The organism is Chlorobium phaeovibrioides, from assembly GCF_003968655.1.
In the GTDB taxonomy this organism is placed as follows: Bacteria; Bacteroidota; Chlorobiia; order Chlorobiales; family Chlorobiaceae; genus Chlorobium; species Chlorobium phaeovibrioides.
In genome coordinates this window covers 1-54857 of sequence record NZ_RXYK01000007.1, presented here as the reverse complement: position 1 = coordinate 54857, position 54857 = coordinate 1, and the positions used below count along the sequence as shown (strand labels likewise).

The following is a 54857-nucleotide window of genomic DNA, read 5'->3' as shown; positions in this document are numbered from 1 at the left end:
GGACTGTCGGCTATGGCGTCAACAAGATCGGGAGAAATATCTTTGGGATGAGAAGTCGTAAAGCGGATCCGGCATCCGGGAGCCTCCCTGCTGACGGCACGAAGCAGGGAGGCAAAGTCTCTCCCCCCTTCTGGATCGGCATATGAATTCACATTCTGACCGAGCAGAGTGATTTCACCATACCCTTTCTCCACAACACGGCGGACTTCATCCATGACTGCCGAAAAAGGCTGGCTGCGTTCACGGCCACGGGTAAAGGGAACCACACAGAACGCGCACATATTGTTGCACCCGCGCGTAACTGGAACAAAAGCACCAACCCCGACCTCGCGAAAAGGATCTATGCCCGCATATGTTTCTTCAATCCTGAATTCAAGCGCTGCAGGCCGTTTACCCTCCTCAGCATCCCCTATCAGCGCGGGCAGGTTTCTATAGGTATCGGGGCCGGCGAGAAAATCAATGACGGGAAACATCTCCAGCATCTCTCTTTTAAGGTGCTGCGGCACACAGCCTGCAACACCAACGAGAAGTGATTTCTTCCTCCTTTTTGCCCCCCGGAGAAACTGCAGCTGGTGGGTAATCCGCTCAACTGCATTCTCCCTGACAGCGCAGGTATTGAGAATCACGATATCCGCATCCTCTTGGCTGCCGGCAACCCTGAATCCCCCGTCCATGAGTATGGCGGTGATGATGGCGGAATCCGCCTGGTTCATCTGGCAACCGAAGGTGTGGATGTAAAACGACCTTCCTTTCTCGTGCTTCATTCTCAAGTGTCAGGCACCGAAATGGAGATGCTTGAACTTGTCAAGCAGGCTTTCAGCCTCATCTTTGCACTGCCCGCAAACCGTTCCAAGTTTGGTCCGCTCCTGCAGCTCAAAATAGGTTCTTGCCCCCTCCAGAACAGCCTCTTCAATGTCATGGTCGGTAATGCTCATACACTGGCAGACAATTTTCGCCTTCTCCTCCATCACCTTGTCTTCCATGCCGTTGCGCACATAATAGTTGTTGATTGCCGCACGAAGCGCCTTGTCGCCCAGCACCGAACAGTGGATCTTGTTATCGGGAAGACCGCCGAGCTCTTTGGCAACATCCTTGGGCGACACATTGAAGGCCTGCTCAAGCGTCATCCCCTTCACCATCTCCGAGAGAATGGAGGTACTGGCAATCGCACTGGCGCAGCCATAGGTTTTCCACTGGCAGTCTGTAATGACCTGCTTCCCGCCATCAACCTTTATCACCACCATCATCTGATCACCGCACTGCAGGTTGCCCTCCATGCCCACGCCGTCGAACGCATCGGTATCCTCGCCCTGCATGATGTTCTTCGGGTTCATGAAATGCTCTTTCAGTGTCTCGCTGTATGCCCACTCACCTGCTTGCAGCATGTGCTCCTCCTTTTATATATGCCGTTGACATGTTTCTGATTCGTGAAATGATTCCCGGAAGAACATCCAGAAGATATTCCACCTCCTCCATCGTAGTATCCCTGCCCATGCTGATTCTGATTGAACCGTGCGCCCGCTCCGCATCCGACCCCGTGGCAAGAAGCACATGTGAAGGATCAAGCGATCCCGACGCGCATGCCGAACCTGTTGAGACGGCTATCCCCTCAAGATCCAGATAAAGAAGGATAGACTCGCCCTCCGCACCAGGGAAGGAAACATTGAGGGTTCCGGCAAGAGACTCGGTCGGGTGTCCGTTGAAATAAATGTCGTCAATCCGCTCTTCAATGCCTTTGCGCAGCACCTCTTTCATGACCAGCAGGCGAGCCTCCTCCTCATGCATTTCAAGTGCGCGCATCTCCACAGCCCGTGCCATACCGAGAATGCCAAGGGTATTTTCAGTCCCGGCCCTCCGGCCCTTTTCCTGATGACCACCGCGAATCAGAGGGCAATAGGGAATTCCCTTCTTGACGAAAAGCGCACCAACCCCTTTGGGGCCATAAATCTTATGAGCAGACATGGTCAGAAAATCAACACCCAGATCCCGCACATCAACGGGTATCTTGCCAACCGCCTGCACAGCATCGGTATGCATGAATGCCCCGCTCTCATGAACCATTTCAGTGATTGCCCGAATATCCTGCAGGGTACCTATCTCATTATTGGCCATCATCACAGACACCAGCCCCACATGATCACCAAGCATCCCCTTCAGCTGATCAAGATCTATCCGGCCGTACTGGTCCACATCGAGATACTCAACATTGACCCCGCGGTGCATCAGGCACTCAGAGGTTTCCAGAACGCAGGGGTGCTCTATTTTCGTGGTGATGATGGCATTGCGCATGGATGTGCCGGGAATGCACTGGCTTGATGCACAGACAAAAAGCGAAAGCACCGTATTGTTCGCCTCCGAGCCGCTGCCAACAAACACCACCTCCTGGTCGTCTGCCCCAATGAACCTGGCAACTTTGTGCCGCGCATCCTCAACATTTGCCCGGGCCTCACGCCCCCACGCATGCATGCTGGAGGGATTGCCGAACATCTCCATCGCCGCCGCCATCTCCTTCTTCACCTCTGGATGAAGAGGGGTAGTAGCATTATTGTCTAAATAAACCTTCATGGCACTTCAATCATACTTATTGAAAAACTATTTTCACTCCTCCTCAAACAGCCAGGTAGACAGATACCTTTCGCCACTGTCAGGAAGCAGCACCACAACCCTTTTACCCTCCATCCCCTCTCTTCGGGCAACATCCAGCCCCGCCTTCAGAGCTGCTCCCGACGAAATTCCGGCAAGAATTCCTTCCTTCAGGGCCAGCTGCCGGGCGACTTCCCCCGCTTCTTCAGCCTTCACCCTCACAACCTCGTCAATAACTTCCAGATTCAAGACCGGTGGCACAAACCCTGCACCTATCCCCTGAATTTTATGGGGTCCCGGCTGGCCCCCAGACAGGACCGGCGAGTCCTCCGGCTCTACTGCCACAATCCTCACCCCCGGGCATGATGCCTTCAGCACCTCTCCAACGCCCGTAACAGTACCTCCGGTTCCCACGCCCGCCACAAAAAAGTCAATCGATCCCCCTGTGTCCTCCAATAGCTCCACAGCAGTTGTTCTGCGATGCGCCTCAGGATTGGCAGGGTTGCTGAACTGCTGAAGCATAAGGCTGTCGGGAATCTCCTCGAGAAGCCGTTCAGCCTCTCTGATGGCACCCGTCATCCCCCCTGAACCGGGAGTCAGCACCAGCTCCGCACCAAGAATCCGCATCAGTCGGCGCCTCTCAACACTCATGCTGTCGGGCATCACAAGCATCAGTCGTATACCCTTTGCAGCACAGGCGAACGCAAGACCCACACCGGTATTTCCACTTGTCGGTTCCACAAGAGTCGTCTCAGCTCCTATCCTGCCTGAGCGCTCCGCATCCTCAATCATTGAAACCGCTATCCTGTCCTTTACGCTCGACAGAGGGTTGAAGGACTCAAGCTTCACAAGCACCTCAGCCCGGCACCCTTCGCTCATTCGATTCAGCCGTACAAGCGGCGTCCGGCCTACTGTCTCAGTAATGTTGCCATAGAGGGTTTTCATAGGCAGAGGGCTCCGTATAGCCGTTTCAAAAAATGGATAATACCCAATAAACTGCTTTCATCACAACGCCACAACCATTTATGGGGAGTTCCTGCAAGACGGCATGACAATTGTGAACCTTTCAAACAGTATACAGTATGCAATCACAAAAGGACAACAATAAATTCCAAATAATCGGACTTTTTTTATCTTATTTCAGCGATCGACAAAGGCGGTCTTTTCAGCCGCCCTTCAGGAACCAACAGCAGAGGCTAACAGCCTTGGCACTGGCCCCCTCACTCTGCTCTCGTCCCCCCGGCGGCTTCAGCAACAGGGCTGACTGAAGCAACTGAATCAGCCACAACCATTGCATCAGTGGAATCAGGGGCAACAGCTGAAGAAAGTCCCCCCCCGCCACTGCCTGAAGAGAGCGAAACCGCACCGGCAGCAAGTACAAAAATTGCGGCAAGCACCGTGAGGACAAGAACAACACTCTTTTTCCGGAGTCCCTGCAGGAACCCGTACAGTGAACTGTTCCGGAACATACCGGCAGGAGAGAGCGACTGAATATAATCGGTAATACCGGTCTCCTTCACTCCGACGAGAACTCCCAGCTCCCGCCGGCAGGCCTGAAGCCTCGCGGTATCGCCAACGCCCATTTCCCGGGCATATTCCTTTATATATGCATAAACATATGCGCAGGAAAGAAACGAAAGGTTTCCGTCCTCAATATCGGCAAGGTAATGCTCCTGAATTTTCAGCAGGCGGCTGAGTTCCTGAAGCGACAGGCCTCTGGCGACCCTGGCCGCCCTGAGCTCCGCAACAATCCTCGCCAGTGCTGATTCTGGTGGCTGGGGGGCTGACATGTCCACACATCCCGGTTGCTACTGCGATGGGAGAAAGCAATAAACTTCACTTACAAAGAAAATACAAAAAAACGAAAAAAAAACCTCTTTGTGAATTTTTTTACAATGCGCATGCATTTATTAATAACCATAAAAACTCACATCCACTGTATCAGAAAAAGTGAGTCAAACGCAATCAGTCAGTTCCATAAGAGGAGAGATACAACCATTTCGAATCCCCATCTTCTTTGAGTTTCTGAAGTGCCAGCGCGCCTGAAACGGTCGACTGCATTTCCGCCCCTATCTCATCCCGCAACTCTTCCTGCTCCTCCATGGTGAAGTGCTTCCAGACCAGAAAAACCCTGTCGTGCGGATAAAAAAGCTTGTGGCGAATCGGCCCGTCATGGTCAATGGCGGAATAGAATACAATGCGCGAGGGGCCGGGAGGAAGCGCCGCAGCAGTCTGTATAATCACAAACTCCTTGAATGAATGAAGGTAGGAAAATCGATGCTGCTCCGGACGAGCCGCCCCAGGAAGTGGCAGATGAAACGGAAGCACATCGTCAGCTACAACCACAATGCGGCTGTATGGCTGAACGGCCGTGAGAAGCGGCCGGAAAAGTGCTCGCTCGAACCACTCTCCCTCCCCCCCTTTGAGATGGGAAAACCCCGGACCGTCGGCAAGCTCCCGCCTGATTCCCGCCACGGCAATGGAGGGCGTATGCAGAGAATCAAACGCGGCAACGCTGCCAACAATCTGAAGATCACGCTTTCCAACCACCATCACAGCAGCCAGGCTGTCAGAAAAAATGGGGCGCACAATCGCCTGGTCATCGCCAAGAGTCTCCTGCACGGTTCGGAGCGTCACGGGGTTGAGCGCCAGAGCCGAAGCAATCGCCGGCTCACGCACCCTCACAGAGGGAAGCAGCTCAAACAGCCTGCCCCGCTTCATATTGAGCGCCTGATCAGTCGCGCGGTTCATCCCGATTCCTGCCGCTCTGTCCACCATATCTGCCTTGCGCTGCAAAAGACCTGAAATTTCAACCAGCAACCTGCGAACCTCAGTCTCAAGCTCCGGAGCAGTTCCTGTGCCGAGCCGGAACTCCTCTCCTCCCCTGATGAGGGATCGGCCAAGCCGCATCATCCCCATCCGCTGAGCCACATCAAAAAGCTCGAAAATTCTCGGATTCTTCAGAAGAAAACCATTGAGATGGAGCGCAGCACGGTTCTCCCGGGCAAGCATGGCTGGCGAAGGATAGGGCGGAGCGCTCTGCCATGCCGCCGCGAACCCCTCCTCCAGTGCGCTTATGCGCTCTTTGTCGGTAAGACCCCCGGCCTCAGAGAGCATAAAAAGTGCCGAAGCCCGCGCATACGAGAGACCATGCTCCTCGAAATACGCTGCAACCTCACGAAAGGGGACCTCTTTTCGGACAATCGCCGCATTGGACTCCAGACGCAGTACCTGATAGAGAAACCTGTCGCCCGACCCTTCTGCCAGACTGAGCGCGCGGAACAGCAGAAAACTCGCATTCCGCTGATGCCGCTGAAGAAGCTGAAGACTGGAGGCGGCTGCGCGAAGGGCGCGGGCGCGCACCGCCGGCTCCCCCTTCATCCGCAGCACGCGCCCCGACTCCGCCACTATCTTCTGAGCCACCGTTTCCCCATCTTCAACAACCACGGCCGGATCGGTCACTCTGCATCGCAACAGGCCTGCCCAGGCCTGAATGCGCACAGAAGGCGGATTCCGCCATAGAGTCATCGGGCGATAAAGAGCCTCCGCCTCTTTCGCATCGCCACTCTGAAGCAGTAATGCCGCAAGCCTCATCTTCACGGCGGAATCGGGATTGCGCACGCCGCGAAGAGCATCGGCCGCCTCGGTGAAGCGACCAAGCTCTCCAAGCCACCCCGCCTTGTCAACAAGAACTGCAGTCCGCACGGAGTCCGGAAGAGTCCCCTCCTCAAGCCCCTCAAGAACCTCTGTTGTCGCCAGAGCCGCATCATACGAACCCGTCAAACCCTCCAGCCAGCGCTTGGAAACAAGGGCAACCACCGCAGCATCTGAAGGGGGGTCAAGGGATTCAAGTGCCAGACCACGCCCATAGAGCTCAATGGCCCTTGCATACTGACCGTGCCGGCCGAGATCGGAAGCTTTGGCGTACATCTCCGAAGAGCTCTCCCCCGAATTATCTGGCGAACTGCACCCGGCAAAAAACAGAAACATTCCCAGGACAGCCATTCCCGGCCTCAAAGGCGGGCAATGAAAACTCATGGCACGGAGCCTCCAGCTCCAACAGGTAAAAATATTATCAAGGTGATTATGTTTATAATACAACAGAATCCCCCTTGAAAAAAATTGTCCTGCGCAGCCCAAAACGAATGTCGCCCGCACTTTCTCCAAGATGCCTATATTACCGGCAACAGGCATCAATTCGGGCGAGCTCTGCCTTACAATGCCAGGCTTTTTCAACTTAATGAACACAATGGACTCCTACCTGCTTGAAGCAGTCATTCTTTTCTCGCTGATTGCCGCCAACGGCTTTTTCTCCATGGCTGAATTCGCCATTATCTCTTCCCGGGCAAGCCGTCTGCATGAGCTGCGTGATGCAGGCCATGAATCGGCCGAAATCGCGCTGAAGCTGCTTGAAAATCCAGGGAAATTCCTCTCGGCAATTCAGGTTGGCATAACACTTATCAGCACCCTTGCCGGAGCCTTCAGCGGCCTGGTGTTTTCCGCACCGTTTGCTGCCCTGCTGGCGACCATTCCACCGCTTGCCCCATACAGCGGACAGCTCGCACTGGCGACCGTAGTCGTCACTGTTACCTTTGTGACGCTGGTTGCGGGTGAACTGGCTCCAAAAAAAATAGCCCTGCAGCACCCGGAAAAAATAACTCTGAAAATAGCTGCATCAATTGACCTGCTCTGCCGACTGAGCGCTCCGGCAGTCAACCTCATCAACGGCTCCACCGACATGCTGCTCCGCATGCTTGGCATCAAAAGCGGCGAAAAGCCTCAGGTAAGCGATGAAGAGGTGATGCTCATGATACGGCAGGGGGCAAAAAAAGGGGTTTTCGAGTCGGTTGAATACGATATGGTTGCGCGGATATTCCGTCTGAGTGACAAGCAGGCAAGCGCAATGATGACTCCCCGAAGTGAAACCGACTGGCTCGACCTTGACAACAGCGACGAGGAAATCAACACAGTCATTCTGGCAAGCGGCCGCTCGCGGTTCCCGGTTGCTGAAAAAAACCTCGACAATCTTCTGGGCATTGTCCGCTCTGTCGACCTGGTCAGTTTTCAGCTGACAGGAAAGGGAGGGCTCCGGGAAGCCATCCGCGCCTCCATGAAAACACCGCTGTTTGTGCCCGAATCGGTGCCGGCATTTCATGTTCTGGAGCTGTTCAGGAAAAACCGGGCCCATCTGGCTCTGGTTATCGATGAGCATGGCTCCATCCAGGGAACAATCACACTGACCGATGTCCTTGAGAGTATTGTGGGAGAGGTGCCGGCCGATGACAGTGAAGAAGATGAACATCGGATTGTGCGCCGCAGCCTGCGGACATGGCTGGTTGACGGCCTTGTGCCGGTTGACGAGTTCCTCGGAGCATTCGAGCTTGAAACCGACGACTTTTCAGAAGGGAAAGATGCCCCCTACGATACGATGGGCGGCTTCATGATGACCCGTCTCGGGGAGGTGCCCTCAGTCGGCGACTCTTTGCAGTGGCGCGATATCAGTTTCCGGGTGATCAAGATGAACGGACAGAGGGTGGAACGCATTCTTGTAGAGTTGAATGCCGAAACGGCCGATGCCATAAACCGAAAACAAAGCGACATATGATTGCAGAAGGAACACCGGCTCCCGACTTCACCCTTCCCGATTCAGAGGGACGGATGGTCGGACTATCCAGCTTCAAGGGGAAAAAAGTGCTGCTTGTCTTTTATCCGGGAGACGATACGCCAGTATGCACCGCACAGCTCTGCGACTACCGCAACAATGTGACAGAGTTCACCAAACGGAGCATTGCAGTTCTGGGCATCAGTGCCGACAGCCCTGAATCACACAAAACATTTGCGGCAAAAAACCAGCTCCCGTTCACCCTGCTCAGCGACAGCTCCAAAAAAACCGCTGAGGCCTATGGAGCGCTCGGCTTTCTGGGCATGGCGCAAAGGGCCTATGTGCTCATTGATGAAGAGGGGAAAGTGCTGCTCGCATACAGCGACTTTCTGCCCATCACCTACCAGCCGATGAAAGATCTGCTGTTGAGAATTGACAGGGCATGAGGCAGCCACCGACTTTTTTTTGTATCTTCGCAGGCAATTTTTTTTAGCAAACACTCAAATGCAGCTCACTCCAATGGAAAGAACCCTTACCATCCTCAAGCCCGACTGTGTCAAAAAGCAGCTTATCGGAGCCGTCATCAACCAGATTGAACGCGCAGGCTTCCGTGTGGTTGCCATGAAAAAAATCAGACTCAGCAAAGAGACCGCCGGCGAGTTCTACGGCGTCCACCGCGAGCGCCCCTTTTTCGGCGAACTGGTTGACTTTATGTCTTCGGGTCCCTGTGTTCCGATGATTCTTGAAAAAGAGAACGCCGTTGCAGACTTCCGCACACTGATTGGCGCCACCGATCCGGCTGAAGCCGAGGAAGGCACCGTCCGCAAACTCCATGCAGACAGCAAGGGCGAAAATATCGTCCACGGTTCAGACTCAGCAGAGAATGCCGCAATTGAAGCCGGATTCTTCTTCGCAGCTGAAGAGGTTGTCCGGAACAACTGAGCTTCAGGAACTCCGGAAGGATAAGAGAAAGGCGGCCACAGGCCGCCTTTCTCTGTATTGTGCCCACCTCCGGGTTCACTCATCGTTACTGACTGTTGAACGGCCCTTGATATCACGCAGGGAGTCACTGAACGCGTCCCCGTACATCTCCCAGACCGTCATGAAGAGCGCTGCGATAATGGGACCGATAATGAAACCGAAAAGCCCGAAGAGGCCAATACCGCCAAGAGTTCCAAAAAATATGAACAGCTCGTGCAGTCGGGTGTCGCGCCCTACAAGAATTGGGCGGAGAATATTATCTATCTGACCGACAACAATGCTGCAGAACAGCAGAACGCCGAGCGCCTGCGGGTAATGACCCACAAAAGCAAGGGAGATGGCTGCAGGAACCCAGACCAGAGGAGGGCCAAGCACCGGCACAACGCTGAGCACCGTCATCATGGTTCCCCAGAACAGAGCGCTTTCAATTCCGGCAATATGGAGCGCCAGGCCGGCAAGAGTACCCTGCACGGTCCCCACAATCATGGTTCCTTTGATGGTAGCCCGTGTTACGGAAAGAAACTTGTCGAGCAGACGATGCTGGTCAGCATCCGACAGCGGCAGATAGTAGAGGATGGTTTCAAGAAGCGAGCGGCCATCACGCAGGAAAAAAAACACGGTATAGAGAAAAATGAAAAAGAGGAACAGTTCGTTGACAGCTGAATAGGTAAATGAAAAAAGCGTATTGAACAGTACTGTTCCGGTTTTTGAGGCCACTTCAGTGACACGCTGCATAATGTCTTCACGGTAGATCACCATCTCCGGATAAAAAGGAAGCGACTGCAATTGCTGGTCGAGAAACGCCGGCTCAATCATCTGCCGAACCCATGGGGCCGCCTGACGGCTGATTTCCACAGCCTGTATGGCCACAATACCCAGCAGCGCCACCAGAGGCAGAACACCCATAATGAAAATAATCATCATGGTGACGGCTGCACCGAGGCTTTTACGCCCACCGACCCACCCAAGCATCCTGTTGTACAGCGGCATGGCAAGAGCGGAAAAAATGGCTGCCAGAAAAATTGCCATGAGGAAATAGCGGATCATGACAAAAAACATGGCGGAGATAAACAGGACAATAACCAGTAGGATGACCCTGTTTGCTTTAAGACTGCCCATAGTGCTGTTCGTTTCGTTTTCCTGTCGTATTCTTCTCAGTCAATATAATGCTTAGAGCCACTCTCCGGCATCCTCTACAAGGAGCTGTGAACGGACCATGGCCGCAGCGAAAAGTGCCGCAGTTTCGGCCCTGAGAATTGAGCGGCCTAAAGAGAGCGTGGTGAACCCGGACGCGCGTGCCTCTTCAGCCTCTTCACCGGTGAACCCCCCCTCCCCGCCAATCAGAAACAGGGTGTTTTTGCCGCTGTAGTTCACTCTTGGCGCCTCGCTGCTCTCTTCATAAGGCATCAACCGGTTATCATATCCCTCAAGCGCAAGCACACTTCTGAAAGGAAGCGGCCCGATGAGTTCCGGCAGATGAAAACATTTGGACTGACGGGCCGCAGAAAGGATGATGTTGTTCCAGCGCTGAAGTTTACCGGCAAGCTTTTCCCCTGATGGCTGACTGACTGTCCGGTGCGAGATCATCGGGATAATGGCACCCACGCCAAGCTCGGTCGCCTTTTCAAGAAACATATCAAACCGTGCGGGAGCCTTGAGCATGGAGAGGGCAACAGTCACCCTGGTGGAGGGCCTGGGAACCACGCTTCGACTGAGAACCTCACCCTCCAGCCACCTCTTGGCAAGCCCGACAACTTCAATCTCTGCAACCCTGCCGGTTCCATCGGTAACCCTCAGCCTGTCACCGGTTTTTTTCCTCAGCACCCGTGCAATGTGATGAAACTCATCCCCTTCAATACGAAGCGAAGCGGTTTCATCAGCAAGGGTTCCCCGGGGGATGTAAAAAAGCTCCATTGTTATTTTCTATTCCTTCAGTGCAAGTGCAACCGAGGCAAGCGATATTCGGGCCGCACCGGCCCCGAGAAGCGCTTTGGACGCAGCTGCCATTGTTGAACCGGTGGTCACCACATCGTCAACAAGCAGCACATGCATCCCCCCAACATCGCCTACGGCCTTGAACGCCCCCTCAAGATTCACTCTCCTCTCTCCTGCAGAAAGCCCTGTCTGTGAGCGCGTGCTCCGTTTCCTCCGCAGTACATGACCCATCATAGGCCTCTCTATGCGCCGGGCAAGCGGGAGGGCAATAACTTCCGACTGGTTGTAAGTCCGCTCAATTTTCTTCAACGGATGGAGCGGCACCGGAACCACACAGTCGATCTCTTCGGCACTTCCACTCGCCGCCACCAGTTCGCCAAGCTCCCGGCCGAACACCCTGCCAAGGGAAAAGAGCCCTCCATACTTCATTGAATGGAGGGCGCTCTGCAATGGACTGTTCTTGTGGAACAGATAGCTGCACCACCCCCGCTCAAATGCAAAAGAGGAACCGAAACGGGCTGCAATCGTACTTCTCAGCATCCCCTCGCCTTCCGTTGAAAGTGCAAAGGGATCAAATTCCGCACGGCAGCTTCTACAGAACCCCGATTCACCCTCCACGAGAAGCCGGTTGCAGACAGCGCAGACATTGGGAAGCAGCAGATGGAGAAGAGAGTCAGGCATGGGCTCTTTCCAACCCGGCTCAGGATTCGCTGAAACAGAGAGCTGCGGCACCATGCACGCCAGCCCGGTTGCCAAGTATTGCAGGAACAAGCTCAAGACCTTCCTGCATTGAGGGAAGAGTTGAACGGCGCAACTGGCTGAGTGCCGGCCCGAAAACCAGCTCCCCGGCACCTGAAATTCCGCCGCCTATCACAAACTTCCTGATATCCATCAGTGCCGTCACATTGGCCAGACCGGTGCCGAGAATGGCCCCGACCCGCTCCCACACAGCGAGACACACTTCATCGCCGTTGAGCGCTGCCGTTTCAATATGACGGGGAGAAAGGCGCGACAGATCATTACTGCAGTACTCCCCCACTGAAGAACCTGACGGACTTGCGGCAATCATCCGGCGGGCAAGTTCCACAATCCTCTCCTTGCCGATAAGCCCCTCAATGGTGCCGCGAATGCCTGCATGGATACTGGTGCCTTCAAAATCAACAATCATGAACCCTATTTCACCCGCAGTACCGCCCGGGCCGCGATAAAGCTGCCGGTTGAGCACAATGCCCCCTCCAACTCCGGTGCCGAGCGTCACCATGAGAAAATCGCTGAACTCCCGTCCCGCTCCGTACACCGCCTCGCCAAGAGCTGCCGCATTGGCATCGTTGTCGAGAAACACAGGCGCCTTGAGCCCGATGCTTTCAACAAGCGATTTCTGAAGTTCTTCACGAAGAGCAACCACATCCCAACCGGGAAGGTTCGGTGGATAACTGAGGGTTCCGGCCGTGCGGTCAACAGCTCCGGGAACTCCGAGTCCGATCCCGTGGAAATCAGCAGGGTCAAGCGTTACCGAAGCGCTCCGGTAAAGGTCGCCGGCAATGGAGGAAATCTGGCGGACAATACCCTGAGGCCCATCCGCTGTAGCGGTCGGCGTCACAGAGGTGCTGAGCACACCCGTCTCGCGCCCCGCCACAGCAGCCTTCACGGCTGTACCCCCGAGATCGATGCCAATTGCCCATTGAGCCATACGCCGTTCCCCGTTAACAATACATAGAGAAGCCCCTCAGCTGTTGAAGGGTCTGATGAATTTCCGGCCATGTTTGCCAGAATCAAAAAAGTCAAGAATTTCCAGAATTTCCGGCTCTTTTGGAAATTCTGCGCGAACCTTTTCAAGAGCGTTGCCAAGAAGCAGTCCCGACTGGAAAAGCACCCTGTAGGCATCTTTGATGAGAGTGATGCTTTCAGGTGAAAAACCCCGCCGCTTCAGTCCAATTGCGTTGAGCCCCTCATAGCGGAACGAAGCGTGGCCTCCTGCCATGACAAAGGGTGGAACATCAAGAGCCGCACGGGAAATGCCGCCGACCATTGCATAGCGTCCGATACGCACAAACTGGTGAACGCCCGCCAGACCACCGACAACGACATAATCGCCAACCTCGCAATGACCACCAAACTGCACCGAGTTGGCAATCACCACATTGTTGCCGATAACACAGTCATGACCAGCGTGTACATACGCCATAATCAGACAGTCGGACCCAACAACAGTTTTGCCACTGGCCACAGTGCCGCGGTTCAGTGTAACACACTCCCTGATGACCGTGCGGTCACCAACGAACAGTTCAGTTTTCTCTCCGTTGAACTTCAGATCCTGAGGCTCCGTCGCAAGCACGGCGCCCGCATGAATCCGGCATCCGCTTCCAATGCGCGCACCGGAAGCTATATGCACATGAGGGCCGATAACCGTACCCTCGCCAATTCTGACATCATCCTCAATTACCGTAAAAGGCCCGACACTCACACCTTGTGCGAGCTGCGCGCCGCGGTCTATCACCGCACCTGCATGAATACTGTTTTGCATTGGGGTTCACTCCTTCATTTTTTCAAACTCCTGACGAAGCCGCGGTTCATGAAGTGCCGCACCGAGGCTGTCAATAACCCTTCCGGCTTCATCCATCCGTCCTGCCGCCCGGTAAGCCCTTGCCATGGCATAAAACAGCCTCGGATTACGGGCAGGCGTTGTGCGGGAAACCAGTTTTTCAAGATACGCAATATAGATGGAAGCTCCCTGTTTTTCCCCAAGCCGGGAATACAGGGCAACTGCAGAACCCGCCAGCTCGGCGTTCAATCCGAAGCGCCCGGGGGGAAGAAGTCGGGTCGCTGTATCAAGAACCTCCAGCGCCAGCTCTCCCCTTTTCAGGGTCCGGCTGCCTCCTCCGGAAGGCTTCGGAACCGAAATACTCTTCATGGGCTCGTCCGCAAGATCAAGGGCAAGACGGATAAGCAGCGGCGAATAGTTGGAGGCAAGACGCAGGGAGGTCTCTTCAAGAAACACCGCGGAGTCGGCAAGATTCCGATACTGATACACCTGCAGCAGATTCGAGGAGAGCCTTACCGGGTCAACAAAACTCATCGGGTCAGCACTTTTCAACGGCACCACCTTTGAAACCAGACCATCAAGGCGCAGATAGCGGTCCAACCCCATCATCCCGTCGGGGTCAACCGTCAGGGCAAAATAGATCGGCCTGTCAGCGAAATTGTTCAGCACAATATCGTATACGGCAATGTCCTGCGGCCGGAGGTAGCCCTGGCCTCCATAGATGAGTCCGGGCTTGATTTTCCAGGGAATGCTCTCAAGCGGCACTGAAGGCAGGCGGAACCCATGCTCACGCGACTCCCGCTCCAGCTCTCGGGCGGCTGCCGATGAGGGCAGTTCAACAGAAGCTGAATCAATGGGAACATAGGTAATGGCCTCCAGTTCCTCATTGGTGAGGCTGAAGAGAACCGGCCGGGCACCCCGCGGCGAAGTGTTTTTAAGCTGCTGCAGATACCACCCTGTATTGGCAAGACTCAAATTCACCACCCTCACATCGGTCCGTATCCCCTCCACCTCCTGAAGGTACCAGAGGGGAAAGGTGTCATTGTCTCCATTGGTAAAGAGAATAGCATCTCTCTGGCAGCTCTGCAGAATATTCCACCCCCAGTCCCACGAAACAAAGTTTCCTGAACGGTCGTGCACCCGGTAATTCGCCTGCAGCATTCGCCCGTTCACAAGCAGACCGAGCACCGTTACCGTCAGCACTGAGAGCAGAAGCCGTTCTCTCTTTCCGGGGGTCTTCAGCCAGACAGCAAGCTGACGGCAGAGGCTTTCAACACCAATGCCGATCCAAAGGGCAAACGCAAAAAAACTGCCCGCATAGCTGTAGTCGCGCTCTCTGGGCTGGGGCTCCGTCTGGTTCAGATAGACCACCAATGCGGCCCCCGTCAGAATAAAGAGCGCTGTGACAACCAGCCCCATCTTCCACTGCCGCCTGAAATGGGCAACAGCTCCCCCAAAGCCGACCAAAAAAGGAATCCCCCAGAGCACGGACCAGTCAACACCGGCTCCCTCCCGTTGATCACTCCGCCCGATAAACTGCCATCCGAAATAGCGCAGATACATGCGCTCAAGCTGATATGACAGAAAATAGTCCAGATCATTATTATAGCGGCTGTAATAATACTGGTGGGTCGGTTCAGGCGACCAGCGCCTTGGCCAGAGGGGCATATCACCGTACTGCTCACGATTCAGATAGGAGAAAAAAGCATCGGGAGTTGACGGGTTGTTCTCATTGATGGGAGGAGAGGCCTGCGCCCTGACATAAATAAGGCCGTAAGAACCATACCCGATGACAATCAGCATGACCGACATCAGCACCGTATTGAGCATCGCCATCCTGTGCTTCTGGGTATAATACACCCCGTAGACAAGAATGGCGAGAAAGAGGATGAGCCCCGTCCACGACGCCAGCTGCAGAAGCGCCGGCAACCCCTTGATGATAAGGGTGTAGATGAGGAAAAACAGTGTTGAAGAACCCAGAACAAGAACGCTGAATGTTTTGAGATTGACCTCAAACCGCCGGAAATAATAGACCAGAGCGATTGCAAAAACAGCAAGAAGACTCAGAAGATGAACTCCTATCGACAGACCTATCATATATGCCGAAAGCAGAAGCCACCGCTCATGCCCTTTTTCGGGATACTCCTCATGCCAGCAAAGGATAAGCCAGACCACCATGGCAGTAAAAAACGAGGAGAGCGAATAAACCTCCGTCTCAACGGCATTGAACCAGAAACTGTCGGAAAAGGCAAGCGCAAGAGCCCCGACTGCAGCGCCACCGAAGGCAGAGATAGCCTCAGCACCATCCCATTCATTCCGGGGAGTTGTACGATAGAGGGCAATCAGGCGGACAATGATCAGATAGGTCAGCATGACGGTTCCGGCACTCGCCAGCGTGCTGATGAGGTTCACCCGTGCCCCGATGTCCACCGGCAGCGGAAGCATGGAGAACATGCGGCCGAGAAGCAGAAACAGAGGAGCTCCGGGGGGATGGGGAACCCCGAGCGTCCGGGCCGTTGCAATGAACTCCCCGCAGTCCCAGAAGGAGAATGTAGGAGCCATGGTGGCCAGATAGAGCAGCTCCGCACCAAGAAAAAGCAGAGCAGCTATGGCACGGTTGAGAACCCGGTTGGTCATGAACAGGATTGTAAGGTGGTCAATACGGAATCAACTCCGCCGCTATGAGATCGGCAAACAGAAAACCGGGGTCCGTAAGGTACAGTGCCCCGTTTTCGTACCGGATCCAGCCCCTTTCTTCCATTGTTTCAAGAGCCTTCATCATCTCATTGGGTAATGTATTGCCTTTTCGTAAAAACTCAATGGAGAGCCCACTGTTTATGCGCAATGAAAGAAAAACCTGCTCTTCGAACCGCTCCCGCTCTCCAAGAACCTCCCTGAACCCTTCTGCAGCTTGGGGAGAGGAAAGATAGCGCGACAGGCTTGCTTCGTTGGCAGTGCGAAGTTCACCCTCTTCCGTTCTCAAAAAACTGTGAGCCGAGGGGCCGTACCCTATATACGGCTCACGCTTCCAGCTGGCAAGATTGTAGCGGGAGTGGCAGCCGGGCATGGCAAAGTTCGAGACCTCATAATGACCGTACCCGGCTGCTTTCAGCTCCTTGAGAGCCTGCATGTAGAAGCCGGCCTGCTCACCCTCATCCGGCACCCTCACCCTTCCCGCCGAAACATCACGGGACAGCAGCGTCCGGGGCTCAAGCGAGAGCATATAGACCGACACATGCTGCGCCTCTGACTCCTTCGCCCGTTCAAGATCGTCCTGCCAAACCCCCCTGTCTTCACCCGGAACACCACAGATGAGATCCAGACTGACAGAGTCAAACATCCGGACAGCATCGCGGGCAGCAGCCATTGCCTCCCGGGGAGAATGCGCCCTGCCGAGAGAAGAGAGTTTTTCCGAACTGAACGACTGGACCCCGAGGCTGAGACGGTTGACGCCCGCCTGATGAAACTCATTTGCGGCACTTCCCTTCAGGTCTTCGGGATTGGCTTCAAGCGCAATTTCCATATCGGGAGCAAAAGAGGCGAGAGAGGCAACCTGTTCGAGCCAGCTGCCGAGAAGAGAGGGGGACGCCATTGACGGGGTACCGCCGCCAAAATGGATGGCGCCTATTGTCTGTCCCTTCAAGAGAGAGGCGCGGGAGGCCGTTTCACGGCGGAGCGCCACAAAAAAGTCCTCCATCCTGAGAGTACCCGCAACCAGATAAAAATCACAGTAGGAGCAGCGTTTTCTGCAGAACGGAATATGAACATAGAGGCTCAGCATGGCCGGAGAGAACGCCGCGTCAGGCAAGAATATGACTGGTCACAGCCTGATAGAGATCGTCGGCAATGAATTCCGGCACAATACCGTGCTCACGGCAGATCTCCTCCTCGTTGTGGCCTGTCCTCACCAGTATCGGGCGAAGCGAGGCGGCCATGCCGCACTCCACATCAATCATCTTGTCGCCCACAAAAAACGATGCACTGCGGTCAACTTCATAGCCCCCGGAGCGGAAATCGGCAATGGCACGGTCAACCATACCTGTGGCAGGCTTACGGCAATCCTTGTACCGGTCATATTCAGGATGGGGATAGAGAGGATGCGAGGGGCAGTAATAACAGCTGTCATAGGCAGCCTCATGCGCCGAAAGCAGTTCGTTGAGATAACGGTTGACCTCCTCCACCTGCTCAACCGTGGCAATGCCACGGGCAATACCCGCCTGATTGGTGACGACGACAATGCGGAATCCGGCAGCACGGGCAAGCGCCATTGCTTCAGCAGCACCCGGAATAATCTTCAGCTGGTGATTCTCGGCAATGTATGAACCGGTATCTTCATTGATGGTGCCATCCCTGTCAAGAAAAAGCACCCGTATCGTTTCACTCATTGTTCAGGACTCCAGCAGTTCACGATACAGCCCGCCATACTCCTCGGCCGAATGCTTCCAGCCGAAATCGCGCGCCATGGCCCGGCCAACAATCTCCTTCCATCTCTCACTGTCGTGATAGAGAGCAACCGCAGCCCCAAGCCTTGCCACAAGTGCCTTGGGCGTGTAGTCATGAAAAATGAACCCGTAACCGTCCTTTTCAGAATAGTCGTCAATGGTTTCAACAATACCCCCGCCGGCAAAGGCTACCGGAATGGTGCCATAACTCATGGCAAACATCTGCAGCATGCCGCACGACTCAATTTTACCCGGCATAAGCAGAATATCAAATCCTGCAATGGCAAGGTGGATAAAGCTGTCGGGGCAGTCGGTATGCAGACTCACCGTTTCGGGATGGGCGTCGGCAAACTCCCTGAACTGTTTCTCATATTTTTGATCGCCTGAACCGCAGATAACCAGCTGTATATCCATGGCGGCAAGCTTTTTCAGACTGCCTGCAATCAGCCCGGCTCCCTGGAACTCGTCAAAATTAATGATGACGCCCACAACCGGTCTGTCGGTATCCGGGGAAAGTTTTATCTCCTCCAGCAGAGCCCGTTTATTCTCGGTTTTGCCCTCCATCCGTTCCGGGGCATAGCGCTTTTTGATGAGTTTATCGGTAGAGGGATTCCACTGCCGTGTATCAATGCCATTGACAATGCCATGCAGAGTCACATTCCTCTCACCAAGAACCTCACTGAGACCGAATGCATTTCCCGCTTCCCCTGTAATCTCCTCGGCATAGGAGGGGGAGGTCGTTGTCAGCATGTCGGCATGTTCAACTCCTGTATAGAGCATGTTGACATCATCGCCACTCCGGTGGAGCTCTGAACACACCTCATCGGGAAGCAGTTTTTTCAGCACCTTGAAAGGAAGCACACCCTGACGGTACACATTGTGAATAGTCATGGCCGTCTTGATGCCACGGAAAAACTCATGGTCGCGGTAGACGGTTTTCAGAAGAAGGGGAACAAGCGATGCATACCAGTCGTGGCAGTGGATGATATCGGGTCTCCAGCCCAGCCTCTGAAGGGTCTCAAGCACACCAACATTGAAAAACGCAACCTTTTCGGCAAGCGCTTTCAGCTCTCCCTGTACCGGGGTGTCGGTAAAGAGACCATTGCGCTTGAAATATTTCTCATTATAGAGAAAATAGGTCTGTATCTTGCTTGAAGGAAGTGCGGTTACCTTTACATTCAAAAGATCGGTCTTCTCTTTCAGGGGAACCTCAATATCTGAAAGACGCAGAACATCATGAAGCCGGAACTTCCGGTCATTGATGGCGCCGTATTTTGGCATCATGATACGGGCCTCAAATCCCTCTTCCTCAAGGGCCTGGGGAAATGATGCCATAAAATCCGCCAACGCACTGGTTCTTACAAAGGGGGATACTTCACCGGATATATAAAGAACCTTGAAATTTCGTCTGGACATCTATGGTGACAATCGATCTATAATTTTTCAGCAAAAACTTTCATAGAACTGCATTACTTTTTAATTTACAAATTTTCAGAGACAGATACAATTCAGCCTGCCCCGCCAGGAAACCGTCAGGAGAAGCATGAAAAGACCAACGAGCATTCTGAACGCCATCCTTGTTCTGCTCGCCCTTGCTGCTTCGGGCTGCGCTTCAGACGCCCCACCCTCTGGCGGCCCCGTTGACCCTCAGCCCAGAGAGGTGCTCTTCTCGGACCCCGACTCAGGATCCGTCAACACCAGTCCAGCAAAAATCCGGCTTCTTTTCAGTCATCCGGTAACGGCGCGTCAACTGCTTTATGCAATTCATTTCTCACCCGAAGTAGACAACTACCATGTCACCGTCAACGGCAACGAGGCGGAAATAGTGTTTTTCAATCCCTTTGAAGCGAACCGGACATATATCCTCACCCTCAACAAAAGCCTGCTGGGAACCTACACACTCCCCTTTGCGACCGGAGCAAGGCTTGACACCAGTTCCATCAGCGGCTCAGTCCAGAACACCGATCTCTCACCTGCCGCCAGTGCTTTTGTATTGGCCTTCAAAAGTCCCGGCAGAAACGGCAGCATGCCCGACATGCGCAACGACCGCCCGGACTACCTCACCCAGACCGACGCTTCAGGATCATTCCACTTCAGCCATCTCGCACCGGGCTCCTACAGCCTCCTGGCCTTCAATGACAGCAACGCCGACATGCGCTGGAACCGCAGCACCGAAGAGATCGGCCTCAGCTCTTACAGAACGGTTCCTGCCGGCTCGAAAAACATAGCTCTCCGACTTGGGGGACCTGATGCCGACCATCCCGGCATAGCTGCATGCCGCCCGCTTGAACGGCAGCTCCTGGAACTCACCTACACAGAGCCGGCTGAACCTGCCGACATTGACATCAGGGAGATTCAGATCCATCACGCCAAAACACGCAAACCAGTCCCCGTACTCGACTGGTACAGCCCTGTTTCGGCCTCCGCCAGCACAAAAATACGAGTCCTTTGCGGACCACTGAAAACCGGAGAGCCCTATATCATCACTGACCAGAAGGCGGGAACAAACAAAGTCCTCTTCTATCCCACAAGGTTCACCGCTGAAAAATTGCCCATCAGCATCAGCACAACACCTGCCGACAAAAGCCAACCCGGCTACATGAACACCGTCTGGCCCGAAATCGGAAACACGGCGACTCTCAGCTTCTCTCAGCCAGTCACCCGAAACGCCATACGAAGCGCAACCGTCCTCTCCGAATCGGGACGCCGCAGTCCGGAAACACTGGAATACGAACTGAAGAAGATTGATGCCAGAACATTCAGCATCCGCCCCATAGACGGGTTCAGGCCCGGAACCCCCTACACCCTCTCCATAGACTCTGCCTCGGTCAATGGCAACCCTCCCATACAGAGCGCCAGAACCACCCGGGTCTCACGCTTCACAACCGCCGACACCACCAATACCGGTGGTATTTCCGGCACCTGCTGGTCACCACGCGGACCGGTCATCGTTGAGGCCAGAGCCTCAAACGGAGCGCTCCCCCATCGGGTACGGGGGATACAGAAAGAAACAGACTCCTTCAGCTATGCCTTTACGGGACTCGCTCCAGGCAGTTACACACTCAGCGCATTTGTACCCGCAGAAGGAAATGAACAGGATCTCTACCGGCAGAAATGGCGCCCCGGAACCCTCAGTCCCCTGACTCCTTCAGCCCCGTTCGGCCTGCATCCAGGCAATGTCAGGGTAAGAGCACAGTGGATGGCTGACAACATTGACATAGACATCATGAACACCGCCCCCCGTGCGATAACGCCAGACTCGCTCAAAGGCGGTTCCCGCATCCGAAACCTCAGAAAACAGCAGCCGCCTTCCCCGCAAAAACCAGAACCCTCACTCCAATGACCGCCACTCCCGCCGCCCCTTCAAAAATAGGACCGAACTCCATCATCCAGACAGTCAACGCCCTTGAGGCGTCCATAGGAAAAGAGAAAACCGAAGCGCTGCTGAGAAGCATCGGCCAGGACCACTTCATCGGCAACCTCCCCACCGACATGACTGACGAGTCGAAATTCCACGCCCTCGTCACCGCCCTCGACACGGAAATCGGAGCCAGGGAGACCGCTGCCATCCTTGAAGAGTCGGGAAGCCGAACTGCAGAATACCTCCTCCGGGTCAGGATTCCGGGCCTCTTCCAGAAACTCCTCAAGCTTCTGCCCGCCGGAGCGGCCTTCAGCCTCCTCTTTTTTGCCATCAGCAAAAACGCCTGGACCTTCGCCGGAAGCGGTGAATTCACCTATAGCACCGGAAAGAACCCGGTCATAAACCTCAAGGTACTCCACCCCTCACGCCCCTCAGTCGGCAGCTTCTTCCTCGGAACATTCACACACCTCATTCACGAACTCGTCAACACAAAGGCCACCATCACCCCCTCCATCCAGACCTCAGGGTCCTCACTGAACTGCACCTATCGCGTCACCATGTAACCCTCCGGCCTGCCCCCCGACACCCTCAAAAAAGATACAAAGGTAAAAGCCCCGCTGTTGCGGGGCTTTTACCTTTGTATTCCAGATCAGCGGCTTACTGCCAGCCGCCAACTATTTCAAAGATTTCACGGTCACCGATCGGCTCGGGAATTGAAGCCGGGGTGTTTTCCTGCATGAGGGTTTCGGCTATCTCATTGTAGGGAACGAGGCACTCATCCTTGCCCGGGGTATCTTCCATGGCAAAGAGTGTTTTGCCGGCAAAACGGCTTTTGCGGATCAGTTCGTGATAAGGAACCTTGGCAAGAAGCCTGGTACCCACCTTCTCGGCAAACTGGTCGAGCATGTTGGTGCCTCCGCCGGTTGTGTAGTCAACCCGGTTGGCCACAATTCCCGCCAGCTTCACCTTGTATCTTACACTCTTCTGCTGGATTGCCATGCAGAGGCGGTTGGCTGCAAAAATGCTGTCAAAGTCGTTGGTGGCAATAATGATGGCGTAATCCGCATAGTTCAGAGGGGCGCTGAACCCGCCGCAGACCACATCGCCAAGCACATCAAAAAGAATGACATCATACTTGTCATAGAGGCCGAGTTCCTGCAGAAGTGTCACCGATTCACCGACCACATAGCCACCGCATCCGCTGCCGGCAGGAGGGCCGCCCGCCTCAAGGCCATCAATGCCGGCAAATCCGGTTTCAATGACATCTTCGGCCGTCAGCTCTTCGTGGTGAAAATCAACCTCTTCAAGAGCCTCAATGACGGTTTTCTGGAGTTTCCCGGTAATGGGAAAAGTGCTGTCGTGTTTGGGGTCGCAACCAATCTGAAGCACTTTGGCGCCTTTCAGGGCCAGTGCGGCAGAAATATTGGCACTCGTGGTGCTTTTGCCGATGCCGCCTTTACCGTATACAGCCAGAACTAAACTCATAATGATTGCATGTCAATAGTATTGAAAAGAAATACCCTTACCCGCCCAGCGAATCCTTTGCCCGACGGAACACTTCTACCGTCACCTCTCCTTCGCCCTGCTCCATCGCGAAAGTCTCCGTATTCTTCCTCACCTTCTTGCGGACAAAAAACGGCACCTTCTTCAGCATGGTTTCAGCCTCGCCCGTCCACACCATGCCGCCCTCGCCTTCCGTTGAACCTCCGGCGGGGGAATGGCCATTGGCTGCTGCTGCCGCCACTCCGGTTTCGTCAGCCGCATCACCATCCTCATATTCAAGACCCGCATCACCGAAAAAGTCGATGAGATGCTTTTCAAGGCCAAGTTTGCAGGAGAGATAGACCCTGTCGGCAATCACATCAGCTCCGTCAAATCCGAAGAAGGGATAGTAACCAAGCAGATGGTTTTCAATATGGGTCGGGGGAGAAACAACCATGCAGGGAATATCAAGCTTGCGGCAGCTGTGGCGTTCCATCTGCGTACCGCAGACCAGATCCGGAAGCTCGTCCTCAATCACTTTGGCAACATCCTGGAACCGGTCGGTCACCATCAATTCGCCCGGCAGGTAGCCCTCAAGCTCCCGGCGGACCCAGTCGGCATCGCGCTCAAGATAGGTTCCCGCTCCGACAACCTTCATACCGAGTTCGTCACGAAGGAATTTCACCATAGCAACCGTTGTGGTGGCGTCGGCGAATACAAAAGCCTTTTTATTGCTGAAGCTCTCCATGTCGGCAGTACGGGCAAACCATGGAACTCCGCTGGGAGCACTCATGCCGTCAAGCGAAAAGTCATGGAGTGCAGGCATGCTGATCGGGGATGCGCCGCATCCGGCACCGACCTCATTGAGTTTTTCAATAATGGAGCGAAGCCAGCGCAAGGTTGGCTCCACGCCTATCGGCGTGTCATAGACCGCCGGCATCGCAAATTCCTGTTCGAGATATTCCGCAGCGGTCCTGCCAATTTCATGGTAGGGGGCAATATTGAGCCATGCTTCCGGAAGTCTCGCAAGATCGGCAATTCCTGCACCCCACGGAGCAACCACATTCACCTTCACGCCCAGCGTAGACAGCATACGGCGAAGGCTGGTAAGGTTGGCCTTCAAGTGAAATCCAAGAGAAGTAAAACCAAGCAGGTTGACAGCGGGAACTGCACTTTTCTGTCCATTGGCGGCATACCGCTTCACCAGTTCGGTAAAGAGACCGTCAGCCGCTTCGTTTTCCGTCACACGGAAGGGATTGACTGCGTAAACCATCAGCTTTTCCTGTGCTACTCCCGAATGGGCGGCAAGCTGACGGAGATCCTCCTGGAGAAGTGCCGTACTGCAGCTCGGGGCAATGACGGTCAGTTCGGGATGATAGTGGTGCTCAACCTGCTGAAGGGTAGCCGGAAGCCGTGAAACTCCCTGTGCGAGATCGCGCCCGCGGACAACACTGATGGAGAGAGCCGGAAACTCCGGCGTTCTCTCAAGCATGGTATAGGTTGCGGTAATATAGTCATCGCCCTGCGGGGCATGGTAGACCGTATGAACACCCTTCATGCTGTTGGTGATGCGACTGATACCATGAAGGGCTGTGCCCTCGTAGAGCCAGAAAGCTAAACGCATACTCTCTTGTGTTTGTTATTGCATTTCCTCATGAAACTTTTTCCGCACTCGGCATCACACCCTCAAGCCACACATCCCGGTCAAATTCCGGCAGTGCGCTGCGGCGGTCGAAAGGCGAAACGAACATGTTGGCCAGCGTAAAGACGCCTGACCATCCGTGAATGGACATCAGCATGAACTCCATGCTCCACTTCACAATAAAACCCTGTCCCACAAAGGGATTGGCGGTCATAAGAGAGGTCACGACCATGTCGGGGCGTTCCCGCTTGATATCTTCAAGCTGACGGTGGAAATTCGGCTGTTCTACCACCCGAACCCCCTCAAGAGCCTGGAGTTCCCGGGCATGGAATTTCTTGTTGATATAGGCGCTGCTGCACTCCATAACTTCCGCACCCGCACTATGGAGGAACCGTGCAAGCGGCAGCTCCATCATGGTGTCGGCAGTCAAAAAGACCTGTTTGCCCTTCAGGAGGTCGGTCTGGCGGCGGATCTTCTCCCATGCAGCCTTTTCACGATCACTGAGGTCAACCTCAATACCGAACATTTTCGCAAGGTCTTCCCAGAATGCCCTGGTGCCGTCGGGGCCGAAAGGAAAAAGGGAGTGCAGGGTCCTGGCACCTCTTTCGCGCTCAAGCTTCACGGCAACGCGCGACAGATAGGGCTGGATTGGAGCAAGAACAGTATCGGGGCCAATAGCCGGCATATGCTCAAAGCGGGATTCCGGAAGAAATCCTCCGACCTTGATGCCCAGTTCTTCAGCCTCCGCCCTCAAGTCATCAGCGGTGGCATCATTGACGGAACCAAGAAAGACAACACTTTTTTCTCCCGCGGGAGCCTGGGGACAGAAGGGAACCAGTGCATGAAGCACAGAATCTTCAGCCTGGGTGAAATTGTAGACCAGCCCGCTTGCAGGGACAAACAGCACCGGAACCTCGGGCGTTGCCAGATGGTCGGCAAGCCCCTTGAAGTCGACCTTCATCACCTCGGGGGTGCAGGAAGAGAGGAGAAAAATAACTGACGGGTTGTGATCGGCCTTGATTTCAGCAATAATTTCCTCAAGGCTCGGCTCATGCTTTGAAAGGTCACCCTCTTCAAGAAGCGCGATACCGAAACGCGGCTTGGCGAAAATCATCATGCCAAGAGCGTTCTGCAAAAAATGGGCACAGGTATGTGTGCCGAGAATCAGGAAAAAGCTGTCCTTGATTTTCTGGTACATCCACCCAACACACGCCAGACCGCAAAAGCTGTGCGTTACATTGTCCTCCTTGATTATGCTGCCATCACCGGGAACCTGAAGCATGTATGATTTCCTCCCTGTTAGTGACCCCGACCGAACCCACTCCCTGTAAGGAAAACGGACCAGCCAAAGGCAAAACTTAAAGACCGTAAAGATAAAACTTTTTCGCCAATCCCCCTACTGCCCCCCAGAGTCGACTTTCCTCATGACTGAGTCCACCTTCTCCCCAAGCGTCACATTCCGGTCTCGCCTGTCGTCAATTTTCATCACCGTATAGACTCTTTTTCCTCCAGCACGAAATGAGTGCTCATGCAGCATCAGGGCAAGTTCAAAGAGCTTCTGTGCCGGCCCCTCCACTGTAGTAGCCATATCATTGAGGCAGTAACGGCAGCCGCTCTCTTCAAGAATCGCCTGCAGCTCAGCAACAAAGCCGCTGTAACTTGAGCGCCCCCCGTCAAGAGGTATGACGGAAATATCCATAAGAGCCATGGCGACAGATCGGGGAAGGTTAACGGAACACAGTCTCATTACGGCCAGGTCCCACCGAAATGAATGTGACAGGAACTTCCAGCTCGTTTTCCAGAAACTCAACAAACTGTTTGGCTGCGGGCCGCATCTCTTCAAAGTTTCGGGCATCGGCATTGGAAGCCATCCATCCCTTCATGGGGGTAAGAACAGGCTTCACCCGTGAAAGAGTCTCGTGGTCGGTCGGGAAATCAAAAATTTCCTTTCCGTCAAGCGTATAGGAATTGCAAACCTGTATTTCCTCAAAACCATCAAGAACATCGAGCTTCGTCAGCGCCAGTTCGGTAATGCCGTTGACCGCCACCGCGTAACGCATGGCAACAAGATCAATCCAGCCGCAACGGCGTTTCCGTCCTGTTGTGGCACCAAATTCATGGCCGACCCGTCCAAGTTCCTCGCCCGTTTCGTCAAACAGTTCAGTCGGGAAAGCGCCGTTGCCAACCCGTGTCATATATGCCTTGCAGACGCCGATCACTTTGCCGATATGGTTCGGAGCAATGCCCGAGCCAGTGCAGGCGCCACCTGAAGTAGGGTTCGAGGAAGTAACAAACGGGTAGGTTCCATGGTCAACATCGAGCAGGCTCCCCTGCGCACCCTCAAGCAGCACAGTCCTGCCCTCGCGCAGCTGCCGGTTCAAATAGAGCTGTGTGTTGGTGATGTAGGGATCGATGATCTTGTCAAACTCTTCATACTCTCGGACCATCGACTCAACATCAATCTCCTCACCATCATAAATGGTGGTGAACAGACGGTTCTTCTGGGCAAGGTTCTCGCGAAGCTTCTCCTGCAGCACCTCTGCATTGAGCAGGTCAACCACCCGGATGCCTTTTCTGGCAAACTTATCCTCATAGCTCGGGCCAATGCCCCGGCCGGTTGTACCGATTTTCTGATCCCCCTGAGCACTCTCGCTCAGGCTGTCAAGCCTTTTGTGATAAGGCATAATCAGGTGAGCATTGTGGCTGATGAACAGCCTCCCCTTCACCTCATATCCAAGCGCCTCAACTGTCGCAATCTCCTCAAGCAGCGCCACGGGATCAATCACCACGCCATTGCCAATGACACAGACGCACTTTTCATTGAAGATTCCCGAAGGAATAAGATGCAGTACCACACTCTTGCCATCAAAACAGATGGTATGGCCTGCATTTGCGCCGCCCTGATAGCGGACGACAATATCATACTGATCGGAAAGATAATCGACAAGCTTGCCTTTGCCTTCATCACCAAACTGGGTGCCAATGAGAACGGTTGCCGACTGGGAAGGGAGAGAGAATGGTTTTGATTCCACAACGATGGGTATTTACGGGATGTATGGGCTCACGGAACAACAACCTGTCAAGGTACCAAAATTATTCCGTTTTTTCAGAAGCCTTCATTGCATATGCACATCCGCTGAACATCAGCATTGAAGGCAGATACTGTAGCGCGTTCCCTTCAGAGATAGCGGTCGAAATGGTCAAGCAGCTCGTTTTTTCCCTTTCCAGAGACAGATGAATAGCTGACGATGAACCCGGCATTCATGGCGCAGCTTTCCGTTGCCCGTTTTGCATGAGTCCGCTCTTTCTGGGTGAGTTTGTCGTCCTTGGTAAGCACAATGCCGTAGGGACGGTCATGATAGGCAAGAAAATCCATCATATCACGATCTGACTTCATGGCAGGATGGCGTGAATCGAGAAGAAGCACAACCAGTGCGATGGCGGCACGGTCGCCAACATAGCCTGCAAGCAGCCTGCCCCATGCATCCTTCTCCGCATGGCTCACAGCCGCATAACCGTAACCGGGAATATCGACGAAATAGAGATTGTCGTTAAGGAGAAAATAGTTGATCAGGCGGGTCTTTCCGGGGGTGGAGCTGGTTTTGGCAAGTCCCTTGCGGCCAGTCAGCGAATTGAGAAGGGATGATTTGCCAACATTCGAGCGACCGGCAAATACAATTTCAGGAAAACTCTCTTCGGGAAGGTCCGAAAGGTCTGAAACGCTTCGAACGAATGCAGCGTTGGTGATCTTCATACAAGAATGGTAAACAGGCGGGAAGCCCCGGTTAAAAAAGAAGCTAAAAACCTTGGGATCAAAACCCAAATGTTTAACTTTTCAGCAAACCATACCAACAGGAATACCGCTATGACACTTGCCATATACAACTCCCTCGGACGCGAAAAACAGCCCTTCACTCCGCTTCACCCGGGAATGGTCGGCATCTATGTCTGCGGACCCACCGTGTACGGCCATGCCCATCTCGGCCACGCCAAGAGCTATGTTTCCTTTGATGTTGTGGTTCGCTGGCTGCGCCAGAGCGGCTACAGGGTGAAGTATGTGCAGAACATTACTGATGTGGGCCACCTCTCCGACGACGCCGACGAGGGGGAAGACAAGATTGCCCGCCAGGCACGGCTTGAAAAAACCGATCCGATGGAAATCGCCCAGTACTATACGCGGAGCTTTTACGAGGATATGGACCGGATGGGCGTGCTGCGACCGAACATAGCCCCGCTGGCAACCGGGCACATCCCCGAACAGATTGCTCTTGTAGAGGCTCTGGTCAAAAGCGGCCATGCCTATGAAGTCAACGGCAATGTCTATTTCTCCGTAGAGTCCTTTCCCGGATACGGAAAACTGTCCGGACGGACCGACCTTGAGGCTGTTCAGTCGGGCGCCAGAGTAGGCGTGCGCAGCGAAAAGCGCAACCCTTCAGACTTCGCGCTCTGGAAAAAGGCTGAAGAGAGCCACCTCATGCAGTGGAGCTCCCCATGGGGAATGGGCTATCCGGGTTGGCACCTCGAATGCTCTGCAATGTCAATGAAATACCTGGGAGAGACCATAGACATCCACGGAGGCGGTATGGAAAACCGCTTTCCCCACCATGAATGCGAAATCGCCCAGTCGGAGGCAGCAAACGGCAAGCCCTATGTCCGCTACTGGATGCATAACAACATGGTGACTGTGAATGGCACAAAAATGGGCAAATCGCTGAAGAACGCCGTCAACCTGAAGGAGATATTCACAACCATCAACCCTTTAGCCATACGGTTCTTCATACTGCAGTCGCACTACCGCTCCCCTCTCGACTACTCAGATGCGGCAATCGCCGCATCAACCGCAGGACTCCAGAAACTTCGTGAAACCCGCCAGCGGCTTCAGGGAGCAACTGCAGGAACTGGAGCAATGAATGTTGCACCATTCAGAGAGCGGTTCAGGGAAGCGATGGATGACGATTTCAACACTCCGGTTGCCATTGCGGCGCTGTTTGACTTTGCCAAGGCGCTGAACGCAGCCCTTGACCGCCCGGAAGGCCTTGACCAGCCATCTCTTGGCGCAGCTGCCGACCTCTTCACTATGGCAGGCGTTGATGTGCTTGGCATTCTCGAACATGATTCCGGATCCATCGGAAACGGGGCCGGAGACAGACAGCGGCTTGAGGGAGCAATGAAGGTCCTCATGGAACTTCGCAGTGCCGCACGCAGTGAAAAGGATTTTGCAACCAGTGACCTGATTCGTGACGGGCTCAAAGCGGCAGGCATTGAAATCAAGGATACGCGGGAAGGGGCAAGCTGGTCGGCCCTCAGCAGTCAGTAAGGGGACCGGAACCCTTACAATACCTCATCCATACCCCGTCGCTTCAGTTCTTCAAGAAGCCCGGGGACCCTGCCCGCTTCGCCCCGACAGCAAATCAGCAGCGCATCTCCTGCGTCAACTACAATCAGTCCGCTTACGCCTATGCAGCAGACAACCCTGCCGGGAGGCTTGCGGACAAACACCCCCTCGCTCTCAAGCAGCACCACCTCCTTCTCATCCCCTCCCGATGTTCCCTTCAGGCGGATGATATCGTCCCATGTGCAGGGAGCCGCCCAACCGAACTCTCCTGTCAATACCACCACCCTTTTTGATTTTTCCATGAGACAGCTCTCAATGGACTGCCTGTGCAGCCAGGCATACACTTCAGCCGAAACCCTTTTGAAATCGCGGGTACGGGCAACTTCCGACAGTGAAAGAAGGTCGCGGTAGAGTTCAGGAATCCACCGGCTGAACTCATGCAGAAGAAGATCGACCCGGGTAATGAATATCCCGCTGTTCCAGCAGAAATCACCACTGCTGATAAAATCAACGGCCGTTGCATAATCGGCTTTTTCCACTACAGCACGCACCGCATAAAGATGGGAGCTGCCCTCTGGCGTCTCTGGCTCCGGCAGGGGCAGTTCAGCCCCTTTCTGGATATATCCGCAACCCGTTTCAGGACGCAGAGCCTCAATGCCCACAACAACCATGGCCTCCCGGACCGAAGCCACCGCCACAGCCTGCCGCAATACCGCTTCACATGCCTCTTCATCATGCACGACATGATCAGCGGGAATGACAAGCAGCACTGCCTCCGCATCGAGCTTTCTGACATGAGCAGCCGCAAGAGCAACTGAGGCTGCAGTCCCCCGCCACACAGGCTCAATCAAAAGATTGTGCTCGCTGTAGAGCTCCCCCACACCCTCAAGCAGACTTTTGGCATGAAGACCGGCAACAAGCACTATGTGTTCGCGTGGCACAATGCCTTCAGCACGATGCAGAACCCCCTGAAGTAAGCTACCCATGTCCGCAGGATCAAGAAACGGCATAGGCCTCGCTTCCCGCTCAAGAGGCCAGAACATCCTGGTCCCTACTCCAGCGATGACAACTGCGTAAAGATGATTTTCGGTGTGGCTCGTCATAACACCTCTCATTATTGTATCAGCAAGGGGGGAACAGAAGAAATGTACGACAAAACAAGGGATGCGTATTTGTCAATGAGCTCAAAATATCGTTTTATTCTACAGAGACTCGCCCCAAGAGAGAGCGCGCGCGACAGACAACATGAAGCACATGAGATGAAGCAACAGAACAATGATGGGGACCAGCTCCAGTCATTCTGCACGAACGAGGGAATACAGATTACCGATGAACAGCATCAGCTGCTGGTGCGCTACGCCCAGATGCTTGAGAGCTGGAATACCAAAGTCAACCTGATCAGCCGGAAGGAGGATGCGCCTGTACTCATCAGGCATGTATTTCACTCACTGCTGCCATCTCTTGTTCACAACTTCCGTGACGGCGAAACCGTTCTCGACCTTGGAACAGGTGGAGGACTGCCGGGTATACCTCTTGCAATCATGTACCCGCAAGTGCAGTTTCTTCTTGTGGATTCAACAGGAAAAAAAATAACCGCCTGCTCGGCAATGATTGAAGAGCTTGGCCTTACCAATGCCCGTGCAATGCATACAAGGGTTGAGGAACTCAAAGGTCTTGCGTTCAACACCATTCTGAGCCGGCAGGTAGCCCCGCTCAAGGAGCTGTCACGCTATGCGGCACCACTGCTGAAAAAGAACGGTGAATTGATATGCCTGAAAGGGGGAGATCTTCAGAAAGAAATTGACGAGGCGCTGAGGGAGGGGAAGAAAAGAAAGGGGTTTCCCGGAAGCGTCACACTCAAGCCCATAGGTGAAGTGAGCCCCCTGTTCAATGAAAAGCAGATAGTCATTGCCCGCTGGCGGTAAAAAACCGCTCTCTGCAGACAATGACCATCAGGATTGATTCGTCAATCCGTTTCTGTTTGTGCAGCCTACTCTTCCGTAGGAGCCGCCTCAGCCGCCGGGGCATCAGACTCTGCCGGCAGTTCAGGAGCAGCCTGAGCAGCTGGTGCTGCTTTTGCTGCAGATGCTTCGGTTTTCCTGGAACCCTTGACACGCTTGGAGCGGTCCTGCCTGGCTGCCTTCGGTGCAGCTGCCGGAGCCTCTGCAAAATCAACCAGCTCAATCACGGCCATTTTTGCAGCATCGCCAAAACGGGGACAAAGCTTGATAACTCTGGTGTAACCACCATTACGGGTGCCCACCTTACCTACAATCTCCTCAAAAAGAGTCTTGATGGCCTCTTTGTCACGGATATCCTTAAAGATTTCACGCTGTGCATGAACCGTTCCCTTGCGGGCTTTGGTTATGATCTTCTCAACGACCTTCCGCGTTTCCTTGGCCTTTGCTTCGGTGGTCTCAATGCGCTTGTGAAGAATCAGCTGAGTTGAAAGGCTGCTGAGAGTCGCCTTTCTGTGAGCTGCGGTTCTTCCAAGTTTTCTTGCCGGCTTGACTTTACGCATGACTGGTTATCAATCTCAAAATTCTAAAAATAATTACCTGTATCAGCCTTTCATCTGGTATTTGGTGATATCCATACCAAACTTGAGCTCAAATTTTTCAAGCTGCTCTTTCAGCTCCGTGAGCGACTTCTTACCGAAATTCTTATAATTGAGCAGTTCGTCTTCCTTGCGTGAGACCAGGTCGCCAATGGAATCAATCTCCGCGAGACGAAGGCAGTTGTGCGAACGGACTGAAAGATCGAGATCCTCGATTTTTGTATTCAGAAGTTTGCGCATTGCCTCGAACTCATCATCCTGCTGCTTGAACTCCTCTTCTGTGAACTCCTCTTCAGTCGGAGAGAAATCAGCAAAGAAGGCCACATGCTCGTTGATGATGCGACCAGCAAGGCTTATGGAATCATCAGGCGTAATAGAGCCGTCTGTTTCAACATCCAACACCATTTTTTCATAGTCAGTGCGCTGTCCCACACGGGTATTCTCAACTGCGACTTTGACATTCCTGATGGGAGTGTAGATGGCATCAATGGCTATATACCCGATAGGCATGCTTTCCGGACGGTTATCCTCAGCAGGTGTGTATCCGCGACCGCGTCCTACAAACACATCAATATTGAGCGTTGAACCCTCATTGACGGTTGCAATGTGGAGATCCTTGTTCAATACATCAAACTCTCCCTCCATAGCAACAATATCACCAGCGGTAAAATCCTTCGGCCCGGTAATCGTCAGCGTCGTCTTGCAGCTGCGCTTGCAGGTAGAACGGAAACGGACCTTTTTCAGGTTCAGCACAATCTCGGGGACATCCTCGCGAACTCCTTCAATTGCCGAAAACTCATGAAAGACGCCATCAACCTTAATACCCGTAATTGCAGTTCCGGGAAGGGAAGCAAGCAGAACGCGGCGCATCATATTGCCAAGAGTCACACCATAACCCCGCTCCAGCGGCTGTGCGACAAAACGGCCAAAATAATCCGTGTGCGTCGTCTCATCGACCTCTATTTTCGCAGGCATCTGCATCTGGTATATCATAGTCTTTATGCCTTATACATTCATTAAAATCACTTCGAGTACAACTCAACAACCAGCTGCTCGTTAAACGGCTCCTGTACTTCGACGCGCTCGGGCACGGCAAGGAAAACCGCTTTCTGATTAGCCTTGTCAACCTGAATCCATGAAGGGATCCTGGCATCCGGAGTCTTGCTGAGAGCATCGGAAACAGCACTCATATTCTTGCTTTTCGGGCGAAACTCAATAAGGTCGCCGGGAGATACCATGTAGGAAGGGATATTGACCTTTTTCCCATTGACAAGAAGATGGCCATGCGATACCAGCTGCCGGGAACCTGCCCGCGAAGGCGCAAATCCGGCTCTGAAAACCACATTATCAAAACGGCGCTCTATAAGTCTGACAAGGTTATCACCGGTAACACCGCGCTGCGACACAGCCTTCTTGTAATAGTTCCTGAACTGCTTCTCAAGAATGCCGTAGAGGTATTTCATTTTCTGCTTCTCTCTCAGCTGCAGCGCATACTCGGAAACTTTTGACCTTCTGCCCTGACCATGCTGTCCTGGAGCGAAGGGGCGCCTTTCCATGTATTTCTCTGCCTTGGGCGTAAGAGCAATGCCCAGCCTGCGGGATACTTTTGTTATTGAGCCTCTGAATCGTGCCATATGTCAATTACTGTCATTGAATATTCTGTGAATGTATATCTGTCAGACCCGCCTGCGCTTCGGAGGACGGCAGCCGTTATGCGGCAGCGGAGTGATGTCCTTTATTGTCCGGACCTCAAGTCCGACACCCTGCAATGCCCGAATAGCAGCATCACGGCCAGCTCCCGGTCCCTTGATGAACACATCGACATGTCGCATACCCAGATCGTATGCTTCTTTGGCAGCGGCCTCTGAGGTCACCTGCGACGCATACGGGGTATTCTTCTTTGAGCCCCTGAAGCCATTTTTACCGGCACTTGACCAGGAGACGGTATTCCCCTGAACATCAGTAATGGTAATCATGATATTGTTGAACGATGCCTTGATATGCACAGCACCTTCAGGGGTAACCTTTACTTTCTTCTTTTTCCTGCTTGTTGTAGCCATGAATTATGAACTCTTTAGTCTCGAAGTTTTTTTATGCCTTGATCACCACCTACTTCCTGGCCGCCTTCTTCTTGCCGGCAACAGTCTTACGCTTACCCTTTCTCGTCCTTGCATTGGTCTGTGTATTCTGTCCACGAACAGGCAGCGAGCGACGGTGACGAAGTCCCCTGTAGCACCCTACATCCATAAGGCGCTTGATGGAAAGCTGCTGCTCACCACGAGCCTGACCCTCAACCTTGTACTCTTCGGCAATAAGTTCACGGATTGAATGCGCCTCTGCGTCGTTCAAGTCTGAAATCTTCCTGTCAGGCGCAATACCCGTTCTCTGAAGAATGGTTTTTGCAGTTGTCTTCCCAATGCCGTATACATGCGTCAAGGCTATGACTGCATGCTTGTTGAGCGGCAGATTTACACCAGCTATCCTCATATTCTCTTATAAAGTTCTATTGATTAATCCCCGGAAATCAACCCTGGCGCTGTTTGTGGCTCGGGTTCACCTTGCAGATGACAAACCGTTTGCCTTTGCGCTTGATGATGCGGCAATGCTCGCATCTTTTTTTGATCGATGAATACACTTTCATAGTAAACCCCACATGCAAGAATTAAACCTGACTGAACGCAAAATTTGAAAAGGCATGTAATGTAACGAATAAAGATAAAAGAATCAATACGCCACCATGCAATTTCCCACTTTATTTATAACGGTAGGTGATTCTCCCTTTTGAGATATCGTAAGGGGAAATCTGTACTTTCACCTTATCACCCGGAAGAATGCGGATATAGTGCATCCTGATTTTTCCGGAAACATGGGCAAGCACAACCAGCCCATTTTCGAGCTCCACCTTGAACTGCGCATTAGGCAGCGCCTCAAGGATAACGCCTTCAATCTCAATTGATTCTTCCTTCGCCAAAACAGTTGCTCCTTTATGCTCTTTTGAATTGTTCCTTCAAGCGCCAGCGGAACCTAGAAATGAACGGGTCAGTATTTCTGCATCCCCGTTCCTTACAACAATCGTATGCTCAAAATGCGCAGAGGGCTTTCCGTCCTCCGTCACAGCTACCCAGCCTCCCCGACGACTCACCGCATTGCGTGAACGACCGAGTGCTATCATGGGCTCAATGGCTAAAGTCATCCCTTCACGAAGGACAGGGCCTGTTCCTTTTCTTCCATAATTGGGAACCGGAGGGTCTTCATGCAATTCGCTGCCAATACCGTGACCAACCATATTTTCAATGACACTGAAACGGTACGACCGTGCATGCTGTTCCACTGCAGCGGAGATATCATGCAGCCTGTTGCCGGCAACAGCCATGGATATGCCCTTCATAAGGCTTTCACGGGTAACATCAACAAGCTGCTGAACCGTTGGATCTATCTCGCCGAGGACAAAAGTTCTTGCTGAATCACCATGATAGCCGCCTTTATAGGCCCCGCAATCCACAGAAACTATATCACCTTCCTTCATCACCCTTTTTTTTGTCGGCACCCCATGAACAACCTCTTCATTGAGCGATACACAGAGCGTTGCAGGATAGGGGGTTACATCGGGATCTCCCTTTGGAGCATAATTCAGAAAACTCGGTACCGCCTGATGGCTCCGGATGAACTCTTCTGCCATTTCATCAAGCTGAAGGGTTGTCATCCCCGGCCTGATTTCTGTTTCAAGCATATCAAGGGTCTTGGCAACAATGGCTCCCGCCTCCCTCATCAATTCAATCTCTCGTTCACTTTTAATGCTGATCATCAATCCACCTTCCCTTAGCGGCTCTGACGGCCGCGTGTCTTACCGGACTTCATAAACCCGTCATAGTGACGCATCAGGAGATGGCTTTCCACCTGCTGAAGGGTATCAAGTCCCACGCCCACTATAATCAGCAGGCTGGTTCCGCCAAAAAACTGAGCAAATCCCGGCGTCACATTGGCGAACTTCGTCAGGAATGTTGGGAGCACAGCAATAAGGGCCAACGAAACTGCCCCAGGAAGTGTAATTCGCGTAAGAATATTATCAATAAAATCGGCTGTGCTCTTTCCCGGCCTCACACCGGGTATGAACCCCCCCTGGCGCCGCATGGTATCGGCAACCTCTTTAGGGTTGAAAGCAATGGCGGTATAGAAATAGGTAAAAAACAGAATCATCGTGCCGAACATCAGTGCATACCACCATGAGTCGTAGGCAAAGATTGAGGACATCGACTGCATCACCTCGTTGTCCGGGAAAAAGGAAAGGAAAGTACCGGGCAGAAACATGATCGACTGGGCGAAAATAATAGGCATCACGCCGGCAGTGTTGATTTTCATGGGTATGTACTGCGTGCCACCGCCATACACCTTCCGGCCGACAACCCTCTTTGCGTGCTGTACAGGAACCCTGCGGGTACCTACAGTCAGGACCACGACAAAAGCCACAATGGCTACCATCATCGCAAGAATGATGATTTCAATAATCCAGTTCTTGCTGCCAAGGGATACCGAGCGGAACTCTGCAACAAGCGATTGAGGGAACGCTGCAAGGATACCGATCATGATAATCAGTGAAATACCGTTGCCGATACCCTGCTCCGTAATGCGCTCACCAAGCCACATGACAAAAACAGTCGACGCGGTAAGAATAATGACGGCACTGAACGAGAAGAAGAGACCCGGATCGGGAACAACCGCCTGACCGAAAGACGCAGGACTCGATAGGCTGACACTGACGCCCCATGCCTGAAGAGATGCAATGAGGACTGTTCCGAATCGGGTCATCTGGTTTATTTTCTGACGACCCTCCTCTCCCTCTTTCTGGAGTTTCTGGAAATACGGAGTTACCGCACCAAGAAGCTGGATGATGATGGAGGCAGAGATGTAGGGCATGATTCCGAGCGAAAAAATAGAAGCCCGGGCAAATGCGCCGCCCACAAAGAGATCAAAAAGACCGAAAAGATCATTCGAATGAGAATTTGATGCCCCCGCAACAAGGGAGGCATCAACACCGGGTATGGTAATGTGGGAACCAAGCCTGTACACAAAAAGCAGGAGCAGCGTATAAAGAATCCGCTGACGGAGTTCAGGGATTTTGTTGATGTTCTTTATACTTTCTGTGAGCTTCATGGGTTTTGCTTGGATCAGTTCAGGACTTTTTCACTTTCGGCTTCACTACCTTGACCACTTTGGCCTTAGGCTTGAGAAGTGCATCTTCAACAGAAAGGTCCTTGACTCTTGCTGCTTCCTGAAGCGTACGCTCAGCCTTTACCACACTGCCGCCAGCTGCAACAATTTTTTCTTCAGCCGACTTGCTGAATGCATGTGCGGTAATGGTGATGGCCACAGAAATCTCTCCGTTGCCGAGCACCTTGAAATACTCGCTGTTTGATGCATGGCATAGGTTTTTAAGATCAAGAATGCTGATCTCTTTTCCCACAGCTTCAATCTCAATCCAACGGGCAATCTGCGAAAGATTGACTGTTGTGACAGGCTTCCTGTCAATGGGAGTGAAGCCAAACTTCGGAAGTCTCCTGTAGACAGGAATCTGGCCACCCTCATTAATCGGCCTTTTGTAGCCGCTACGCGACTGCTGACCTTTGTTGCCTTTCCCGGCGGTGGTACCGTTGCCGGTTCCCTGTCCACGACCGACTCTTTTCTTGGTTTTTACCGCGCCTTTTGCAGGACGAAGTGAACTTAAATCCATTGTTTCAATTCCCGACTTGCTATTAGTAAAAATCTCAGACTTCCTCAACCTTCACAAGGTGCTGGACTACTCTGATCTGCCCTTTGGTGCATGCATTGTCTTTCTTCTCAACCGAGTAGTTGGGCCGTCCAAGTCCAAGCGCCTGGATGGTGGCTTTCTGCTTCCTGGTTCCGCCGATAATGCTTCGTACCTGCGTAATCTTTATTTTTTTCTCACTCATGATCGCAATTCAATCAGTTTAGCTTTCAAAAACCTCTGTCAGGCTCTTCGACCGTCTTTCAGCCACATCGTTTGCATCTGAGATGCTTTTCAGACCCTTGATTGCCGCTTTCACCACATTATGGGGATTAGAGGAACCGAGTGATTTGGTAAGCACATCACGCACACCCGCCATTTCAAGCACGGCACGAACAGCACCTCCAGCAATCAGACCTGTACCCGGTGTAGCAGGCTTCATAAGCACTTTGGCTGATCCGTATTTGGCAATGATCTGGTGTGGGATGGTGCCTTTGATGATAGGAACCTTAACCACATTTTTCTTGCCATCCTCAACTCCTTTGGCAATGGCATCCTGAACCTCATTGGCCTTTCCCAGACCATAGCCAACATGGCCCTCTTTATCACCGACTACCACAATCGCATTGAAACCGAACCGTTTACCACCCTTCACAACCTTCGCGGTTCTGTTGATATGGACAAGCTTTTCCTTCAGGTTGAGCTCTCCGGGCCGGATACTTTTAGCTGATGTTTTCGACATGTATCGTTCTCATTGAGATGTTTAAAAGATCAGTCCTGCTTCCCGAGCACCATCAGCCAATGCCTTGACCCTGCCATGATACCGAAATCCATTCCTGTCAAATACTACTGTTGTAATTCCTTTTGCCATAGCTTTTTCACCAAGCTGACGACCAACCGTACGGCATACCTCCACACCCGCTCCTTTCAGCTCTTTATTCTCTTTTGACATGCTCGACACGGCAAGAATCGTTGTGCTGCCGCTGTCGTCAATCAGCTGTGCATAAATCTGCGAAAGGCTCCTGTAGATGCAAAGCCTCGGTTTAACAGCAGTTCCTGCTACTGCGGCCCTGCTTCTGTCCTTGATTTTCTGCCTCCGTGAGGCTTTGTCTATCTGACTCATTCTCTTCGCTCTGTTGTATATGGTTAGTGACTTGTCTTTGGTCAGGGATGCCGTTTATTTACCGGCAGCCTTGCCTTCCTTACGGCGAATGACCTCACCTTCGTACTTGATACCCTTGCCACGATAAGGCTCAGGTTTCCTGAATGAACGGATCTTCGCTGCAACCTGCCCGATGAGGGCCTTGTCGATACCGCTCACAAGCACAGTGACCGGATCGGGAGTTTCAAGCTTTACCCCTTCAGGAGCCTTGAAATAGATCATATGTGAAAAACCCAGCGTCAGCGCAAGAAGGTCACCCTTCATCTCTGCGCGGAAACCGACGCCGGCAATCTCCAACTTTCTGGTAAACCCTTTCGTCACGCCCTCAATCATATTGCTGAGAAGCATGCGGTACAAGCCATGCATCGCTCTGGAGCGTTTGCTGTCATTGATTCTCTCAACCTTGACCAATCCCTCTTCCTGGAGCACCTTCACCTCTTCAACAAGAGCCTGTTCGAGAACGCCTTTGGGTCCTGAAACCCGCAGGTTCCCTTCACTGATTTCCAGCTTAGCCTCTTTTGCGAGGGCTATGGGCATTTTTCCAATTCTTGACATGATATTCTCTCTGTAGGACTTGTGAAATTAATAGATACGGAACAGGATTTCACCACCAACACCCTGCTCTCTGGCCTCTTTGTCGGTAATCACCCCTTTTGATGTCGAGATGATGTAGAGTCCGAGTCCACCGAGATATTTCTTGATGTCCTTACCCTCATACATACGCCTTCCTGGACGACTCACACGGGTAATCTCCTTGATGGAGGGAACGCCGGCAGCAGTATACTTCATTTCAACACGGATGAAGGGAAACTTCTCGGTTGTAATGACAGTAAAGCCCTTGATGTAGCCTTTTTCCAGAAGAAGCTGAGAGATATTCTCCCGAAGCTTTGAGTACGGAATGTCGGTTGTTTTATTTTTTGCTCTCCCCGCATTTCTGAGGCGGGTGATATAATCGGCAATTGAATCCGTTACAGGCATAGCGAACCTTGGTTACTTTCAAAAATGGACAAAGACCTCTCTCGTTGAATGGCAGACTGTTTTACCAGCTTGCTTTCTTCACGCCCGGCAGCTTCCCTTCAAGGGCGAGCTTGCGGAACATATGGCGGCACAGGCCGAATTTTTCATAAACACCCCGTCCCCTTCCTGTCAGAACACAGCGGTTCCTGACTCTGGAGGCGGAACTGTCACGGGGGAGTTTGCGCAGGGCTTCGTAATCTCCAGCCTTCAGCAGCTCCTCACGCTTTGCGGCATACTTTTCCACAAGCCGTTTCCGTTTTTCGTTTCTTGCTACAACACTTTTCTTGGCCATCGTTCTTGTGTATTGATTAGTTGTTCTTCTTTTTAAACGGCATGCCAAGCTCGGTGAGCAGCACGAATGCCTCTTCGTCGGTTGTTGCCGAGGTAACGAAACTGATGTCCATTCCCTGAATACGGGGTACCTTGTCGATATCTATTTCAGGAAAAATAATCTGTTCGCGGACACCGACAGTGTAATTTCCACGACCATCGAAGCTGGTGTCAGGAAGACCGCGGAAATCACGAATACGGGGAACTGCGATACTGACAAAGCGATCGAAGAACTCATACATCGCCTTTCTTCGCAGCGTCACCCTGCATCCAATCGCCTGACCTTCGCGGAGCTTGAAATTCGAAATAGCCTTCTTGGACTTGCGGATCTGCGGCTTCTGGCCGGTAATCTGTGAAAGTTCCTGTAGTGCAGTCTCAAGAAGTTTTGGCTCGGAGGCCGCCTCACCAACACCGATGTTGATGGAAATTTTCTTGAGTTTCGGCACATTCATGACATTGTCGTACTTGAAACGCTCTGTCAATGCCGAAACCACCTTTTCATGATACAAGGTCTGAAGCCTTGCTGCTGTCGGTGCTGCTGGAGTTGCCGCCGCCTCTTCTTTCTTCTGGGCCATGGTGTTCTGATGTCAATTTGCCGAGGATGGTCTTGGTCATCCTGACTTTGTTAGGAAATACTCAGCCCTTCTTCACATTGGAAGCGTGAACCGGAAACTCTCTCTCAATAATCTGTCCCTGCGGACTGCTCTGGGTAGGACGCATGTGGCGCTTGCGGATGTTCACACCCTCAACAATAACCCGACCTTTCACCGGATACACCCTCAGAACCTTTCCACTTTTGCCCTTGTCATTACCGCTGATGACCGTCACCATATCATTTTTCTTGACATGGACCTTGAGTTTTTTAACGCCTGTTTTCATTTTTGACCTGTATGATGTTATTCATAAATCCTGAGCGGGAGACGAGACTCGAACTCGCGACCAACAGCTTGGAAGGCTGTGACTCTACCAACTGAGTTACTCCCGCCTGCTTTTGCGCCTCACAAAACTTCAGGCGCCAGCGAAACAATCTTCATGTATTTTCTGTCACGAAGCTCTCTGGCTACGGGTCCGAAAATACGGGTACCTCTTGGCTCGCCCTGTGCGTTGAGAAGAACGACCGCATTTTCATCAAAACGGATATATGATCCGTCCTTACGGCGCAGCTCCTTTGCGCAGCGTACCACTACGGCCTTGCACACCTCTTTCTTTTTTACGACGCCTCCCGGTACGGCTGCTTTTACCGATACGATGACCTGGTCTCCCAGGGAAGCATATCTCCTGCCGGTTCCGCCAAACACATGAATGCAACGGACCTTTTTAGCGCCACTGTTATCGGCTACTACCAGGTTGGTTTCTTTCTGGATCATCCTGTTTCAAACTTTAATGAGGTGTATGTATACTGGTCTCTCTTACTTGGCCTTCTCAAGAATCTCCACAAGCCGGCAGCTCTTGCGCTTGCTTATGGGACGGCACTCAATCACTTTGACGAGATCACCGATACCTGCCTCATTGTTCTCGTCGTGAGCCATGATTCTCGTGGTCTTCCGGAAGTATTTTTTGTAAACCGGATGCTGAACCCTGCGCTCAACGGCAACAACAATGGCTTTGTCCATCTTGTCACTGACAACCTTGCCGAGCCAGCTCTTTTTGCGGCCTCTTGCTACTGCTTCCTGTGCATTGGGGCTGGTCTCGCCCATGTTCTTCTCTGCCATGTAAGTAAACTGTTTGTTTTATGGTGCCCCGGACTCAGCTTTTCGCTGACTCCAAAACCGTAAGCTGATGGAGACGGGTTTTCATCCTCGCAATCTCCCTTCGGGAATTACGGAAAACCATCGGATTCTGAGGCTGCTCGATAACCTTGTAAAAATTGATATCAGCAAGCCTGCCTTCAAGCTCGGCAATCCTTTCTACAAGCTCTTTCTCGGTCATTGCCGCAATTTCATACTTTTTCATAATAGTTGCTCTCTTGCTGATTTTATTCTCTTTAACCTTCGTAATCAGGACGCACGATGAAACGGGTCTTGATAGGAAGCTTCTTGGCTGCAAGCCTGAAGGCCTCTGTCGCAATCTCTTTGGAAACCCCGTCCGCCTCAAACATGATCCGACCCGGCTTGACTACAGCCACCCAGAATTCAGGCGCTCCTTTACCAGATCCCATGCGTGTTTCAGCTGCTTTTTTACTGACCGGCTTGTCAGGAAAAATCCGGATCCAGATTTTTCCATCTCTCTTCATATACCGGTTCATTGCCACACGGGCAGCCTCTATCTGACGGCTGGTAATCCATGCCGGCTCAATCGCCTTCAGGCCAAACGAACCGAAAGATACATCTGTTCCACGCCCTGCGTTGCCTTTCATGCGTCCGCGCTGCGTCTTTCTGTATTTCACTCTCTTTGGCATTAACATACCGGCAACTCCATTCTATTTTCTGATTTGTTGTACTGGTTTCTTCAGGGTCTTCCCGCAGGACGACGGCGGCGCTTGTTACGATTGTCACGCGAACGGGGACCGGAATCACTGCGGCGTTCCTTGATGCGCTTCATCTCCTCTTCCTCTATTGCGTCTATGCGCTGAACAAGAACCTCGCCTTTGTAAACCCAGACCTTGATACCGATGGTACCGGCAATGGTATGAGCGGTCACGCTGGCATAATCCACATTGGCCCTGATTGTATGAAGGGGAATCTTTCCCTCTTTATACTGCTCTGCACGGGCAATTTCAGCACCGCCAAGCCGTCCTGCACAGCGAATTCTCACGCCCTCTGCACCAGCACGCATTGCAGTCTGTATCGCCTGCTTCATTGCCCTTCTGAATGAAACACGGTTCTCAAGCTGGTAGGCAATGTTCTCGCCGATAAGCTGTGACTCGATTTCAGGCTTGACCACCTCAACAACATCAATCTTCACCTCTTTTCCGGTGATGCGACCAAGCTCCTGAGAAAGATTGTTGATCTCTTCGCCCTTGCGGCCCACCACTGCACCCGGACGGGCAGCATAGATGTTGATTCTGATGTTCTTGTTTGTCCTCTCTATGATGATACGCGCTATTCCGGCCTTCTCACGCTTCAGACGAGTCTGGACATAGTTACGGATATCCTGGTCCTGCTTGATCTTTTCGCTGATGACAGGACTGTCATCATACCAGCGAGAAGTCCAGTCCCTGATGATGCCGAGCCTGAATCCAGTAGGATTGACTTTCTGACCCAATGTTCTCTCCTTCTAAGTTATTTAGTTTCTGGATTCTTTACCCTGTCCACAACAATGGTCAGGTGGTTCGATCGTTTACGGACCCGATATGCGCGGCCCATCGGTGCAGGCAGCATTCTTTTCAGCGTAGCGCCTCCATCAACAAACACCGACTTGACGAAAAGTTCCTGATCGCCTACGCGCTCATCAGGATTGAGCTGAGCGTAGTTTGCCACCGCAGACTTCAGGGTCTGGAGCGCATTGCGCGAAGCCGCCTTCGTCGAGTTCAGCAGGATTGCCTTTGCCTGGTCAACGGCTTTGCCGCGGACAAGGCCCGCCACCAGACGCATTTTCCGGGGCGATGTCGGCGTATGCCGTAAAATTGCTTTAGCTTGCATGATAAGTCTTTACCCTTTCCGGTTATTCAATTTACTTTCTCTTAGGTGCCGATCCGCCCTTTTCTGCCTTCCCGCCGGCATGGCCGCGATAGGTCCGGGTAGGTGCGAACTCTCCAAGCTTATGTCCAACCATGTTGTCACTGACATAGACAGGCACATGGGTCTTCCCGTTATGGACAGCAATGGTGTGTCCGACAAAATCAGGAGAGATCATGGAGCTTCTGCACCAGGTCTTCAGTACCTTCTTTTCACCCCTGCTGTTCATGTCAAGGACCCGCCTTTCCAGCTTGATGTCGATATAGGGTCCTTTTTTAAGAGATCTTGGCATAGTATGTCTGCTTGATAGAGTTTAGCGCTGCAGTTGTTTTATTTTGCGTTTCTGCCGCGAACAATCAGTTTCTGTGAAGCCTTCTTCTTGTTTCTGGTCTTCAGCCCTTTGGCAAGCTGTCCCCATGGCGACTTGGGATGTCTTCTGCCACCACCGGACTTCGAACGACCTTCACCACCACCCATCGGGTGATCGACAGGGTTCATCGCCATACCCCTGGTCTGAGGACGGATGCCAAGCCAGCGACTTCTACCGGCCTTTCCGAGAACAAGGTTCTCGTGGTCGGTATTGCCCACAACCCCAATGGTTGCCCTGCACTCAACACGAACCTTGCGAATTTCACCTGAAGGAAGCTTCAGTGTGACATAATCACCCTCACGGGCGGCAAGCACAGCGAAAGTTCCTGCTGAACGGACAATCTGTCCTCCCTTTCCGGCCTTCATCTCAATATTATGGATGTCGGTGCCAAGCGGGATGTTCTTCAGCGGCATGGTATTGCCTGTCCGAACCTCAACCTTGTCACCACTCTCCACCTTATCACCAACCTTCAAACCTTTCGGGGCGAGAATATAACGCTTTTCTCCATCATTATAATGAAGAAGTGCAATTCGTGATGATCTGTTAGGATCATACTCAATGGAAGCAACTGTTGCAGGTACGCCATCCTTGGTACGCTTGAAATCAATAATCCTGTAATGACGCCTGTGTCCACCACCGCGATGGCGAGAGGTTTTCCGTCCTGTGTTGTTCCGGCCACCTGATTTTTTCAGGGGCACCAGCAGGCGTTTTTCTGGCGTGCTTTTGGTGATTTCATCAAACGCCGGGTATGACATGAATCGTGACCCTGGCGTCACCGGCAATAATTTCCTAATAGCCATTGTAAATTATAATCTAACCTTTGTTGTAAGCTCTATGCGTCGCCCTTCGGGTTTGCCCCCGAGTAAAAATCTATCGTCTGACCCTCGCCAAGCGTGACAATGGCCTTTTTCGTATCGTTCTTTTTACCGGTAACCAGCCCCTTACGGGTATTCTGCCGACGAGTTTTGCCCAGGCTGTTGAGCGTGCGGACACTTTTCACATCCACGCCGAACTTCTCTTCGACGGCCATTTTTATATCAATCTTGTCTGCGTCCAGCTTGACCTGGAAAACATACTGACCGCGATCTTCGGTAAGTCCGGTACTTTTTTCTGTCAGCCAGGGGCGCAACAACGGGTTTTTCATTCTCTTCTCTCCTGTTTACGGGATACCGGGGTTACCCTAAAGTCTCTTCTATTTTTTTCAAAGCCGCTTTCTGGAACAGCACTGTGTGACTGTTGAGAATATCATAGGTTGAAGCCTTCTCGGCACTCATGATGTTGACCGTCTGGATGTTTTTTCCTGAGCGGGTAATAATCACATTGTATTCCGGGGTCAGCATAAGCGTCTTTTTCTCGTCAAGACCCAGATTCTTCAAAATCGCTGCGAAAGGTTTGGTCTTGATCTCGTCAAGCTTGAAATCCTCTACAACAAGAATTCTCCCATCCTGAGCTTTTGAGCTGAATGCTGAACGACGGGCGAGCGCCTTGACTTTTTTATTCACCTTCTGGTCATACCCATGAGGCGTTGGTCCAAAAATGGTGCCGCCACCAACCATCAAAGGAGAGCGGATTGACCCCTGACGGGCGTTGCCTGTTCCTTTCTGGCGATATGGCTTGCGACCTCCACCCCTGACTTCAGCACGGGTCTTGGACTTGTGCGTTCCCTGCCTGCGATTGGCAAGAATCGACTTTACATCGAGATATACCGCATGCTCCGATACTTCAGCTCCAAAAATGTCATCGCGGAGGGTAACAACCTCCCCGGATTCAGTGCCGGCGGTAGTTAAGACTTTAAGTTCCATGGCTTCGTGCAGTCAGCTTTTACTTTTTTGTGGAAACAATCCTTACATAGGAATTCTTCGGGCCCGGTACAGAGCCTTTGACCATAATCAGGCTTGACTCAGGCATAATTTTTATCACCTGAAGGTTTCTGACGGTTATTGTGTCAGATCCCATGCGGCCACCCATCTTGGTACCCTTGAAGGTTTTTGATGGGTCTGAAGCTCCTCCAATCGAACCCGGCGCCCGAAGCCTGTCGGACTGACCGTGTGTGCGCTGGCCGCCACCGAAATTGTGGCGTTTAACAACACCGGCAAATCCTTTTCCCTTGGAAACACCCTGCACCTTGACAATCTCACCTTCGGTGAACGATTCAACAAGCACGGGGCTTCCGGCAGTCAGCTCGCCGTCAAACATGGATGTGTCGAATTCCGCAGTCATATATCCGGGAGCAACTCCGGCCTTCTTGTAATGACCCAGCATCGGCTTGGTCACCTTGGCCTCTTTCCTCTCGCCGATCCCGACCTGATACGCATCGTATCCATCTATTCCGGCACTCTTGACCTGCGTTACAAAGCAGGGCCCGGCCTGGATGATGGTACAGGGCACAGCTTCCCGCTTCTCATTGTACAGACGGGTCATGCCGATTTTCTTTCCCAGAATCGCACCCATATCAATAGCTCTTTATCTAATTCGTTAAGACTTGATTTCAACATCAACACCGCTCGGAAGCTCAAGCTTCATAAGCAGGTCAATGGTTCTTGAAGTCGGGTTCATGATCTCAATAAGCCTCTTGTGAGAGGAGAATGAGAACTGCTCACGCGACTTTTTGTCAACATGGGGAGACCGGTTCACGGTATACACATGCGATTTTGTCGGCAGCGGAATGGGTCCAAAGATTATTGCATCAGTCTCCTTGACCACATCTATAATCCGTGAAGCCCACTTGTCAACCAGGCTATGGTCGTAAGACTTGAGCTTGATTCTGATCTTTTGCTGTACAGCCACTTGTCAACCCTGTTTCGTGTTATCGATAAAAAAGGGGCGGAGAGCTTTTCACTCCGCCCCGGGAAGCCTTATTCAGTCAGACTCAGTCGTTGATCTTGGTAACGGAACCTGCACCGACGGTACGACCGCCTTCACGGATAGCGAAACGAAGACCTTCATCCATGGCGATAGGAGCAATCAGCTCAACTTCAACCGAAAGGTTGTCGCCGGGCATGACCATTTCCACACCTTCAGGAAGGTTTACCGCACCGGTAACATCAGTGGTACGGAAGTAGAACTGAGGGCGGTAGTTTGTGAAGAACGGGGTATGACGGCCACCCTCTTCCTTCTTCAGAATGTAGACCTCTGCCTTGAACTTGGTGTGCGGTTTGATTGTACCGGGCTTGGCAATAACCATGCCACGCTCGAGATCGTTTTTATCAACACCGCGAAGCAGAAGACCTGCATTATCACCAGCCTGTCCTTCATCAAGCAGCTTCTGGAACATTTCGATACCGGTAACAACAGACTTGCGGGTATCACGGATACCGACAATCTCAACCTCTTCGTTGATCTTGACGCGACCGCGCTCGATCCTTCCGGTACCCACGGTACCACGACCTGAAATAGAGAACACATCCTCAACAGGCATAAGGAAAGGCTTGTCAACATCGCGGACAGGCTCAGGAATGTAGTTGTCTACCGCATCCATAAGCTCCATGATGGCTTTTTCACCCTCTGCATCACCGTCAAGCGCCTTGAGAGCAGAACCTTTGATGATAGGAATATCGTCGCCGGGGAAACCGTACTCGGTCAGAAGCTCACGAAGCTCCATCTCAACGAGCTCAAGAAGCTCGGGATCAGCAATGTCGACCTTGTTCAGGAATACGACAAGCGCAGGAACATTCACCTGACGGGCAAGCAGAATGTGCTCACGGGTCTGAGGCATAGGGCCGTCAGTTCCAGCAACAACAAGGATAGCGCCATCCATCTGGGCAGCACCGGTAATCATATTCTTGATGTAATCAGCGTGACCCGGGCAGTCAATGTGCGCATAGTGGCGCTTCACAGTCTGGTATTCCACATGGGCGGTTGAAATGGTAATACCACGCTCGCGCTCTTCAGGAGCCTTGTCAATATCGCCAAACTCGCGCGCATCAGCCATTCCCGACTTGGCAAGCACTGAAGTGATTGCAGCTGTCAGGGTTGTTTTGCCGTGGTCAACATGGCCGATGGTACCGATATTGACATGAGGTTTATCCCTCTTGTAGGACTCTTTTGCCATAACTTTATCTCCGATCTGTTAGCTTTTGTTGTTTGTGATAAATTGGTTTTTACTGAACTTCTCTTACTGGGCATCCTTGCTTGAGCGCTTCTCCTGAAGGGTTTCAGCAATGTTTTTCGGAACTTCGCGATAACTCTCAAACTCCATAGAGTAGTTTGCACGCCCCTGGGTCATTGACCGGAGGTCGGTCGAGTATCCGAACATGGCCGAAAGCGGAACCTTTGCCCCTACAAACTGGGCACCCGCCCTCTGACCCATTCCTTCAATATGCCCGCGACGGCCGGAAAGATCACCCATAACATCACCCAGATACTCTTCCGGAGTAACAACCTCAACCTTCATGATGGGCTCGAGCAGAACAGGGTTGGCCTTTCGGGCTCCGCCCTTGAAACCTATTGAACCGGCAATCTTGAATGCCATTTCAGAAGAGTCAACATCATGGTACTTGCCATCAAACAGCGTCACCTTGATATCCTGCATTGGATAACCAGCAACGACGCCATCTTTCATTGCTTCCTGAATACCGGCATTGACAGCAGGAATGTACTCCCTCGGAATCACGCCGCCTTTAACAGCATCGACAAATTCATACCCCTTGCCCTCTTCAAGCGGCTCAACTGTAATATTGACAAGACCGAACTGGCCCTTACCACCAGACTGACGGACAAACTTGCCTTCGAAGTCCACTTTTGAGCGGATGGTTTCACGATAGGCAACCTGGGGCTGACCAACATTGGCTTCAACCTTGAACTCACGACGGAGCCTGTCAACAAGAATCTCGAGATGCAGCTCACCCATACCCGCAATCAGCGTCTGACCTGTCTCATCATCAGTCTTCACCCGGAAAGTAGGATCCTCTTCAGCGAGTTTTGCCAGCGATACACCGAGCTTGTCGGAATCAACTTTGGTTTTCGGCTCGATTGCAATCTGAATGACCGGCTCAGGGAACACCATTTTCTCAAGCACGACAGGGTTGGCCTCGTCACAGAGAGTATCACCGGTGCGCACCTCCTTGAGACCTACAGCAGCTGCAATATCGCCCGCGTAAACGGCATCAAGATCTTCCCGTTTGTTGGAGTGCATCTGCAGCACCCGTCCCACCCGCTCTTTCTTGCCGGTTATTGAGTTGAGAACATAACTGCCGGCCTTGAGCATTCCGGAATAGACCCGGAAAAAAGTAAGCTTACCGACAAAAGGATCGGTCGCAATCTTGAATGCAAGGGCGGCGAAAGGCTCGTCATCACTCGGATGACGGACAACATCCTCTTCCGTCCGGGGATGATGACCCTCAATTTCTCCATCATCAAGCGGGGAGGCGAGGTAATCAACCACTGCATCAAGCATGAACTGCACACCCTTGTTCTTGAACGAAGAACCGCAGAGCACAGGAATGATGTCAACATTCAGCGTTGCCTGGCGAAGCACCTTGCGGACCTCCGACTCAGTGATATCCTCTCCGTTGAGATATTTCTCAAGCAGGGTTTCGTCAACTTCAGACACAGCCTCAAGCATATTGATTCTCCATGTCCGGGCCTCGTTCTCAAGATCATGGGGAATCTCAACCTCTTCATAAGTACTGCCATCCTCCTTGTCGAAGATGATGCCCTTCATTCTGATAAGATCAACAAAACCAGCATAAATCTCGCCCTCTCCAATCGGAATCTGAAGCGGAACCGGATTGGAATTCAGTCTCTCACGGATAGCCTTTATCGTATCAAAGAAATCCGCTCCGGTCCTGTCCATCTTATTGATATAAGCGATGCGCGGCACACCATACTTGTTTGCCTGACGCCACACCGTTTCTGACTGGGGCTCAACGCCACCAACCGCACAGAACAGCGCAACAGCACCATCAAGTACGCGAAGCGAGCGCTCCACTTCAACAGTAAAATCAACATGGCCGGGAGTATCAATGATATTGATGCGATGATTCTCCCCCTTATAATTCCCATATTTGGGAGACCAGAAACAGGTTGTGGCAGCCGAGGTAATGGTTATGCCACGCTCTTTCTCCTGCTCCATCCAATCCATGGTCGCACCGCCATCATGAACCTCACCCATCCTGTGAAGACGCCCCGTATAATAGAGGATCCTCTCAGTGGTCGTGGTCTTACCGGCATCAATGTGAGCCATAATGCCGATATTACGAACCTTGTCCAGTGCAACCTGCCGTGTCATATCAAGTGTTTTATTCTATTTATACCTGTCGTCGCCTCAGAAGCGGAAATGCGCAAACGCTTTATTCGCATCAGCCATACGATGAACCTCATCGCGCTTCTTCACCGAAGCTCCCTGCTCTCCCGCAGCATCCATCAGCTCCGCAGCCAGCTTTTCAGCCATTGAACGGCCACCACGCTTGGCTGCATACTGCTTCAACCAGCGGAACGCAAGAGCGCCGCGTCTTGAAGGCTTCACCTCCATCGGAATCTGATAGGTCGCACCACCAACACGCTTGCTGCGGACTTCAACCACAGGCGCGATGTTGGACATTGCACGGTGATATACCTCCAGAGGCGTCTCCTCAGTCATCTTCTCACCAATGATCGCAAACGCGTCATATACTATCTTTGTAGCAACATCTTTCTTGCCATCAAGCATTACCGCATTAATGAAACGCGCAACACTCTCATCACCGTACCGGACATCTACACCCGTCCTCTTGTAGCCACCTTTTTTCGACATAATTCCCTGATGAATTGATGATTCGATTTACTTTTTACCCTTTGCCGCACCGCCCTCTTTGGGCTGCTTGGCGCCGTACTTTGAACGGCTCTGCCTGCGGTCAGCAACACCCGAAGTGTCAAGCGAACCACGGACTATATGATAACGGACACCAGGAAGATCCTTTACCCTGCCGCCGCGAATCAGAACAATGGAATGCTCCTGCAGGTTATGGCCTTCGCCGGGAATATAAGCCGTCACCTCAATCTTGTTTGAGAGCCTGACACGCGCAACCTTGCGCAGAGCCGAGTTAGGCTTTTTCGGCGTCGTCGTGTACACACGGGTACAGACCCCGCGCTTCTGCGGGCACTTCTCCAGCGCAGGTGACGCTGTTTTTGACGCTTTTACACTTCTACCGTGCCTGATAAGCTGCTGAATCGTCGGCATACTGGAACTCTCTTTCTATTTAAAAACCTCTGATGACAAATCGCTTTGTACTGAAAAATCCATAAGGACAACCAATGTAAGCGAATTTAAAAAAAAAACAAAACGGAAAGCATCATTTTTCATCCCCTTCATGAAAAAATGATTTTCCGTTTTCAGCACACCATCCGGCAGGCTTCAGACCGGCAGTGTCAGGGCAATCTCCCTCACCAGAGCCTCCATTACTTTTTCATGCTGTGGAAGCTCCTCAATACCCCGAGTGAACTTACCACCAGCGGCTCCGGCAATCTCCCTGAGTCCGGCGGCCAAAGCGGCTTCGTCACCCGCCAGAACCGACAGCCCTCCTGCCTCGGAGGCAAACCGTGAAATCACCCCCTCGTGAGCCGATACAGCCCACCTGATTCCCATGCCCGCCACATCAACAAGAAGCTCGGGGACACGAAGCGCGTCCTCATCCTGTCGCCCGACGGCATAAAAAATGAAACCAGCTTTCCTGCACAGCGCCAGCAGATCCTCCTCCGAGAAGGGGCAGACAAGCTCCAGAGAGCCCTCAAGCCCGAATTTTTTCAGCATTTTTTCCGATGCATTATGAGTCACGACTACAGCATCACTGCAGCAGCCACCGGCAGCTCCCATGAGGTGGCTGAGCGAACGGAAAAAATCACCGGTCTCTTTCTCTGTCAGACGCTGCAGAAGAAACACCGGCCTGCCTGTCGAATCCGCAATCCCTTCCCACGGAGCGCGGGGGTCGTCGGCAGCATCATGAGGGGTATCGGCAATAATGGTGATGTCGTCATGGGTGACCCTGCCAAAATACTTTGTCAGAAAATATTCTTTCAGTGCCCTCGTAGGGGTAATGAGGCTGTAACCGCTTGTCAGCAGTTTCTCCTCAAGGGAGCCACATTCTCCTGAGCGTAGGCTTCCCGAGGGGGCAAAGGATGATGGCCGGCCAAGAGGGGCCTGCAGATCGAAAAGAACGGGCACGCCGTGACGGACGGAAATTTCCAGCGCAATTTCCAGAGCGCGGGCAGAGGGGCCCTGTACGAAGACAGCATCAATATCTCCGAACTGGCTCATAACCTTTTCGGCAAGAGCTGCCGCATGCTTCTCCCAGATGGCACAGAGCCCCGGAGCACTGAAACGCGACGGAAGCACTTTTCCCAAAGCTCCTTTCGGCGGCATAGACCCGCCATAAGCCAGTGCCGCAACCCCACAGGCCTCCATCTCCTCAACCTCAACAGGAGAGCCCGTTCTCCATATCCGCTCTCCATTGACCCCCGAAGTTTCCTCGCCGGCCTCGTCAGGGCCGGAAGACTCTCCCGATGAAACAAAAGCCGGCGGCGCAATGACCATCGGTTCCCACCCATAGTCAGGAAGGGTGGACGCTATCCTGAAGGCCCTTGATGAACCGTCAGTCATACCGGGCGGATAATTGGGGGCAAGAAAGAGAATTTTCCTCACGGTACTCAATTGATTAACCGGGAACGGCCGGACCGTTCCCATGCATTGAAAAACCACAGCTCCAATATAGTCATATGTCAGTTCTCTTCACTGCCCCGGCCTCCAGTAAACACTCCTGCAACAAGCATCAACAGCGCTGCGCCAAATCCCGCAAACGAAAGCATCCGGCCAGTTTCAAAGCTGCTGCGGTCATACACGAACCGCACCCGATGAGTGCCTGCAGGAACCACAACCCCCCGAAGCAGTCCGTTGAGTCTCTCCACCGCCACAGGGTGACCGTCAATATCAGCCTTCCACCTGAGAGGGTAAAATATCTCACTTTGAACCAGCAGGGCCTCCCCGGCGGCGGAAAGTTCAATAAGGGCCGACTCGCTGTCCCGCTCACTCTTCATGATGATGGCGGGAGAAAATGTTTTTCCGGCAAGAGGGGACGATTCATCCACGAAGACTGCCTCGCCCGACCGAACGCTCTCCTCCCCACCCTGACCTTCCAGCAGCCTGAAGAGCTCCCCGTCATCAGCAACACCCACGGCCCGTCCAGCCGACCACACTCTCGGCATTGTCCCTTCAAGCCTGTAAACCCATGTTTTCTGAGGCCCCCCGATACGCTGAAGATCACCGGTTTTCACAAGAGTCAACGAGGGATGCTCAACCGGAGCAGCTGTCAGCACGAAGCCTACATTCAGGCACTTCAGCACCCCGAGGGAGGCAAGGTTCCGGGTACCAGCCAGAAACTGTTCATAGCGGGCCAGCTTTGCCGGATGGTATCCCCCCACAGACTCAATGCCCGAAATCGCAAACTTGTTCTCACTGAACAGGGGACCAGCCGGATAGATACGCATCGGTTTCTCCTGCCGGGCAAGCCAGGAGGTCACTTCATCCGGCTGAAGTGCCGGCCTGAAGCTTTCACGGTTGACAAGCGAGGCGCTCCGAAGTGAGGAAGGGGGAGGAGAAACAATCTGCATGCTGCAGAAAGCAAGATCAGCAAGCGCCGCGGCAAGAAGCAGATGGATTGCGAAGTGGAACGGGATAAGCTTTTTGATCCCCAGCCACAGAAGTCCCGCCGCAATGGCAAGAAAAAGGGCGAAAAGCAGAGCAGCCCCCTCAATCAGTTCCCAACGCACCCTGTTGACCATCCACACAAGATCAAAACTTCCGGCCGACGGGGGCGGAAAGAGTGAGCGGAAGAAATTCTCACCCACGCCGCCGGCTCCAAGCATCAGCATCACTACCAGCAGCAGGGCAAAAGCCAGCGAAGCCCATCGAAGGGGTTTGTGGAGTGTTTCGGGACAAACCCTGAAGAGGGCGCCGGCACCATGCGCCGCCAGTGCCGCAGCAACAGTGGAGAACATGATGAGCGCCATGGAAGGGACCCTGAAGCGGCTGAAAAATGGAGCTGCATGATAAAAAAGATCAAACACGGGAGAAAAGAACCGTCCGAAAGAGAGCAGCACCGACAAAAGTGCAACGAAAAGAAAGAGACGGCCCAGAGCCTCCCGTCTCAGCGACCATCCCCCAAGAAAGGCCAGCAGCAGCACG

The 54857-nt window shown here is 52.8% G+C and carries 64 protein-coding genes, 1 tRNA gene and 1 pseudogene (1 of these 66 running past the window's edge); 7 read left to right on the top strand and 59 right to left on the bottom strand.

What is annotated here, in order from left to right:
* From miaB to EKD02_RS06025, 6 genes are all read right to left on the bottom strand, one after another.
* Positions 1 to 764 carry the 5' portion of a tRNA (N6-isopentenyl adenosine(37)-C2)-methylthiotransferase MiaB gene (gene miaB / locus EKD02_RS06050; protein WP_126341805.1) on the bottom strand. The gene continues 583 nt to the left of window position 1, outside the view, so only the first 764 of its 1347 coding nucleotides appear in the window; the start codon lies at positions 762 to 764; the stop codon falls past the left edge of the window.
* Positions 765 to 773: 9 nt separating this feature from the next.
* Positions 774 to 1385, bottom strand: coding sequence for an iron-sulfur cluster assembly scaffold protein (locus EKD02_RS06045; RefSeq protein WP_011889553.1), 612 nt, complete (start codon positions 1383 to 1385; stop codon positions 774 to 776).
* Entirely contained in the window at positions 1369 to 2565 is a 1197-nt protein-coding gene (locus EKD02_RS06040) for a cysteine desulfurase family protein (protein WP_126341806.1), read from the bottom strand. The genes EKD02_RS06045 and EKD02_RS06040 overlap by 17 nt, the downstream gene beginning before the upstream one ends.
* A 33-nt stretch (positions 2566 to 2598) precedes the next feature.
* Positions 2599 to 3528 (bottom strand): cysteine synthase A, encoded by a 930-nt coding sequence (cysK, locus tag EKD02_RS06035; protein WP_126341807.1) that lies wholly within the window; start codon positions 3526 to 3528, stop codon positions 2599 to 2601.
* A 275-nt stretch (positions 3529 to 3803) separates the two neighbouring features.
* Complete coding sequence (locus tag EKD02_RS06030) at positions 3804 to 4373, bottom strand: helix-turn-helix domain-containing protein (protein ID WP_126384495.1); 570 nt, start codon at positions 4371 to 4373, stop codon at positions 3804 to 3806.
* Positions 4374 to 4548: 175 nt separating this feature from the next.
* The gene (locus EKD02_RS06025) at positions 4549 to 6588 is read right to left on the bottom strand and encodes a tetratricopeptide repeat protein (protein WP_126384492.1); all 2040 of its coding nucleotides are present in this window, start codon (positions 6586 to 6588) and stop codon (positions 4549 to 4551) included.
* Positions 6589 to 6823: 235 nt separating this feature from the next.
* Between EKD02_RS06025 and EKD02_RS06020 the strand changes: the two genes are divergently transcribed.
* The 3 genes from EKD02_RS06020 (at position 6824) to EKD02_RS06010 (ending at position 9127) form a co-directional block, all read left to right on the top strand.
* The gene (locus EKD02_RS06020) at positions 6824 to 8188 is read left to right on the top strand and encodes a hemolysin family protein (protein ID WP_312024015.1); all 1365 of its coding nucleotides are present in this window, start codon (positions 6824 to 6826) and stop codon (positions 8186 to 8188) included.
* On the top strand, positions 8185 to 8631 hold the full coding sequence (locus EKD02_RS06015) for a peroxiredoxin (RefSeq protein ID WP_011889547.1): 447 nt from the start codon (positions 8185 to 8187) through the stop codon (positions 8629 to 8631). Before EKD02_RS06020 ends, EKD02_RS06015 begins: the two co-directional genes overlap by 4 nt.
* Positions 8632 to 8704: 73 nt before the next feature.
* Positions 8705 to 9127, top strand: a complete 423-nt coding sequence (locus tag EKD02_RS06010; protein ID WP_126384489.1) for a nucleoside-diphosphate kinase — start codon at positions 8705 to 8707, stop codon at positions 9125 to 9127.
* A gap of 75 nt (positions 9128 to 9202) precedes the next feature.
* Here the strand turns inward: EKD02_RS06010 and EKD02_RS06005 are convergent, their stop codons facing one another.
* The 9 genes from EKD02_RS06005 to EKD02_RS05965 are packed head-to-tail and all read right to left on the bottom strand — an operon-like array spanning position 9203 to position 19501.
* A complete protein-coding gene (locus tag EKD02_RS06005) occupies positions 9203 to 10285 on the bottom strand; it encodes an AI-2E family transporter (RefSeq protein ID WP_126341811.1) in 1083 nt (360 codons plus the stop codon).
* Positions 10286 to 10336: 51 nt separating this feature from the next.
* On the bottom strand, positions 10337 to 11080 hold the full coding sequence (locus EKD02_RS06000; protein WP_126341812.1) for a 16S rRNA (uracil(1498)-N(3))-methyltransferase: 744 nt from the start codon (positions 11078 to 11080) through the stop codon (positions 10337 to 10339).
* A 9-nt stretch (positions 11081 to 11089) separates the two neighbouring features.
* Positions 11090 to 11782: a ComF family protein gene (locus EKD02_RS05995; RefSeq protein ID WP_011889543.1), complete on the bottom strand. Its 693-nt coding sequence runs from the start codon at positions 11780 to 11782 to the stop codon at positions 11090 to 11092.
* 19 nt (positions 11783 to 11801) lie between these two features.
* A complete protein-coding gene (locus EKD02_RS05990; protein WP_011889542.1) occupies positions 11802 to 12791 on the bottom strand; it encodes an ROK family protein in 990 nt (329 codons plus the stop codon).
* Between the two features lie 36 nt (positions 12792 to 12827).
* Positions 12828 to 13625 (bottom strand): acyl-ACP--UDP-N-acetylglucosamine O-acyltransferase, encoded by a 798-nt coding sequence (gene lpxA / locus EKD02_RS05985; RefSeq protein WP_126384486.1) that lies wholly within the window; start codon positions 13623 to 13625, stop codon positions 12828 to 12830.
* A 6-nt stretch (positions 13626 to 13631) separates the two neighbouring features.
* Complete coding sequence (locus EKD02_RS05980) at positions 13632 to 16280, bottom strand: glycosyltransferase family 117 protein (protein ID WP_126384484.1); 2649 nt, start codon at positions 16278 to 16280, stop codon at positions 13632 to 13634.
* A 19-nt stretch (positions 16281 to 16299) separates the two neighbouring features.
* Positions 16300 to 17424, bottom strand: a complete 1125-nt coding sequence (gene hemW / locus EKD02_RS05975) for a radical SAM family heme chaperone HemW (RefSeq protein WP_126384481.1) — start codon at positions 17422 to 17424, stop codon at positions 16300 to 16302.
* A 19-nt stretch (positions 17425 to 17443) separates the two neighbouring features.
* Positions 17444 to 18028 (bottom strand): D-glycero-alpha-D-manno-heptose-1,7-bisphosphate 7-phosphatase, encoded by a 585-nt coding sequence (locus tag EKD02_RS05970; RefSeq protein WP_011889538.1) that lies wholly within the window; start codon positions 18026 to 18028, stop codon positions 17444 to 17446.
* Positions 18029 to 18031: 3 nt separating this feature from the next.
* Positions 18032 to 19501, bottom strand: coding sequence for a starch synthase (locus tag EKD02_RS05965; protein WP_126341816.1), 1470 nt, complete (start codon positions 19499 to 19501; stop codon positions 18032 to 18034).
* Positions 19502 to 19628: 127 nt separating this feature from the next.
* On the opposite strand from EKD02_RS05965, the gene EKD02_RS05960 reads away from it, so the two are divergent.
* Both EKD02_RS05960 and bchJ read left to right on the top strand, forming a co-directional pair.
* Positions 19629 to 21428, top strand: a complete 1800-nt coding sequence (locus tag EKD02_RS05960; protein ID WP_126341817.1) for an Ig-like domain-containing protein — start codon at positions 19629 to 19631, stop codon at positions 21426 to 21428.
* A complete protein-coding gene (bchJ, locus tag EKD02_RS05955) occupies positions 21425 to 22009 on the top strand; it encodes a bacteriochlorophyll 4-vinyl reductase (RefSeq protein WP_011889535.1) in 585 nt (194 codons plus the stop codon). The genes EKD02_RS05960 and bchJ overlap by 4 nt, the downstream gene beginning before the upstream one ends.
* Positions 22010 to 22103: 94 nt before the next feature.
* Here bchJ and bchL read toward each other — a convergent pair whose 3' ends face one another.
* From bchL to yihA, 6 genes are all read right to left on the bottom strand, one after another.
* Complete coding sequence (bchL, locus tag EKD02_RS05950; RefSeq protein WP_011889534.1) at positions 22104 to 22931, bottom strand: ferredoxin:protochlorophyllide reductase (ATP-dependent) iron-sulfur ATP-binding protein; 828 nt, start codon at positions 22929 to 22931, stop codon at positions 22104 to 22106.
* Between the two features lie 37 nt (positions 22932 to 22968).
* Complete coding sequence (locus tag EKD02_RS05945) at positions 22969 to 24552, bottom strand: ferredoxin:protochlorophyllide reductase (ATP-dependent) subunit B (RefSeq protein ID WP_011889533.1); 1584 nt, start codon at positions 24550 to 24552, stop codon at positions 22969 to 22971.
* Between the two features lie 28 nt (positions 24553 to 24580).
* Positions 24581 to 25852, bottom strand: coding sequence for a ferredoxin:protochlorophyllide reductase (ATP-dependent) subunit N (bchN, locus tag EKD02_RS05940; RefSeq protein ID WP_126384478.1), 1272 nt, complete (start codon positions 25850 to 25852; stop codon positions 24581 to 24583).
* A gap of 114 nt (positions 25853 to 25966) precedes the next feature.
* Positions 25967 to 26278 carry an MTH1187 family thiamine-binding protein gene (locus tag EKD02_RS05935; protein WP_185805704.1) on the bottom strand — a complete coding sequence of 104 codons (312 nt, stop codon included), beginning with the start codon at positions 26276 to 26278 and terminating at the stop codon, positions 25967 to 25969.
* Positions 26279 to 26297: 19 nt separating this feature from the next.
* Positions 26298 to 27602 (bottom strand): adenylosuccinate synthase, encoded by a 1305-nt coding sequence (locus EKD02_RS05930; RefSeq protein ID WP_011889530.1) that lies wholly within the window; start codon positions 27600 to 27602, stop codon positions 26298 to 26300.
* Positions 27603 to 27748: 146 nt separating this feature from the next.
* Positions 27749 to 28324 carry a ribosome biogenesis GTP-binding protein YihA/YsxC gene (gene yihA, locus EKD02_RS05925; RefSeq protein WP_011889529.1) on the bottom strand — a complete coding sequence of 192 codons (576 nt, stop codon included), beginning with the start codon at positions 28322 to 28324 and terminating at the stop codon, positions 27749 to 27751.
* 111 nt (positions 28325 to 28435) lie between these two features.
* Between yihA and cysS the strand changes: the two genes are divergently transcribed.
* The gene (cysS, locus tag EKD02_RS05920) at positions 28436 to 29887 is read left to right on the top strand and encodes a cysteine--tRNA ligase (protein WP_011889528.1); all 1452 of its coding nucleotides are present in this window, start codon (positions 28436 to 28438) and stop codon (positions 29885 to 29887) included.
* Between the two features lie 14 nt (positions 29888 to 29901).
* On the opposite strand, the gene EKD02_RS05915 is transcribed toward cysS, so the two are convergent.
* Positions 29902 to 31008, bottom strand: coding sequence for a mannose-1-phosphate guanylyltransferase (locus EKD02_RS05915; RefSeq protein ID WP_160459891.1), 1107 nt, complete (start codon positions 31006 to 31008; stop codon positions 29902 to 29904).
* A 156-nt stretch (positions 31009 to 31164) separates the two neighbouring features.
* Between EKD02_RS05915 and rsmG the strand changes: the two genes are divergently transcribed.
* Positions 31165 to 31830, top strand: a complete 666-nt coding sequence (rsmG, locus tag EKD02_RS05910; RefSeq protein ID WP_041469686.1) for a 16S rRNA (guanine(527)-N(7))-methyltransferase RsmG — start codon at positions 31165 to 31167, stop codon at positions 31828 to 31830.
* 65 nt (positions 31831 to 31895) lie between these two features.
* Here the strand turns inward: rsmG and rplQ are convergent, their stop codons facing one another.
* The 37 genes and pseudogenes from rplQ to EKD02_RS05725 form a co-directional block, all read right to left on the bottom strand.
* The gene (gene rplQ / locus EKD02_RS05905) at positions 31896 to 32426 is read right to left on the bottom strand and encodes a 50S ribosomal protein L17 (protein ID WP_011889525.1); all 531 of its coding nucleotides are present in this window, start codon (positions 32424 to 32426) and stop codon (positions 31896 to 31898) included.
* Between the two features lie 42 nt (positions 32427 to 32468).
* Positions 32469 to 33455, bottom strand: a complete 987-nt coding sequence (locus EKD02_RS05900; RefSeq protein WP_011889524.1) for a DNA-directed RNA polymerase subunit alpha — start codon at positions 33453 to 33455, stop codon at positions 32469 to 32471.
* 29 nt (positions 33456 to 33484) lie between these two features.
* Positions 33485 to 34096, bottom strand: coding sequence for a 30S ribosomal protein S4 (rpsD, locus tag EKD02_RS05895; RefSeq protein WP_011889523.1), 612 nt, complete (start codon positions 34094 to 34096; stop codon positions 33485 to 33487).
* Between the two features lie 42 nt (positions 34097 to 34138).
* Entirely contained in the window at positions 34139 to 34522 is a 384-nt protein-coding gene (gene rpsK, locus EKD02_RS05890; RefSeq protein WP_011889522.1) for a 30S ribosomal protein S11, read from the bottom strand.
* A gap of 49 nt (positions 34523 to 34571) precedes the next feature.
* Complete coding sequence (rpsM, locus tag EKD02_RS05885; protein WP_011889521.1) at positions 34572 to 34949, bottom strand: 30S ribosomal protein S13; 378 nt, start codon at positions 34947 to 34949, stop codon at positions 34572 to 34574.
* 37 nt (positions 34950 to 34986) lie between these two features.
* Positions 34987 to 35103 carry a 50S ribosomal protein L36 gene (gene rpmJ, locus EKD02_RS05880; RefSeq protein ID WP_011889520.1) on the bottom strand — a complete coding sequence of 39 codons (117 nt, stop codon included), beginning with the start codon at positions 35101 to 35103 and terminating at the stop codon, positions 34987 to 34989.
* A 111-nt stretch (positions 35104 to 35214) separates the two neighbouring features.
* Positions 35215 to 35433: a translation initiation factor IF-1 gene (infA, locus tag EKD02_RS05875; RefSeq protein WP_011889519.1), complete on the bottom strand. Its 219-nt coding sequence runs from the start codon at positions 35431 to 35433 to the stop codon at positions 35215 to 35217.
* Between the two features lie 36 nt (positions 35434 to 35469).
* A complete protein-coding gene (gene map / locus EKD02_RS05870) occupies positions 35470 to 36267 on the bottom strand; it encodes a type I methionyl aminopeptidase (RefSeq protein ID WP_011889518.1) in 798 nt (265 codons plus the stop codon).
* Between the two features lie 14 nt (positions 36268 to 36281).
* Positions 36282 to 37613 carry a preprotein translocase subunit SecY gene (gene secY / locus EKD02_RS05865; RefSeq protein ID WP_011889517.1) on the bottom strand — a complete coding sequence of 444 codons (1332 nt, stop codon included), beginning with the start codon at positions 37611 to 37613 and terminating at the stop codon, positions 36282 to 36284.
* Between the two features lie 19 nt (positions 37614 to 37632).
* Positions 37633 to 38190 carry a 50S ribosomal protein L15 gene (gene rplO / locus EKD02_RS05860; protein WP_011889516.1) on the bottom strand — a complete coding sequence of 186 codons (558 nt, stop codon included), beginning with the start codon at positions 38188 to 38190 and terminating at the stop codon, positions 37633 to 37635.
* A gap of 34 nt (positions 38191 to 38224) precedes the next feature.
* Complete coding sequence (rpmD, locus tag EKD02_RS05855) at positions 38225 to 38410, bottom strand: 50S ribosomal protein L30 (protein ID WP_011889515.1); 186 nt, start codon at positions 38408 to 38410, stop codon at positions 38225 to 38227.
* Positions 38411 to 38428: 18 nt separating this feature from the next.
* Positions 38429 to 38947, bottom strand: a complete 519-nt coding sequence (rpsE, locus tag EKD02_RS05850; RefSeq protein ID WP_011889514.1) for a 30S ribosomal protein S5 — start codon at positions 38945 to 38947, stop codon at positions 38429 to 38431.
* Between the two features lie 21 nt (positions 38948 to 38968).
* Positions 38969 to 39328, bottom strand: a complete 360-nt coding sequence (gene rplR, locus EKD02_RS05845; RefSeq protein ID WP_011889513.1) for a 50S ribosomal protein L18 — start codon at positions 39326 to 39328, stop codon at positions 38969 to 38971.
* Between the two features lie 54 nt (positions 39329 to 39382).
* Positions 39383 to 39922, bottom strand: coding sequence for a 50S ribosomal protein L6 (gene rplF, locus EKD02_RS05840; protein ID WP_011889512.1), 540 nt, complete (start codon positions 39920 to 39922; stop codon positions 39383 to 39385).
* Between the two features lie 27 nt (positions 39923 to 39949).
* Positions 39950 to 40345, bottom strand: coding sequence for a 30S ribosomal protein S8 (gene rpsH, locus EKD02_RS05835; protein WP_011889511.1), 396 nt, complete (start codon positions 40343 to 40345; stop codon positions 39950 to 39952).
* Positions 40346 to 40406: 61 nt separating this feature from the next.
* A complete protein-coding gene (gene rpsN, locus EKD02_RS05830) occupies positions 40407 to 40676 on the bottom strand; it encodes a 30S ribosomal protein S14 (protein ID WP_011889510.1) in 270 nt (89 codons plus the stop codon).
* Positions 40677 to 40692: 16 nt separating this feature from the next.
* On the bottom strand, positions 40693 to 41289 hold the full coding sequence (gene rplE, locus EKD02_RS05825; RefSeq protein ID WP_011889509.1) for a 50S ribosomal protein L5: 597 nt from the start codon (positions 41287 to 41289) through the stop codon (positions 40693 to 40695).
* Between the two features lie 61 nt (positions 41290 to 41350).
* The gene (gene rplX, locus EKD02_RS05820) at positions 41351 to 41593 is read right to left on the bottom strand and encodes a 50S ribosomal protein L24 (RefSeq protein WP_011889508.1); all 243 of its coding nucleotides are present in this window, start codon (positions 41591 to 41593) and stop codon (positions 41351 to 41353) included.
* Between the two features lie 33 nt (positions 41594 to 41626).
* A tRNA-Gly gene (locus tag EKD02_RS05815) sits at positions 41627 to 41699 on the bottom strand.
* Positions 41700 to 41712: 13 nt separating this feature from the next.
* Entirely contained in the window at positions 41713 to 42081 is a 369-nt protein-coding gene (gene rplN / locus EKD02_RS05810; RefSeq protein WP_011889507.1) for a 50S ribosomal protein L14, read from the bottom strand.
* A gap of 42 nt (positions 42082 to 42123) precedes the next feature.
* Positions 42124 to 42426 (bottom strand): 30S ribosomal protein S17, encoded by a 303-nt coding sequence (gene rpsQ / locus EKD02_RS05805; RefSeq protein WP_011889506.1) that lies wholly within the window; start codon positions 42424 to 42426, stop codon positions 42124 to 42126.
* Between the two features lie 34 nt (positions 42427 to 42460).
* The gene (gene rpmC, locus EKD02_RS05800) at positions 42461 to 42667 is read right to left on the bottom strand and encodes a 50S ribosomal protein L29 (protein WP_126341833.1); all 207 of its coding nucleotides are present in this window, start codon (positions 42665 to 42667) and stop codon (positions 42461 to 42463) included.
* 31 nt (positions 42668 to 42698) lie between these two features.
* Positions 42699 to 43118 carry a 50S ribosomal protein L16 gene (gene rplP / locus EKD02_RS05795; protein ID WP_011889504.1) on the bottom strand — a complete coding sequence of 140 codons (420 nt, stop codon included), beginning with the start codon at positions 43116 to 43118 and terminating at the stop codon, positions 42699 to 42701.
* A 44-nt stretch (positions 43119 to 43162) separates the two neighbouring features.
* Positions 43163 to 43918 carry a 30S ribosomal protein S3 gene (rpsC, locus tag EKD02_RS05790; protein ID WP_126341835.1) on the bottom strand — a complete coding sequence of 252 codons (756 nt, stop codon included), beginning with the start codon at positions 43916 to 43918 and terminating at the stop codon, positions 43163 to 43165.
* 17 nt (positions 43919 to 43935) lie between these two features.
* Positions 43936 to 44295 (bottom strand): 50S ribosomal protein L22, encoded by a 360-nt coding sequence (gene rplV / locus EKD02_RS05785; protein WP_126341837.1) that lies wholly within the window; start codon positions 44293 to 44295, stop codon positions 43936 to 43938.
* 31 nt (positions 44296 to 44326) lie between these two features.
* The gene (gene rpsS, locus EKD02_RS05780; protein ID WP_126384469.1) at positions 44327 to 44623 is read right to left on the bottom strand and encodes a 30S ribosomal protein S19; all 297 of its coding nucleotides are present in this window, start codon (positions 44621 to 44623) and stop codon (positions 44327 to 44329) included.
* Between the two features lie 38 nt (positions 44624 to 44661).
* Positions 44662 to 45501 (bottom strand): 50S ribosomal protein L2, encoded by an 840-nt coding sequence (gene rplB / locus EKD02_RS05775; protein ID WP_126341841.1) that lies wholly within the window; start codon positions 45499 to 45501, stop codon positions 44662 to 44664.
* Positions 45502 to 45533: 32 nt separating this feature from the next.
* The gene (rplW, locus tag EKD02_RS05770) at positions 45534 to 45845 is read right to left on the bottom strand and encodes a 50S ribosomal protein L23 (RefSeq protein ID WP_011889499.1); all 312 of its coding nucleotides are present in this window, start codon (positions 45843 to 45845) and stop codon (positions 45534 to 45536) included.
* A gap of 31 nt (positions 45846 to 45876) precedes the next feature.
* On the bottom strand, positions 45877 to 46503 hold the full coding sequence (rplD, locus tag EKD02_RS05765; RefSeq protein ID WP_126384466.1) for a 50S ribosomal protein L4: 627 nt from the start codon (positions 46501 to 46503) through the stop codon (positions 45877 to 45879).
* A 19-nt stretch (positions 46504 to 46522) separates the two neighbouring features.
* Complete coding sequence (gene rplC / locus EKD02_RS05760) at positions 46523 to 47152, bottom strand: 50S ribosomal protein L3 (protein WP_011889497.1); 630 nt, start codon at positions 47150 to 47152, stop codon at positions 46523 to 46525.
* A gap of 24 nt (positions 47153 to 47176) precedes the next feature.
* Positions 47177 to 47488, bottom strand: a complete 312-nt coding sequence (gene rpsJ / locus EKD02_RS05755; protein ID WP_011889496.1) for a 30S ribosomal protein S10 — start codon at positions 47486 to 47488, stop codon at positions 47177 to 47179.
* 82 nt (positions 47489 to 47570) lie between these two features.
* Positions 47571 to 48752, bottom strand: a complete 1182-nt coding sequence (gene tuf / locus EKD02_RS05750) for an elongation factor Tu (protein ID WP_126384463.1) — start codon at positions 48750 to 48752, stop codon at positions 47571 to 47573.
* A gap of 63 nt (positions 48753 to 48815) precedes the next feature.
* Positions 48816 to 50930, bottom strand: coding sequence for an elongation factor G (gene fusA, locus EKD02_RS05745; protein ID WP_126341845.1), 2115 nt, complete (start codon positions 50928 to 50930; stop codon positions 48816 to 48818).
* A 36-nt stretch (positions 50931 to 50966) separates the two neighbouring features.
* A complete protein-coding gene (gene rpsG / locus EKD02_RS05740) occupies positions 50967 to 51434 on the bottom strand; it encodes a 30S ribosomal protein S7 (RefSeq protein ID WP_126384459.1) in 468 nt (155 codons plus the stop codon).
* Between the two features lie 27 nt (positions 51435 to 51461).
* Positions 51462 to 51860 carry a 30S ribosomal protein S12 gene (gene rpsL / locus EKD02_RS05735; protein ID WP_011889492.1) on the bottom strand — a complete coding sequence of 133 codons (399 nt, stop codon included), beginning with the start codon at positions 51858 to 51860 and terminating at the stop codon, positions 51462 to 51464.
* A 174-nt stretch (positions 51861 to 52034) separates the two neighbouring features.
* Positions 52035 to 53318: a glycosyltransferase family protein gene (locus EKD02_RS05730; RefSeq protein WP_126384456.1), complete on the bottom strand. Its 1284-nt coding sequence runs from the start codon at positions 53316 to 53318 to the stop codon at positions 52035 to 52037.
* Positions 53319 to 53395: 77 nt separating this feature from the next.
* Positions 53396 to 54857 (bottom strand): annotated as a pseudogene (locus EKD02_RS05725) (YfhO family protein); the annotation flags it as partial.

Excerpts from the sequence above, each read along its gene's own strand:
- EKD02_RS06045 (WP_011889553.1), bottom strand. The coding sequence starts at position 1,385 with ATGCTGCAAGCAGGTGAGTGGGCATACAGCGAGACACTGAAAGAGCAT.
- EKD02_RS06040 (WP_126341806.1), bottom strand. The coding sequence starts at position 2,565 with ATGAAGGTTTATTTAGACAATAATGCTACTACCCCTCTTCATCCAGAG.
- cysK (WP_126341807.1), bottom strand. The coding sequence starts at position 3,528 with ATGAAAACCCTCTATGGCAACATTACTGAGACAGTAGGCCGGACGCCG.
- EKD02_RS06030 (WP_126384495.1), bottom strand. The coding sequence starts at position 4,373 with ATGTCAGCCCCCCAGCCACCAGAATCAGCACTGGCGAGGATTGTTGCG.
- EKD02_RS06025 (WP_126384492.1), bottom strand. The coding sequence starts at position 6,588 with ATGGCTGTCCTGGGAATGTTTCTGTTTTTTGCCGGGTGCAGTTCGCCA.
- EKD02_RS06020 (WP_312024015.1), top strand. The coding sequence starts at position 6,824 with ATGAACACAATGGACTCCTACCTGCTTGAAGCAGTCATTCTTTTCTCG.
- EKD02_RS06015 (WP_011889547.1), top strand. The coding sequence starts at position 8,185 with ATGATTGCAGAAGGAACACCGGCTCCCGACTTCACCCTTCCCGATTCA.
- EKD02_RS06010 (WP_126384489.1), top strand. The coding sequence starts at position 8,705 with ATGGAAAGAACCCTTACCATCCTCAAGCCCGACTGTGTCAAAAAGCAG.
- EKD02_RS06005 (WP_126341811.1), bottom strand. The coding sequence starts at position 10,285 with ATGGGCAGTCTTAAAGCAAACAGGGTCATCCTACTGGTTATTGTCCTG.
- EKD02_RS06000 (WP_126341812.1), bottom strand. The coding sequence starts at position 11,080 with ATGGAGCTTTTTTACATCCCCCGGGGAACCCTTGCTGATGAAACCGCT.
- EKD02_RS05995 (WP_011889543.1), bottom strand. The coding sequence starts at position 11,782 with ATGCCTGACTCTCTTCTCCATCTGCTGCTTCCCAATGTCTGCGCTGTC.
- EKD02_RS05990 (WP_011889542.1), bottom strand. The coding sequence starts at position 12,791 with ATGGCTCAATGGGCAATTGGCATCGATCTCGGGGGTACAGCCGTGAAG.
- lpxA (WP_126384486.1), bottom strand. The coding sequence starts at position 13,625 with ATGCAAAACAGTATTCATGCAGGTGCGGTGATAGACCGCGGCGCGCAG.
- EKD02_RS05980 (WP_126384484.1), bottom strand. The coding sequence starts at position 16,280 with ATGACCAACCGGGTTCTCAACCGTGCCATAGCTGCTCTGCTTTTTCTT.
- hemW (WP_126384481.1), bottom strand. The coding sequence starts at position 17,424 with ATGCTGAGCCTCTATGTTCATATTCCGTTCTGCAGAAAACGCTGCTCC.
- EKD02_RS05970 (WP_011889538.1), bottom strand. The coding sequence starts at position 18,028 with ATGAGTGAAACGATACGGGTGCTTTTTCTTGACAGGGATGGCACCATC.
- EKD02_RS05965 (WP_126341816.1), bottom strand. The coding sequence starts at position 19,501 with ATGTCCAGACGAAATTTCAAGGTTCTTTATATATCCGGTGAAGTATCC.
- EKD02_RS05960 (WP_126341817.1), top strand. The coding sequence starts at position 19,629 with ATGAAAAGACCAACGAGCATTCTGAACGCCATCCTTGTTCTGCTCGCC.
- bchJ (WP_011889535.1), top strand. The coding sequence starts at position 21,425 with ATGACCGCCACTCCCGCCGCCCCTTCAAAAATAGGACCGAACTCCATC.
- bchL (WP_011889534.1), bottom strand. The coding sequence starts at position 22,931 with ATGAGTTTAGTTCTGGCTGTATACGGTAAAGGCGGCATCGGCAAAAGC.
- EKD02_RS05945 (WP_011889533.1), bottom strand. The coding sequence starts at position 24,552 with ATGCGTTTAGCTTTCTGGCTCTACGAGGGCACAGCCCTTCATGGTATC.
- bchN (WP_126384478.1), bottom strand. The coding sequence starts at position 25,852 with ATGCTTCAGGTTCCCGGTGATGGCAGCATAATCAAGGAGGACAATGTA.
- EKD02_RS05935 (WP_185805704.1), bottom strand. The coding sequence starts at position 26,278 with ATGGCTCTTATGGATATTTCCGTCATACCTCTTGACGGGGGGCGCTCA.
- yihA (WP_011889529.1), bottom strand. The coding sequence starts at position 28,324 with ATGAAGATCACCAACGCTGCATTCGTTCGAAGCGTTTCAGACCTTTCG.
- cysS (WP_011889528.1), top strand. The coding sequence starts at position 28,436 with ATGACACTTGCCATATACAACTCCCTCGGACGCGAAAAACAGCCCTTC.
- EKD02_RS05915 (WP_160459891.1), bottom strand. The coding sequence starts at position 31,008 with ATGACGAGCCACACCGAAAATCATCTTTACGCAGTTGTCATCGCTGGA.
- rsmG (WP_041469686.1), top strand. The coding sequence starts at position 31,165 with ATGAAGCAACAGAACAATGATGGGGACCAGCTCCAGTCATTCTGCACG.
- rplQ (WP_011889525.1), bottom strand. The coding sequence starts at position 32,426 with ATGCGTAAAGTCAAGCCGGCAAGAAAACTTGGAAGAACCGCAGCTCAC.
- EKD02_RS05900 (WP_011889524.1), bottom strand. The coding sequence starts at position 33,455 with ATGATATACCAGATGCAGATGCCTGCGAAAATAGAGGTCGATGAGACG.
- rpsD (WP_011889523.1), bottom strand. The coding sequence starts at position 34,096 with ATGGCACGATTCAGAGGCTCAATAACAAAAGTATCCCGCAGGCTGGGC.
- rpsK (WP_011889522.1), bottom strand. The coding sequence starts at position 34,522 with ATGGCTACAACAAGCAGGAAAAAGAAGAAAGTAAAGGTTACCCCTGAA.
- rpsM (WP_011889521.1), bottom strand. The coding sequence starts at position 34,949 with ATGAGGATAGCTGGTGTAAATCTGCCGCTCAACAAGCATGCAGTCATA.
- rpmJ (WP_011889520.1), bottom strand. The coding sequence starts at position 35,103 with ATGAAAGTGTATTCATCGATCAAAAAAAGATGCGAGCATTGCCGCATC.
- map (WP_011889518.1), bottom strand. The coding sequence starts at position 36,267 with ATGATCAGCATTAAAAGTGAACGAGAGATTGAATTGATGAGGGAGGCG.
- secY (WP_011889517.1), bottom strand. The coding sequence starts at position 37,613 with ATGAAGCTCACAGAAAGTATAAAGAACATCAACAAAATCCCTGAACTC.
- rplO (WP_011889516.1), bottom strand. The coding sequence starts at position 38,190 with ATGGATTTAAGTTCACTTCGTCCTGCAAAAGGCGCGGTAAAAACCAAG.
- rpmD (WP_011889515.1), bottom strand. The coding sequence starts at position 38,410 with ATGAGTGAGAAAAAAATAAAGATTACGCAGGTACGAAGCATTATCGGC.
- rpsE (WP_011889514.1), bottom strand. The coding sequence starts at position 38,947 with ATGTCGAAAACATCAGCTAAAAGTATCCGGCCCGGAGAGCTCAACCTG.
- rplR (WP_011889513.1), bottom strand. The coding sequence starts at position 39,328 with ATGAGTCAGATAGACAAAGCCTCACGGAGGCAGAAAATCAAGGACAGA.
- rplF (WP_011889512.1), bottom strand. The coding sequence starts at position 39,922 with ATGTCAAGAATTGGAAAAATGCCCATAGCCCTCGCAAAAGAGGCTAAG.
- rpsH (WP_011889511.1), bottom strand. The coding sequence starts at position 40,345 with ATGCCTGTAACGGATTCAATTGCCGATTATATCACCCGCCTCAGAAAT.
- rpsN (WP_011889510.1), bottom strand. The coding sequence starts at position 40,676 with ATGGCCAAGAAAAGTGTTGTAGCAAGAAACGAAAAACGGAAACGGCTT.
- rplE (WP_011889509.1), bottom strand. The coding sequence starts at position 41,289 with ATGGCCCAGAAGAAAGAAGAGGCGGCGGCAACTCCAGCAGCACCGACA.
- rplX (WP_011889508.1), bottom strand. The coding sequence starts at position 41,593 with ATGAAAACAGGCGTTAAAAAACTCAAGGTCCATGTCAAGAAAAATGAT.
- rplN (WP_011889507.1), bottom strand. The coding sequence starts at position 42,081 with ATGATCCAGAAAGAAACCAACCTGGTAGTAGCCGATAACAGTGGCGCT.
- rpsQ (WP_011889506.1), bottom strand. The coding sequence starts at position 42,426 with ATGGCAGAGAAGAACATGGGCGAGACCAGCCCCAATGCACAGGAAGCA.
- rpmC (WP_126341833.1), bottom strand. The coding sequence starts at position 42,667 with ATGAAAAAGTATGAAATTGCGGCAATGACCGAGAAAGAGCTTGTAGAA.
- rplP (WP_011889504.1), bottom strand. The coding sequence starts at position 43,118 with ATGTTAATGCCAAAGAGAGTGAAATACAGAAAGACGCAGCGCGGACGC.
- rplV (WP_126341837.1), bottom strand. The coding sequence starts at position 44,295 with ATGCAAGCTAAAGCAATTTTACGGCATACGCCGACATCGCCCCGGAAA.
- rpsS (WP_126384469.1), bottom strand. The coding sequence starts at position 44,623 with ATGCCAAGATCTCTTAAAAAAGGACCCTATATCGACATCAAGCTGGAA.
- rplB (WP_126341841.1), bottom strand. The coding sequence starts at position 45,501 with ATGGCTATTAGGAAATTATTGCCGGTGACGCCAGGGTCACGATTCATG.
- rplW (WP_011889499.1), bottom strand. The coding sequence starts at position 45,845 with ATGAAAAACCCGTTGTTGCGCCCCTGGCTGACAGAAAAAAGTACCGGA.
- rplD (WP_126384466.1), bottom strand. The coding sequence starts at position 46,503 with ATGGAACTTAAAGTCTTAACTACCGCCGGCACTGAATCCGGGGAGGTT.
- rplC (WP_011889497.1), bottom strand. The coding sequence starts at position 47,152 with ATGGGTGCGATTCTGGGAAAGAAAATCGGCATGACCCGTCTGTACAAT.
- tuf (WP_126384463.1), bottom strand. The coding sequence starts at position 48,752 with ATGGCAAAAGAGTCCTACAAGAGGGATAAACCTCATGTCAATATCGGT.
- fusA (WP_126341845.1), bottom strand. The coding sequence starts at position 50,930 with ATGACACGGCAGGTTGCACTGGACAAGGTTCGTAATATCGGCATTATG.
- rpsG (WP_126384459.1), bottom strand. The coding sequence starts at position 51,434 with ATGTCGAAAAAAGGTGGCTACAAGAGGACGGGTGTAGATGTCCGGTAC.
- rpsL (WP_011889492.1), bottom strand. The coding sequence starts at position 51,860 with ATGCCGACGATTCAGCAGCTTATCAGGCACGGTAGAAGTGTAAAAGCG.